At 70.4% G+C, this 57,108-nt stretch carries 55 protein-coding genes, 1 tRNA gene and 1 riboswitch (1 of these 57 only partly in view); of the genes, 37 read left to right on the top strand and 19 right to left on the bottom strand.

Annotated features, from left to right (window positions below):
- The 9 genes from IF12_RS0104580 to IF12_RS0104540 all read left to right on the top strand — a co-directional run.
- Positions 1-689, top strand: partial view of a carbohydrate ABC transporter permease gene (locus tag IF12_RS0104580; protein ID WP_051703968.1) — the 3' portion only. It extends 199 nt beyond the left edge of the window; only the last 689 of its 888 coding nucleotides appear in the window; its start codon lies off the left edge, out of view; the stop codon is at positions 687-689.
- A gap of 181 nt (positions 690-870) precedes the next feature.
- Positions 871-1,512 carry a 30S ribosomal protein S5 gene (gene rpsE / locus IF12_RS0104575; protein ID WP_030155077.1) on the top strand — a complete coding sequence of 214 codons (642 nt, stop codon included), beginning with the start codon at positions 871-873 and terminating at the stop codon, positions 1,510-1,512.
- A 9-nt stretch (positions 1,513-1,521) separates the two neighbouring features.
- Positions 1,522-1,704, top strand: coding sequence for a 50S ribosomal protein L30 (gene rpmD / locus IF12_RS0104570; protein ID WP_030155074.1), 183 nt, complete (start codon positions 1,522-1,524; stop codon positions 1,702-1,704).
- Between the two features lie 2 nt (positions 1,705-1,706).
- Entirely contained in the window at positions 1,707-2,180 is a 474-nt protein-coding gene (gene rplO, locus IF12_RS0104565) for a 50S ribosomal protein L15 (protein ID WP_030155072.1), read from the top strand.
- Positions 2,181-2,465: 285 nt separating this feature from the next.
- Complete coding sequence (gene secY, locus IF12_RS0104560; protein WP_030155070.1) at positions 2,466-3,803, top strand: preprotein translocase subunit SecY; 1,338 nt, start codon at positions 2,466-2,468, stop codon at positions 3,801-3,803.
- Between the two features lie 154 nt (positions 3,804-3,957).
- Entirely contained in the window at positions 3,958-4,593 is a 636-nt protein-coding gene (locus IF12_RS0104555) for an adenylate kinase (protein ID WP_030155067.1), read from the top strand.
- A gap of 7 nt (positions 4,594-4,600) precedes the next feature.
- Entirely contained in the window at positions 4,601-5,437 is an 837-nt protein-coding gene (gene map, locus IF12_RS0104550; protein WP_030155065.1) for a type I methionyl aminopeptidase, read from the top strand.
- Between the two features lie 24 nt (positions 5,438-5,461).
- On the top strand, positions 5,462-5,926 hold the full coding sequence (locus IF12_RS0104545) for a DUF1707 domain-containing protein (RefSeq protein WP_166659621.1): 465 nt from the start codon (positions 5,462-5,464) through the stop codon (positions 5,924-5,926).
- 39 nt (positions 5,927-5,965) lie between these two features.
- Complete coding sequence (locus IF12_RS0104540; protein ID WP_051703966.1) at positions 5,966-6,436, top strand: DUF1707 domain-containing protein; 471 nt, start codon at positions 5,966-5,968, stop codon at positions 6,434-6,436.
- 66 nt (positions 6,437-6,502) lie between these two features.
- On the opposite strand, the gene IF12_RS0104535 is transcribed toward IF12_RS0104540, so the two are convergent.
- Positions 6,503-6,578: transfer RNA gene (locus IF12_RS0104535), tRNA-His, on the bottom strand.
- Between the two features lie 93 nt (positions 6,579-6,671).
- Positions 6,672-7,307 (bottom strand): oligoribonuclease, encoded by a 636-nt coding sequence (orn, locus tag IF12_RS0104530; RefSeq protein ID WP_231492329.1) that lies wholly within the window; start codon positions 7,305-7,307, stop codon positions 6,672-6,674.
- Between the two features lie 604 nt (positions 7,308-7,911).
- Here orn and IF12_RS0104525 point away from each other — a divergent pair.
- On the top strand, positions 7,912-8,868 hold the full coding sequence (locus IF12_RS0104525) for a sigma-70 family RNA polymerase sigma factor (RefSeq protein WP_051703965.1): 957 nt from the start codon (positions 7,912-7,914) through the stop codon (positions 8,866-8,868).
- A gap of 266 nt (positions 8,869-9,134) precedes the next feature.
- On the opposite strand, the gene IF12_RS0104520 is transcribed toward IF12_RS0104525, so the two are convergent.
- The 3 genes from IF12_RS0104520 to IF12_RS0104510 all read right to left on the bottom strand — a co-directional run bounded on the left by IF12_RS0104520 (position 9,135) and on the right by IF12_RS0104510 (position 12,173).
- Entirely contained in the window at positions 9,135-10,061 is a 927-nt protein-coding gene (locus IF12_RS0104520) for a C40 family peptidase (RefSeq protein WP_051703964.1), read from the bottom strand.
- Positions 10,062-10,170: 109 nt separating this feature from the next.
- A riboswitch (cyclic di-AMP (ydaO/yuaA leader) is annotated at positions 10,171-10,344 on the bottom strand.
- 252 nt (positions 10,345-10,596) lie between these two features.
- A complete protein-coding gene (locus tag IF12_RS0104515; protein WP_030155054.1) occupies positions 10,597-11,406 on the bottom strand; it encodes a spermidine synthase in 810 nt (269 codons plus the stop codon).
- Positions 11,407-11,510: 104 nt separating this feature from the next.
- Positions 11,511-12,173 (bottom strand): MerR family transcriptional regulator, encoded by a 663-nt coding sequence (locus tag IF12_RS0104510; RefSeq protein WP_030155053.1) that lies wholly within the window; start codon positions 12,171-12,173, stop codon positions 11,511-11,513.
- Between the two features lie 309 nt (positions 12,174-12,482).
- On the opposite strand from IF12_RS0104510, the gene IF12_RS0104505 reads away from it, so the two are divergent.
- Complete coding sequence (locus IF12_RS0104505; RefSeq protein WP_051703963.1) at positions 12,483-14,024, top strand: heparinase II/III family protein; 1,542 nt, start codon at positions 12,483-12,485, stop codon at positions 14,022-14,024.
- Here the strand turns inward: IF12_RS0104505 and IF12_RS0104500 are convergent.
- Positions 13,971-15,695: a SulP family inorganic anion transporter gene (locus IF12_RS0104500; protein WP_051703962.1), complete on the bottom strand. Its 1,725-nt coding sequence runs from the start codon at positions 15,693-15,695 to the stop codon at positions 13,971-13,973. The two genes, IF12_RS0104505 and IF12_RS0104500, sit on opposite strands and share 54 nt — an antisense overlap.
- A gap of 367 nt (positions 15,696-16,062) precedes the next feature.
- Here IF12_RS0104500 and IF12_RS0104495 point away from each other — a divergent pair, with 367 nt between their 5' ends.
- On the top strand, positions 16,063-16,518 hold the full coding sequence (locus IF12_RS0104495) for a hypothetical protein (RefSeq protein ID WP_030155050.1): 456 nt from the start codon (positions 16,063-16,065) through the stop codon (positions 16,516-16,518).
- The gene (locus IF12_RS0104490; protein ID WP_030155049.1) at positions 16,515-17,003 is read left to right on the top strand and encodes a hypothetical protein; all 489 of its coding nucleotides are present in this window, start codon (positions 16,515-16,517) and stop codon (positions 17,001-17,003) included. Before IF12_RS0104495 ends, IF12_RS0104490 begins: the two co-directional genes overlap by 4 nt.
- Here IF12_RS0104490 and IF12_RS0104485 read toward each other — a convergent pair.
- Positions 16,922-17,890, bottom strand: a complete 969-nt coding sequence (locus IF12_RS0104485; protein WP_051703961.1) for a GNAT family N-acetyltransferase — start codon at positions 17,888-17,890, stop codon at positions 16,922-16,924. The two genes, IF12_RS0104490 and IF12_RS0104485, sit on opposite strands and share 82 nt — an antisense overlap.
- Before the next feature lie 145 nt (positions 17,891-18,035).
- On the opposite strand from IF12_RS0104485, the gene fdxA reads away from it, so the two are divergent.
- Together fdxA and dapC are read left to right on the top strand one after the other, a co-directional pair.
- Positions 18,036-18,356 carry a ferredoxin gene (gene fdxA / locus IF12_RS0104480; RefSeq protein WP_030155047.1) on the top strand — a complete coding sequence of 107 codons (321 nt, stop codon included), beginning with the start codon at positions 18,036-18,038 and terminating at the stop codon, positions 18,354-18,356.
- A 5-nt stretch (positions 18,357-18,361) separates the two neighbouring features.
- Positions 18,362-19,510, top strand: a complete 1,149-nt coding sequence (gene dapC, locus IF12_RS0104475) for a succinyldiaminopimelate transaminase (protein ID WP_030155046.1) — start codon at positions 18,362-18,364, stop codon at positions 19,508-19,510.
- Between the two features lie 220 nt (positions 19,511-19,730).
- Here the strand turns inward: dapC and IF12_RS0104470 are convergent, their stop codons facing one another.
- Positions 19,731-20,204, bottom strand: a complete 474-nt coding sequence (locus IF12_RS0104470) for a hypothetical protein (protein ID WP_030155045.1) — start codon at positions 20,202-20,204, stop codon at positions 19,731-19,733.
- A gap of 294 nt (positions 20,205-20,498) precedes the next feature.
- Here IF12_RS0104470 and IF12_RS0104465 point away from each other — a divergent pair, with 294 nt between their 5' ends.
- Entirely contained in the window at positions 20,499-23,507 is a 3,009-nt protein-coding gene (locus IF12_RS0104465; protein WP_051703960.1) for an AAA family ATPase, read from the top strand.
- A gap of 77 nt (positions 23,508-23,584) precedes the next feature.
- On the opposite strand, the gene IF12_RS0104460 is transcribed toward IF12_RS0104465, so the two are convergent.
- The 3 genes from IF12_RS0104460 to IF12_RS0104450 form a co-directional block, all read right to left on the bottom strand.
- Positions 23,585-24,442, bottom strand: coding sequence for an ABC transporter permease (locus IF12_RS0104460; RefSeq protein WP_030155041.1), 858 nt, complete (start codon positions 24,440-24,442; stop codon positions 23,585-23,587).
- A 31-nt stretch (positions 24,443-24,473) separates the two neighbouring features.
- Positions 24,474-25,433, bottom strand: a complete 960-nt coding sequence (locus tag IF12_RS0104455; RefSeq protein WP_030155039.1) for a daunorubicin resistance protein DrrA family ABC transporter ATP-binding protein — start codon at positions 25,431-25,433, stop codon at positions 24,474-24,476.
- 101 nt (positions 25,434-25,534) lie between these two features.
- A complete protein-coding gene (locus IF12_RS0104450; protein ID WP_197034602.1) occupies positions 25,535-27,967 on the bottom strand; it encodes an HAD-IC family P-type ATPase in 2,433 nt (810 codons plus the stop codon).
- 178 nt (positions 27,968-28,145) lie between these two features.
- Here IF12_RS0104450 and proS point away from each other — a divergent pair, with 178 nt between their 5' ends.
- From proS to IF12_RS0104375, 15 genes are all read left to right on the top strand, one after another.
- Positions 28,146-29,552 (top strand): proline--tRNA ligase, encoded by a 1,407-nt coding sequence (proS, locus tag IF12_RS0104445; protein ID WP_030155034.1) that lies wholly within the window; start codon positions 28,146-28,148, stop codon positions 29,550-29,552.
- A 159-nt stretch (positions 29,553-29,711) separates the two neighbouring features.
- A complete protein-coding gene (gene rpsP, locus IF12_RS0104440; protein ID WP_030155032.1) occupies positions 29,712-30,197 on the top strand; it encodes a 30S ribosomal protein S16 in 486 nt (161 codons plus the stop codon).
- Entirely contained in the window at positions 30,197-30,430 is a 234-nt protein-coding gene (locus IF12_RS0104435; RefSeq protein WP_030155029.1) for an RNA-binding protein, read from the top strand. The genes rpsP and IF12_RS0104435 overlap by 1 nt, the downstream gene beginning before the upstream one ends.
- Positions 30,431-30,493: 63 nt before the next feature.
- Positions 30,494-31,012 carry a ribosome maturation factor RimM gene (gene rimM / locus IF12_RS0104430; RefSeq protein WP_030155027.1) on the top strand — a complete coding sequence of 173 codons (519 nt, stop codon included), beginning with the start codon at positions 30,494-30,496 and terminating at the stop codon, positions 31,010-31,012.
- 10 nt (positions 31,013-31,022) lie between these two features.
- A complete protein-coding gene (gene trmD / locus IF12_RS0104425; protein WP_030155019.1) occupies positions 31,023-31,808 on the top strand; it encodes a tRNA (guanosine(37)-N1)-methyltransferase TrmD in 786 nt (261 codons plus the stop codon).
- An 88-nt stretch (positions 31,809-31,896) separates the two neighbouring features.
- Positions 31,897-32,244, top strand: coding sequence for a 50S ribosomal protein L19 (rplS, locus tag IF12_RS0104420; RefSeq protein ID WP_030155016.1), 348 nt, complete (start codon positions 31,897-31,899; stop codon positions 32,242-32,244).
- Positions 32,245-32,323: 79 nt separating this feature from the next.
- The gene (gene lepB, locus IF12_RS23755; RefSeq protein WP_133884394.1) at positions 32,324-33,592 is read left to right on the top strand and encodes a signal peptidase I; all 1,269 of its coding nucleotides are present in this window, start codon (positions 32,324-32,326) and stop codon (positions 33,590-33,592) included.
- A 59-nt stretch (positions 33,593-33,651) separates the two neighbouring features.
- The gene (lepB, locus tag IF12_RS0104410) at positions 33,652-34,287 is read left to right on the top strand and encodes a signal peptidase I (RefSeq protein ID WP_030155011.1); all 636 of its coding nucleotides are present in this window, start codon (positions 33,652-33,654) and stop codon (positions 34,285-34,287) included.
- A 2-nt stretch (positions 34,288-34,289) separates the two neighbouring features.
- Positions 34,290-34,937, top strand: a complete 648-nt coding sequence (locus IF12_RS0104405; protein ID WP_231492328.1) for a ribonuclease HII — start codon at positions 34,290-34,292, stop codon at positions 34,935-34,937.
- A 145-nt stretch (positions 34,938-35,082) separates the two neighbouring features.
- Positions 35,083-35,388 carry a DUF2469 domain-containing protein gene (locus IF12_RS0104400; RefSeq protein WP_030155006.1) on the top strand — a complete coding sequence of 102 codons (306 nt, stop codon included), beginning with the start codon at positions 35,083-35,085 and terminating at the stop codon, positions 35,386-35,388.
- Between the two features lie 137 nt (positions 35,389-35,525).
- The gene (locus IF12_RS0104395) at positions 35,526-37,004 is read left to right on the top strand and encodes a sensor histidine kinase (protein WP_030155004.1); all 1,479 of its coding nucleotides are present in this window, start codon (positions 35,526-35,528) and stop codon (positions 37,002-37,004) included.
- Positions 37,005-37,262: 258 nt separating this feature from the next.
- Positions 37,263-38,936, top strand: coding sequence for a nitrite/sulfite reductase (locus tag IF12_RS0104390; RefSeq protein ID WP_030155002.1), 1,674 nt, complete (start codon positions 37,263-37,265; stop codon positions 38,934-38,936).
- Entirely contained in the window at positions 38,933-39,136 is a 204-nt protein-coding gene (locus IF12_RS0104385) for a hypothetical protein (protein WP_030154999.1), read from the top strand. The genes IF12_RS0104390 and IF12_RS0104385 overlap by 4 nt, the downstream gene beginning before the upstream one ends.
- A 25-nt stretch (positions 39,137-39,161) precedes the next feature.
- Positions 39,162-39,872 carry a phosphoadenylyl-sulfate reductase gene (locus IF12_RS0104380; protein ID WP_051703958.1) on the top strand — a complete coding sequence of 237 codons (711 nt, stop codon included), beginning with the start codon at positions 39,162-39,164 and terminating at the stop codon, positions 39,870-39,872.
- Entirely contained in the window at positions 39,865-40,692 is an 828-nt protein-coding gene (locus tag IF12_RS0104375; protein WP_051703957.1) for a sirohydrochlorin chelatase, read from the top strand. Before IF12_RS0104380 ends, IF12_RS0104375 begins: the two co-directional genes overlap by 8 nt.
- Positions 40,693-40,724: 32 nt before the next feature.
- Here the strand turns inward: IF12_RS0104375 and IF12_RS23750 are convergent, their stop codons facing one another.
- Entirely contained in the window at positions 40,725-41,177 is a 453-nt protein-coding gene (locus IF12_RS23750; protein WP_133884393.1) for a hypothetical protein, read from the bottom strand.
- A gap of 32 nt (positions 41,178-41,209) precedes the next feature.
- Here IF12_RS23750 and IF12_RS0104365 point away from each other — a divergent pair, with 32 nt between their 5' ends.
- Positions 41,210-42,163 (top strand): diacylglycerol kinase family protein, encoded by a 954-nt coding sequence (locus tag IF12_RS0104365; RefSeq protein ID WP_030154991.1) that lies wholly within the window; start codon positions 41,210-41,212, stop codon positions 42,161-42,163.
- A 791-nt stretch (positions 42,164-42,954) separates the two neighbouring features.
- Positions 42,955-43,218, top strand: coding sequence for a WhiB family transcriptional regulator (locus tag IF12_RS0104360; RefSeq protein WP_030154989.1), 264 nt, complete (start codon positions 42,955-42,957; stop codon positions 43,216-43,218).
- A 140-nt stretch (positions 43,219-43,358) separates the two neighbouring features.
- Here IF12_RS0104360 and IF12_RS0104355 read toward each other — a convergent pair whose 3' ends face one another.
- Positions 43,359-43,814 (bottom strand): anti-sigma regulatory factor, encoded by a 456-nt coding sequence (locus tag IF12_RS0104355; RefSeq protein WP_133884392.1) that lies wholly within the window; start codon positions 43,812-43,814, stop codon positions 43,359-43,361.
- A 205-nt stretch (positions 43,815-44,019) separates the two neighbouring features.
- Positions 44,020-44,430, bottom strand: coding sequence for a superoxide dismutase, Ni (gene sodN, locus IF12_RS0104350; protein ID WP_030154985.1), 411 nt, complete (start codon positions 44,428-44,430; stop codon positions 44,020-44,022).
- Between the two features lie 179 nt (positions 44,431-44,609).
- On the opposite strand from sodN, the gene IF12_RS0104345 reads away from it, so the two are divergent.
- Entirely contained in the window at positions 44,610-45,572 is a 963-nt protein-coding gene (locus IF12_RS0104345; protein ID WP_030154983.1) for a quinone oxidoreductase, read from the top strand.
- A 182-nt stretch (positions 45,573-45,754) separates the two neighbouring features.
- Positions 45,755-46,243, top strand: a complete 489-nt coding sequence (locus IF12_RS0104340) for a hypothetical protein (protein WP_133884391.1) — start codon at positions 45,755-45,757, stop codon at positions 46,241-46,243.
- A 53-nt stretch (positions 46,244-46,296) separates the two neighbouring features.
- On the opposite strand, the gene IF12_RS0104335 is transcribed toward IF12_RS0104340, so the two are convergent.
- The 5 genes from IF12_RS0104335 to IF12_RS0104315 all read right to left on the bottom strand — a co-directional run bounded on the left by IF12_RS0104335 (position 46,297) and on the right by IF12_RS0104315 (position 54,241).
- A complete protein-coding gene (locus IF12_RS0104335) occupies positions 46,297-47,184 on the bottom strand; it encodes a carbohydrate ABC transporter permease (protein ID WP_030154979.1) in 888 nt (295 codons plus the stop codon).
- Between the two features lies 1 nt (position 47,185).
- Entirely contained in the window at positions 47,186-48,130 is a 945-nt protein-coding gene (locus IF12_RS0104330; protein ID WP_030154977.1) for a carbohydrate ABC transporter permease, read from the bottom strand.
- Positions 48,131-48,150: 20 nt separating this feature from the next.
- Complete coding sequence (locus tag IF12_RS0104325) at positions 48,151-49,491, bottom strand: extracellular solute-binding protein (protein WP_030154975.1); 1,341 nt, start codon at positions 49,489-49,491, stop codon at positions 48,151-48,153.
- 240 nt (positions 49,492-49,731) lie between these two features.
- The gene (locus IF12_RS0104320) at positions 49,732-53,487 is read right to left on the bottom strand and encodes a multifunctional oxoglutarate decarboxylase/oxoglutarate dehydrogenase thiamine pyrophosphate-binding subunit/dihydrolipoyllysine-residue succinyltransferase subunit (protein ID WP_030154972.1); all 3,756 of its coding nucleotides are present in this window, start codon (positions 53,485-53,487) and stop codon (positions 49,732-49,734) included.
- Positions 53,488-53,887: 400 nt separating this feature from the next.
- The gene (locus IF12_RS0104315; protein WP_051703954.1) at positions 53,888-54,241 is read right to left on the bottom strand and encodes an STAS domain-containing protein; all 354 of its coding nucleotides are present in this window, start codon (positions 54,239-54,241) and stop codon (positions 53,888-53,890) included.
- A 354-nt stretch (positions 54,242-54,595) separates the two neighbouring features.
- On the opposite strand from IF12_RS0104315, the gene IF12_RS0104310 reads away from it, so the two are divergent.
- Together IF12_RS0104310 and IF12_RS0104305 are read left to right on the top strand one after the other, a co-directional pair.
- Positions 54,596-55,315: a response regulator transcription factor gene (locus tag IF12_RS0104310; RefSeq protein ID WP_030154967.1), complete on the top strand. Its 720-nt coding sequence runs from the start codon at positions 54,596-54,598 to the stop codon at positions 55,313-55,315.
- Positions 55,312-56,844: a cell wall metabolism sensor histidine kinase WalK gene (locus IF12_RS0104305; protein ID WP_133884390.1), complete on the top strand. Its 1,533-nt coding sequence runs from the start codon at positions 55,312-55,314 to the stop codon at positions 56,842-56,844. Before IF12_RS0104310 ends, IF12_RS0104305 begins: the two co-directional genes overlap by 4 nt.
- The last annotated feature ends 264 nt before the right edge of the window (positions 56,845-57,108 follow it).

Genomic DNA, 57,108 nt, shown 5'->3' with positions numbered 1-57,108 from the left:
CGGCCATGCACTTCGAGAACTACGCCAACGCCTGGACCAACGGCCACATCGGCGGCTACTTCCTCAACACCGTCCAGGTCATGGCCTTCAGCGTCACTGGGACGATGCTCCTGGGCGCCATGGCCGCCTACGTGCTGGCCCGCTACGAGTTCCCCGGGAACCGGCTGCTGTACTTCGCCTTCGCCGGCGGGATGATGTTCCCGGTGTTCCTCGCCCTGTTCCCGCTGTTCAAGACCCTCCAGAACGTGGGCCTGCTCAACACCTACCCCGGGCTCGTCCTCGTCTACATCGCCTACTCGCTGCCGTTCACGGTGTTCTTCCTGACCGCGTTCTTCCGCACCCTCCCCACCGGCGTGGCCGAGGCCGCGACCGTGGACGGCGCCGGCCACTACCGGCTGTTCTTCCAGGTCATGCTCCCCATGGCGAAACCCGGCCTCATCGCCATCACCATCTTCAACATCATCGGCCAGTGGAACCAGTTCCTGCTGCCGCTGGTGCTGCTCAGCCGCAACCCCGAGGACGCGGTGATCTCCCAGGGCCTGGCGAACCTCGCGCTGCGCCAGGGCTACGAAGGCGACTCCGGCGCCCTCTTCGCCGGCACCGTCCTGGCGATGATCCCGATCTTCATCGCCTACGTGCTCTTCCAGCGCCAGATCCAGGCGGGCCTGACCGCCGGCGCCATCAAATAGCGCCGCCCCGCCTTGTGTCGCCTGCCTCATCCCGACCCCGCCGTTCGGCGGAATACCCCTGACCAGGCATAATCGAGAGGTTGCGCTTCGGCGCGGCTTTCTCCGGATCGTGAATCCGGACAACCAATGCGAGTCAGTCCAGTTCAGGGCTGGCGTTGAGCGAACGAAAGGAATCAGTCTCGTGGCTGATCAACAGCAAGCGGCCGGCGGCCGGGACGGCGGCGGCGGCGACCGCCGCGGCGGTCGCGGTGGCCGCGGGGGCCGGGACGGCGGTCGCGGACGCGACCGCGCCGAGAAGTCCCCGCACGTCGAGCGCGTCGTCACCATCAACCGCGTCGCCAAGGTCGTCAAGGGCGGCCGGCGCTTCGCCTTCACCGCCCTCGTGGTGGTCGGCGACGGCGACGGCAACGTCGGTGTCGGCTACGGCAAGGCCAAGGAAGTGCCCGCGGCGATCGCCAAGGGCGTCGAAGAGGCCAAGAAGAACTTCTTCAAGGTCCCCCGCATCGGCGGGACCATCCCGCACGAGGTCTTCGGCGAGGACGCGGCCGGCAAGGTGCTCCTGAAGCCCGCCTCCGCGGGTACCGGTGTCATCGCCGGCGGTCCCGTGCGCGCCGTGCTCGAATGCGCCGGCGTCCACGACGTCCTGTCCAAGTCCCTGGGCTCCTCGAACGCGATCAACATCGTCCACGCGACGGTCGCCGCGCTCAAGATGCTCGAAAGCCCGGAGTCCGTCGCGGCCCGCCGCGGCATGGCGCTGGAGGACATCGCTCCCCAGGGTCTGCTGCGCGCCCGCGCCGAGGCCGCCCAGGCCGCGAAGGCGTAGGGGATCGACATGGCGCGTTTGAAGATCACGCAGTTCAAGTCCACCATCGGCGAGAAGCCGAAGGCCCGGGCGACCATCCAGACCCTCGGCCTGCGCAAGATCGGGCAGACGGTCTACAAGGAGGACCTCCCGCAGTACCGCGGCATGGTCCACCGCGTCCGTCACCTGGTCGAAGTCGAGGAGGTCGAATAGTCATGGCGATTCGCATTCATGACCTGCAGCCCGCCCCCGGCGCCAAGAAGGCCAAGACCCGCGTGGGTCGCGGTGAGGGCTCCAAGGGCAAGACCGCCGGGCGCGGTACCAAGGGCACCAAGGCCCGCAAGACGGTCAAGGCCGGGTTCGAGGGCGGGCAGATGCCCCTCCAGATCCGCGTCCCGAAGCTCAAGGGCTTCAAGCCGCACAACAAGCTCGTCTACCAGGTCGTCAACCTCGACCGTCTCGTGGAGCTCTTCCCCGACGGCGGCGCGGTCGGCCCCGAGCAGCTGATCGAGGTGGGCGTCCTCAACAAGAAGGAGCTCATCAAGGTCCTCGGCTCCGGCGAGCTCGAAGGCGTCAAGTTCGACCTGAAGGCGCACGCCTTCTCGGCTTCGGCCACCACCAAGGTCACCGCCGCCGGCGGCACGACCACGGTCGTGGACAAGAAGACCGGCGAGGCCCTGGGCGAGTAGTCGCGCGGGCGCCCTCGGCGCAGCTCTCCCTGGGTGAGCGGCCGAGCGGGCCGAACAGATGATCGGTGAAACGGGTCGGAGGGAACTCCGGCCCGTTTCGTCATGGTGAATGCCGAATATCTGCGCCTGAATGCGCCTGCTAGGCTCCCATGGCGAGGAACACCACCGTCTTCCTCGGGCGCGTGAGCCCCTCGCTACGAACTTCACACGCCCACTGGTAACAGCGGACGGTGCCCGGCATCGTTCATGGGCCCCGCCAGGGGGTCTTGTTCAGGAGGAACCGCATTGCTCTCCGCCTTCATCAGCGCGTTTCGGACCCCCGATCTGCGCAAGAAGATCCTGTTCACCTTGATGATCATCGGCCTGTATCGTCTCGGTGCGCAGATGCCGAGCCCTGGCGTGGACTACCAGGCAGTCCAGAACTGCCTCGACCTCCAGCCGACCGATGAGACGGGCGTGTTCGGACTCCTGAACCTGTTCACCGGTGGAGCGCTCCTACAGCTCTCGGTCTTCGCGCTCGGCGTCATGCCGTACATCACCGCGTCGATCATCATGCAGCTGTTGACGGTCGTGATCCCCAGGCTCGAGCAGCTCCGCAAGGAGGGCCAGCCCGGCCAGGTCAAGATCACCCAGTACACCCGGTACCTGACGCTCGGCCTCGCGCTGCTCCAGGCCTCCGGCTACATCGCGCTGGCCCGCTCGGGCATCCTGTTCAACGCCGAGTGCCCCAGCCCGATCCTGCCGGACCTGTCGAGCACCGAGGCCAACGTCCCCTACTGGATGTCGGTCGTCGTCGTCGTGGCCGTCATGGTCGCCGGCAGCGCCATGATCATGTGGTTCGGCGAGCAGATCACCGAGCGCGGCGTCGGCAACGGCATGAGCCTGCTGATCTTCGCCTCGATCGCGGCGCAGATGCCCAGCCAGTTCTGGTCCCTCCAGAAGTCCGAGGGCTGGTTCATGTTCACCGTGATCCTCGCGCTCTGCATCGCCATCATGGTGGCGGTCGTCTTCATCGAGCAGTCGCAGCGGCGCATCCCGGTGCAGTACGCCAAGAAGATGGTGGGCCGCCGGATGTACGGCGGGACCTCGACCTACATCCCGATCAAGGTCAACCAGGCCGGCGTCGTGCCCGTCATCTTCGGCTCCTCGCTGCTGTACATCCCGACGCTGTTCCGCCAGCTCAACCAGAACAGCGACTCGCAGTGGGTCCAGTACATCGACCGCTACCTGCTCAACCAGGGCTCGTGGGTCTACATCTCCCTGTACGCGCTCCTGATCATCTTCTTCACCTACTTCTACGTGTCGATCACCTTCAAGGTCGACGACGTCGCGGAGAACATGAAGAAGGCCGGCGGGTTCATCCCGGGCGTGCGCCCCGGCAACCCGACCGCGACGTACTTGCAGCGAGTCCTGTCACGCTTGACCTTCCCGGGCTCGCTCTACCTCGCGACGATCGCTATTCTTCCGAACCTGGCCATCATCGCGTTCGGCAACCAGCAGCTGTTCGCGCAGTTCGCGTTCGGCGGCACCTCGGTGCTGATCATGGTGGGCGTCGGCCTGGAGTCGGTCAAGCAGATCGAGTCCCAGCTGATGCAGCGCCACTACGAGGGCTTCCTTCGCTGACGCAGGTCGCCTTCGGATAGAGCGGCGCCACTGCACGGCCCGCGAGCGTCTCCGGACGCCTCGCGGGGCCGTGCATCGGCACGTTCCGTACAAGACAGTGCCACCACACGACGGCGTCGCCGAACGACGGTGTGACGACACGGGAGGAATACTTTTGCGACTGGTACTCGTAGGCCCGCCCGGGGCCGGCAAAGGCACCCAGGCGGAGATCATCGCCGAGCGCCTCGGCGTCCCCAAGATCTCCACCGGTGACATCTTCCGCGCCAACGTTTCGGGCGGCACCCCTCTGGGCCTGAAGGCCAAGCGCTACATGGACGCCGGTGACCTGGTCCCCGACGAGGTCACCAACGACATGGTGGCCGACCGCCTCGCCCAGGCCGACGCCAAGGACGGCTTCCTGCTCGACGGCTACCCCCGCAACACCGAGCAGGCCAAGGTCCTCGACCGGGTGCTCGAAGCCGCCGGGACCTCCCTCGACCTGGCCCTGGAGCTGACCGCCAGCGACGACGAGGTGGTCCGCCGCCTCTCGGGCCGGCGCGTCTCCAAGTCCACCGGCAAGGTCTACCACCTGGAGTTCGACCCGCCCGCCGACCCCGACTCCGAGGACCTGTACCAGCGCTCGGACGACCGCGCCGAGACGATCAAGAACCGCCTCAAGGTCTACGCCGAGCAGACCGCCCCGCTCATCGGCCACTACGAGGCCCAGGGGAAGCTCGTCCGGATCGACGCGATCGGCGAGGTCGCCGAGGTGACCGAGCGCGCCCTGTCCGCCATCGGCGCCTCGGCCTAGGTCCACCGTGTTCCGCCGTCGCCGCCGCATCCAGTACAAGACCCCCGAGCAGATCCTGAAGATGCGCGCCGCGGGCCTGGTCGTGGCCGAGGTCCACCAGGCCATGCGCGAGTCCGCGGGGCCGGGCACGTCGACGGCGGAACTCGACCGCATCGCCGAGGCGGTCATCCGCTCCTCCGGCGCGGTCCCCTCCTTCAAGGGCTACGACATCGGTTTCGGCCCCTACCCCGCCTCGATCTGCGCCTCGGTGAACGAGCAGGTCGTCCACGCCATCCCGTCCCCGGACGCGGTCCTGAAGGAGGGCGACCTCCTGTCGGTCGACGTCGGCGCGATCGTCGACGGCTGGCACGGGGACGCGGCCATCACGATCGAGATCGGCGCGGTCGCCCCCGAGCTGACGGCCCTGCGCGAGGCCTGCGAGGCCTCGATGTGGGCCGGGATCCGGGCCGCGGCGACCGCCAAGCGCCTGGGCGGGATCTCCCACGCGATCGAGCACTCGGTGGAGGACTCGGGCGAGTACGGGATCGTCTCGGGCTTCGGCGGGCACGGCATCGGCACCGAGATGCACCAGGACCCCCACATCCTCAACTACGGGCGCCCGAGCGAGGGCCCCAAGCTGCGCACGGGCATGGCCCTGGCGATCGAGCCGATGATCACCCTCGGCTCCGAGGACACCGCGGAGCTGGCCGACGGCTGGACGATCGTCACCGACGACGGCTCGGTCGCGGCCCACACCGAGCACACCATCGCGCTCTGCGAGGACGGCGTGTGGGTGCTGACGGCGCCCGACGGCGGCGTCGAACAGTTGGGCGAGGCGGCCGCGAGCGTGGCTCGCACCGCATAGGCCCCGAGTGCCATAATGGTGGTCGTGACCGACGAACACGGCAGACTGCGAATCTCGAACGCGGACCGCGACGAGGCGATCGCGCAGCTCCAGGCCGCCCTCGACGAAGGGCGCATCGACCTCGCCGAGTTCGACGACCGGACCAGGGCCGCCTACGAGGCGAAGACCAACGCCGAACTCGACCTCATCTTCGACGACCTGCCCGGTGGGCGTCCGAAGGTCGGCGAGGTCGCCCGACCCCAGCCCGCCGAGCAGGCCGAGACCTGCGGTCCCGTCGCGGACTCCGACGGGCACGCCCGCAGCCTGAGCTGGATCCACGAGACCCCCGCACTGCGGGCGCTGGTCCTCGTCGGCGGCATCTGCACCCTGATCTGGCTCGCCAGTTCGATCTCCTCGGGTCAGTTCGACAACTACTGGCCGATCTGGCCGATCCTCGGGCTCTCCATCGCCAGCTTCGTCCAGCTGATGAACCGCGGCCGCTGGCACTGACCCACCCTCACCGTGTCCCCATTGCAAGGAGCCCTCTGAATGTCCTCCCTCGAACGGTACGGCGACCGCGAGACGCGAATCGGCAACCCCGAGCGCACCGCCCTGACCGAGATCCTGCGCGCGGCGGTCGACCAGGGCTACATCGAGCTCGACGAGTACGAGAAGCGCGTCGACGTCCTGCTGGCCGCCAAGACCGTCGGCGAGGCCGAGGTGGTCCTGTCGGACCTGCCGGCCTACCAGAAGGTCCTGGAGGCGCAGGAGCCCGAGCCGCCGGGCTCGCCCGACTGGATCAAGTGGTTGTGGTTCGGGATCTCGATCCCGATCGGCATCAACCTCGGCGTGTGGCTGGTCCTGCTGTTCACCATCGGCGCGGTCTACTTCTGGCCCGCGTGGGTCATCGTGCCCCTGATCGTGGTCGCGACCTCGCTGACGTTCGCCGAGCGCGGGATCATCCGCCCGGCCGAGGAGCGCCGCCGCCAGGAGCGCCTGCGCCGCAAGCGCCTGAGCTGACCCTCCACAAGCACCGAAGCTTCACGAGCGAAAGGCCCCGCGGCGCTGCCGCAGGGCCTTTCGCATTGGGGTGACCGACGGGGCTTGAACCCGCGACCTCCTGGACCACAACCAGGTGCTCTACCAGCTGAGCTACGACCACCAAGTACGGTCGGCCAGGGGAGAACCCTGGGACCGGGGACAATCATAGCCGTGAACCCCGCGTTCGCGTCAACGGGGTTCGGTGTCGGCCGTCTCAGACCCCGGCCGGCCCGGCTTCCGTCCGGACCTCCGGCGCCGTCAGACTCGCGGCCGCGGCCTTCGCCTCATCGCTGGAGGGCCCCGGCAGCGGCACGAACACGGTGCGCCGGTAGTACTCCAGCTCGTTCACGCTCTCCTTGATGTCGGCGAGAGCGCGGTGGGCGAGGCCCTTGGGCGGCTGGTTGTAGTAGACCCGCGGGTACCAGCGCCGGCTGAGCTCCTTGATGGAGGACACGTCGATCATCCGGTAGTGCAGGTGGTCGTCCAGGCGCGGCATGTACTTGGCGATGAAGGTCCGGTCCGTGGCGATCGAGTTGCCGCACAGCGGGGCCGTGCGCGCCTCGGGCACGTACTGCTTGATGTACTCCAGCACCGTGTCCTCGGCCTCGGCCAAGGAGATCCGCGAGGCCCGGACCTCGTCGGTGAGCCCGGACTTGGCGTGCATGTCGGCGACGAACGCGCCCATGTCGTCCAGCGCCGTGCCCTCGCACGCGATCACGATGTCGATGCCCTCGTCGAGCGGCGTCAGGTCCGGCTCGGTGACGAGCACGGCGATCTCGATGAGGGCTTCGGTGTCCGGGTCGAGTCCGGTCATCTCGCAGTCGACCCACACTAGGCGTTCTTCTGTCACCGGGCCAACTCTACGCGCAAGCGGCACATGAGGTGATCTACGAGTCACCCCGCCGAAGCCGCTGCGCGGGCGGCCGGGGAGGCGCAGACTGAGGAGGAACGACAGGTGTTCGAAATCGGACATCAACGCCTGAGAAAGGTGTTGCTTGTCACCGCTACAGTCCGCTATGGTGCGGGTATCAGAGCGTCGCCGCCTTTGCGGCCCGGATCGCAGTGATCGGAGCCGCATACAGATGATCTCTCAACTTTTTCAAGGTAAGACGCGTGTACCCCTAGAGATTGAAGGTTTGCGATGAAGCAGGCCGGAGACGATACCGTGACCAGGACCCGGATCATCGGACCTCCGCTGAGGTGAAGTGATCTACGTCTCATAGGCATCATGAGCGAACCCCGCCCCCGTCTAAGGGACAGGAGCCGTGAACCGAGCCTATCCGACGAAACGGGGTACCCGAAACGATGCAAGGGCCGAGAAGACGCCCGTTCGCATCGATTTCGTAACCGTGGCGCATCGAACACCGGGACACGGAATTCCACGCAACGAAGCGGTCGTTGTAACGGGTACACCGTTCACTCGGTGTCGGGGGACGAGGAAGCTGGAGGAGACCTTGAGCGTGGAGACTACGACAACACCCACCCTCACCACCGAAGAGGTCGCTGAGGAACGAGACCTTGTGGGCGTTTACCTGCATGAGATCTCGAAGACGCCGCTGCTCGACGCCGCCGCCGAGGTCGACTTGGCGAAGGCGGTCGAAGCGGGTCTGTTCGCGAAGCACCTGCTCGGTGAAGAGGAGACCTTCGGCGACGCCACCGAAAAAGACCTGAAGCGACTGGTCGAAGACGGGGCGAAGGCGAAGGAGCAGTTCATCAAGGCGAACCTGCGGCTGGTCGTCTCGATCGCCCGCCGCTACGTCCGTTCCGGGATGCCGATGCTCGACCTGATCCAGGAGGGCAACACGGGCCTGGTCCGCGCCGTCGAGAAATTCGACTACCAGCGCGGCTTCAAGTTCTCGACCTACGCCACGTGGTGGATCCGCCAGGCCATCAGCCGGGCGATCGCCCAGCAGGAGCGCACCGTGCGCCTGCCGGTGCACCTGGTCGAGGACGTCAACCGGATGCGCAACGTCACCCGCCAGCTCACCCGCGAGCTCGGCGGCGACCCCGAACCCGACCAGGTCGCCCAGGCACTGGGCGTCACGGTCGAGCGGGTCAACGAGCTCATCCGCTGGAGCCAGGACACCGTCTCGCTGGACACGCCGATCGGCGACGACGGCGACACCAACCTCGGCGACCTCGTCGCCGACTCCGACGAACCCAGCCCCGAGGACGTCGTCCTCGCCGGGATGGAGCGTCAGCGCATCGAGATGATGCTCAACCACCTCGACGAGCGCTCGGCCGGGATCGTCAAGGCCCGCTACGGGCTCGAAGACGGCCGCGAGCACTCGCTGACCGAGGTCGCGCACCGGTTCCACCTGTCGCGCGAACGCATCCGCCAGCTGGAGATCCAGGCGCTGGCCCGGCTCAAGGAGCTGGCCAACGACCAGGTCATGGCCGAGGCGGCCTGACCGCGCCGTAGGCGGCGGCCTCGAAGCACGGGTGCCGCCGATTCGATCGGCGCGGACAGGACCGTGAGAACGGTAAAAGACGCATAGAGAGAGGGCCGGGGCTTTCGCCCCGGCCCTCTCGCCTTGCCACGGATCGTGCAGCTCTTGACGGTGCTGTCGTAAGGCCATGTCGCCCTCAGGCCGTGCCGCTACAAACCGTGCCGTCCTCAGGCCGTCCCGCCCTCAAGCCACCCGGCCCTCGAACCGCACCGCCCGGAACCGGCAGGTCAGATCCGGCGGTAGCCGTCGATCGACATGCCCATGTCCAGCGGGGAGATCTTCACGACGTCGCCCGGCTTGGGCGCGTGGACGACCTCGCCGCCGCCGATGTAGATCCCGACGTGGTTCTGCCCGTTGTAGAAGACCAGGTCGCCAGGCTTGAGGTCGCCGCGGCCGATCGAGCTGGTCTGGTCCCAGATCGCCCACGTCGAGTGGGTCAGCGAGACCCCCGAGACGTTGTAGGCGCCGACGACCAGGCCCGAGCAGTCCCAGCTGTCGGGGCCGGCCGCGCCGAACACGTACGGCTCGCCGAGCTGGTTCTTGGCGAACTGGACCGCCGCGGTGGCGGCGTCGGAGCTGTAGGCCGCGGTCGAGCTGGAGCTCGAGTCCGAGCTCGAAGAGGACTCGCCGCTCGAATCGGAGCCCGAATCGGAAGTGGTTGCGGACTCGGTCTCAGCCTCGGCCGCTTCCGCTGCCGCGGCCTCAGCCGCTTCGGCCGCGGCGGCCTCGTCGAAGGCCTCCTCGGCCTCGTCGATCTTCGCGTCGAGGTCCTCGACGCGCTTCTCGGTCGTCTCGATCTGCGCTTCGAGCCGCTCGGAGGCCTCCGTGGCCTCTTGCGCCTCTTCGTACTTCTCCGACTGCTGCTGCGCGTAGTCGACGAGGGTGGAGACCTTGGCGCCGAGTTCGTCGTCGGCGGACCGGACCGCGGCGGTGACGACGGTGAGCTGCGCCCCCGAAGTGCCGTAGTCGGCCGTGGCGGCCTCGATGACCGCCTGCGCGTCGGCGAGCTGCGTCTGGAGTTCCTCCAGGTCGGCGGCCGCGTCGTCGCGTTCGGCTTCGAGCTCGTCGAGGTGCGCGTCGATCTCGGTGGCGGTCGCCGAGTCGTAGTCGATGTCGTCGGCCGCGTCGGCGTGCGTGCCCGCGAAGACGGTCACGAGTCCTACTGTCGCGAGGGTGACGCCCGTGTAGGCGGCGACCCGGCGGAGAATGGCGCCGGCGCGGGAATGATGTTCGGAATTCGTGCAGGCTTGAGCCACGAGGTGGCCTTTCTTCCTCGTCCGCCTACCGGGTTAGCTGTCGGGTTCGGGCAGGGAAGTGCGCCCTACCCGCCGCGGGTGTGCCGCGGCGGGATTCACCCCGTGCGTCGTGTCGCTGCGGGAATGACAGCGAGGGGGGACGACGCGGCTGGGTCCCCGGCCCGCGCGGCGGTGTCTCACCCTGGACCGGAGGGAACGGGCGTCGTGCGCTGCGCGGCTCGGCGGTCCGGACGGGTGGGTCTCTGGGGGAGCCCTGAGGACCCGACCGGAACAGGCGCTGACGTTACCGAACGTGAGCGGCATCGCCAAGCCCCCTGTGAACCGCCGCATAGCCCGGTAACGGACAGTGAGAACACGGCGGGAGACAGGGCCGCTATCTCGCGGATTTATTGGCCGAACGGCCCATGCGCCGCTGGTACGGACGTCGGGAGCCTCAGAAGCTGCGCAGCGACCTCGGCGGCGGGGGCGACTGGATCGCCGTCGCGTCCGTCACCGGCGCCGCGCCGCCGAGGTACTCGCGCAGCTCGGTCCCCTCCAGCACCCGGCACGGGAAGGACGCCCCGGCGCATCGGCGCCGCAGCTGCGTCACCGGTAGCTCCACGTCCGCCGCGACCGCGACGACGTTCCCGAACCGCCGCCCCCGCAGCACCGCCGGTTCGGCCATGACCGCCGTGTGCCGCCACACCGCGTCCATCGCCGCCAGCGCCGGCTTGAGAAACCGCATCTGGCCCCCGTCGCACAGGTTCACCGCGTAGTGCCCGCCCGGGCGCAGCACCCGGTGCGCCTCCCGCAGGAACTCGGTGCTCGTGACGTGCGCCGGCACGCGGGCCTCGGCGTACACGTCGGTGATGATCAGCTCGTAGCTCGCCTCGGGCGCGCTCTCGATCGCCTCGCGCGCGTCGCTGTGGCGGATCTTCACCTTGACCCCGCGCGGCAGCGGCGCCTCGGCCCGGACGAGGTCCACCAGCTCGCGGTTCGTCTCGACCGCCTGCTGGTAGGAGCCCGGGCGCGTCGCGGCCACGTACCGGGCCATCGCCAGGCCGCCCGCGCCCAGGTGCAGCACCCGCAGCGGCGCCTTCGGCGCGGCCGCGGCGTCCACGAGGTAACTGATCCGCTGCATGTACTCGGCGTCGAGGTACGACGGGTCGTCCAGGTCGACCGTGGCCTGCACGACCTCGTCCGCCACCAGGTGCAGCAGGTTCGGGCGGTCGGGGTCGCGGTCGATGCGGAGCGGATCGGGCATGGCGGGGCCGTTCGGGTTCGGGGCGTCCGCGGGGACGGGACGCTCGGGTGTCGCGGGAGCCGGCCGCCGGTGAAGCGGCCGGGTCGAGCGCGGGCGGGCCCGGCTCACGGACCCATTGTGCCCGAGGGTCCCTGCTCGGTCTGGGCCCTGGCCGACGCGGCGATGTGCGCGATGCGCCGCAGCGCCGCGAACACCGTCTCGCCGAGGATCGTCGCGACCACCGCCTGCTCGACGTCCACGCCCTCGACGCGCGTGGCCTCCGCGATGGCCTCCATGTCCGCCGAGGCGATCGCCGCCGCCGCGTCCGCGTAGTGGCCCAGCACCTCCTGCGGGTCGGGGTTCCCGAGGCGGTAGAACGCGGTCAAGGCCGTGACCAGCGCGTCCCGGTAGTTCGGCGGCGCCACCTCGGCCCAGCCGTACTCGCCGAGCAGCTGGTCCACCGTGCGCTCGGCGGCCTCGGCCGTGCCCGCGCTCGCGAGCGAGAACTTCGGGTCGCGGTGGGTCGCGGCCAGGGCCGCGCCGAGCGCCTGGAACGCCGACTCCGGGTGGCGCGCGAGCACCGTCAGGACCTCGCCGATCTGCGCGACCGACAGCCCCGCGGTCTCCGACAGCGCCCTGATCAAAGTCAGCCGGTGGACATGGGCCGGTCCGTACTCGACCGTGTTGCCCTCGAGGTGCTCGCCCGGCTGGAGCAGATGCTCCCGCAGGTAGTACTTGATGGTGGCGGCCGGAACGCCGGTCCGCTCCGACAGCTCACCGATACGCATACACGGGAGTCTATGACGGAAAGCGCGCCCGCGTTACCGTTGAGCCACGGCAGGAACCCCCGCCCCTTCTCACCGCCCCATCCCGAAAGGCGACGGTCGATGACCCGCAACAACCAGGCGCGCCGCCGAGCCGCCCGCCTGCCCGGACCCGAACGGCCGCGCCATGTCTGACCCGCACCCGTCGCCCCGCCCAACCGCTCGCTGCGCTCGCCTCCTTGAACCCGAATGGCCGCGCCATGCCTGACCCGCACCCGTCGCCCCGCCCAACCGCTCGCTGCGCTCGCCTCCCCGAACCGGAATGGCTTCGCCATGCCTGATGTCCGCAGCGACCTTCTCCAGGAGCTTCGCGAGATCGCCGCGCTCCCGGTCCCCGGGTTCGACCCCGACCTCGCCGACGACTACGCCGCCACCGGCCGCCGCCTGCCCTACGAGGCCCAGTACTTCGCGCGCCGCCGCCACCTCGCCGCACTCGCCGTCGTCGGCGACGGACCGGCCCTCTCCTCTCTCGTCAAGGACGTCTGCCAGGAGCGGTCCTGGGCCCTGCCGGCCCACTGGGAGACCGGTGCCGACCCCCGCACCTGCGTCGACCTCTTCGCGTGCGAGACCGCCCAGACCCTCGCCGAGATCCTGCGCCTGCGCGAGGACCTCGAAGGCGCCGAGGCGGTCGAGGCCGAGATCCGCCAGCGCGTGCTCGACCCCTTCTTCGAGTCCGACTACCCCTTCTTCTGGGAAGAGCGCATCTCCAACTGGACGGCCGTGTGCGCCGGGGCCGCCGGCATGGCCGCCCTCGCCCTCGGCTACGACACCGACGTGGTGCGCGCCCGCGTCCTGCCGGTCCTCCAGGCCTACCTCTTCTCCTTCGGGCCCGACGGCGGCTGCGTCGAAGGCGTCGACTACTGGGTCTACGGCTTCGGCTACTTCACCTACTTCGCCGAGGCCTGGCGCTCGGCCACCGGCGAAGACCTCCTCGCCGGCAACGAGGCCATCGCAGCCTTCCCCGCCCGCGCCCAGCTCTACCCCGGCTCGTTCGCGACCTTCGGCGACACCGGCGCCGACGCGCTCCTGCCGCTCGGACTCATGGCCCGCCTCCACGACCGGCTCGACGTGCCGCTGCCGACCGCCGCACGCGCGCAGACCTTCTCCGACGACGCGTGCGCCCGCTGGGCCCACCTCACCCGCACCCTCGACTGGGGCCGCCTGCTCCCGGCATCGATCGAGCCGGGCCGCTCGCTCCTGGCCGACGTCGGCTGGTTCGTCGAGCGCCGCCGGATCGGCCGGCGCATGTGGGCGCTGGCGGTCAAGGGCGGCTACAACGACGAGCCGCACAACCACCTCGACCTCGGCTCGTTCCTCATCGCCGTGGACGGCGAGCAGTTGCTGTGCGACCCGGGCGCGGGCGAGTACACGGCCGCCTACTTCGGGCCCGAGCGCCACGAGCAGGTCCATCCCTCCTCGGCCTGGCACTCGGTGCCGACCGTCGAGGGCGCCGGCCAGCAGGCCGGGGACGACTCGCGGGCCGAACTGGTCGGCACCGCCGAAGGCGTGGACGTCTACATCGACGCCTACGGCGACGGCGCGCTCATCCGCAAGTTCGCGTGGACCGACGAGGGCGTCGCTCTGGAGGACATCGGTCCGGAGATCACCGAGTCGTTCGTCAGCCGCATCCGGCCCGAGCTCGACGGGACCCGCGCGGTGTGGGCCGGCGAGCGCGGCACGCTCGTGCTCCACGGCGTCAACCCCGAGGACGCGGTGATCGACTCGGTCGACACGACCGACCACCGCGGCGCGCCCGACCGGCTATGGGCGCTGCGCTTCGGCCTTTCCGGCGGCCTCCGCTTCGAGCTGCTCTAGGAGGCCGTCGGCCTTGAGGCGCCGGCGGGCGGCGGTGATCGCCTCGCCGGTGTGCTCGAACAGCCGGCCCTGCTGCCACAGCGGCTCCAGGAGGCCGAGGGCCGCGAGCGGCTTGGCGTGCACCGGTTCGAGCCCCGAGAGGTAGACGGCGATGCCGCGGTGTTCGAGGCGTTTGATCGCGTCGGCGAGGACCCTCGCCCCCGAGGCGTCCATGGTGGACACCCGGCTCATGCGCAGGACCACCACGCGCACGTCGGCCACGTCGAGCAGTTGCAGCAGGAACCGGTGCGCGGCGGCGAAGAACAGCGGGCCTTCGAGCCGGTAGGCCACGATGTGCTCGTGGAGGAGGGCCGCCTCCTCGTCGTGGTGGTCCTCGGGTTCGATCGGCTCCTCCTCGACCGACACCGACCGCGAGATCCGGCCCAGCGCGAGGAGCCCGGCGAGGGCGATGCCCACGGCCACGGCCCACACGAGGTTGAACAGGACGGTCGCGGCGAGCGTCAGCCACATGACGGCCGCGTCGGCGCGGGTCGAGCGCGCGAGCGCCAGCAGCGAGCCGACCTCGATCATGCGGATCGAGGTCGCGATGAGCACGCCGGCGAGGGCCGCGAGCGGCACGTGCGCTACCAGCGGCGCGAGGGCGAGCATCATGAGCGCCAAGGTGATCGCGTGGGTGAGGGAGGCGAGGCGCCCGGCCGCGCCGGCCCGCACGTTGACCGCGGTGCGCGCCAGGGCTCCCGAGGACGGCATCCCGCCGAAGAACGGCGTCACGAGGTTCGCCACGCCCTGCCCGAGCAGTTCCCTGTCCGGGTTGTGGTGCTGGTCGACGGTCATGTTGTCGGCGACGGTGGCCGACAGGAGCGATTCGAGCGCGCACAGGGCGCAGATCGCGACCGCCGCCGCCACGAGGCCGGGCACCTCGGCGAGGTCGAGGAAGCCCGCCTCGGGGGCGGGGATGGTCCGCGGCAGGGCCCCGATGACCGCCACGTCGGCGCTCGCGTACCAGGTCGCGCCGGTCGCGGCGATGACGGCGAGGAGCGGGGTGGGGATGTGCGAGTGCAGGCGCGAGCCGAGCAGGATCGCCGCGGCCACGCCGAAGGCGACCGCGGGGGAGACCCAGCCGGGGTCGGCGGCGAAGGCGCTGATCGAGTCCCAGGCGCCGGTGAGGAGGTTCGCGCTCTGCGGTTCGAGGCCGAGCGCGGGCGGCAGTTGCTGGACGGCGATGACGATCGCAACGCCGGCGGTGAACCCTTCGACGACCGGGACGGGCACGTGCCTGGCGTAGCGGCCCGCGCCGGTGAGCGCGAGGGCCACGAGCATGAGTCCGGCCATGACGCCGACGAGGAGGACCCCGGCGTGGCTGTGCGTGGCGGCGAGGGGGACCAGGACCACGGCCATGGTGCCGGTGGGGCCGGTGATCTGGAGGTTCGAGCCGCCGAGGATCGCGGCGAGGGCGCCGGCGATGATCGAGGTGATGAGGCCGGCGAAGGCGCCGAGGCCCGAGGCGATCCCGAAGCCGAGGGCCAGCGGCAGCGCGACGACCGCGACGGTGAGCCCGGCGAGGAGGTCGGTGTGCCAGTGGCGGCGGACGTGCGCGAAATCGGACCATTCGGGAAACAGCTTCCGGAAGCGCCGGGGTTTCGTGGCGGTTGTCTCTCGTATGGTGGTCATGAGCGTATTGTCCCGTCTCGGGTTATTCGAGCCGGACCACAACGCGCCGAGGCCCGGCGGTCGATCAGTCTGCGCCGCTGAGGGAACCGACCACGCGCCCCGAGCGCCGAAGGCGCTCGGGGCGCGGGAGCGGGCAAGGTGCGGAAGTCGGAGGTCACGATCCGCCCGCCGCCGCCCGCCCTGCAATCTCCCTTCGACCTCCTCGCCTTTTCTGCCGCTTTCGGGTGACACCACGGCTCCGCGGCCCGGTTCTTGTCGTACCCGCGCGGGAGAGTGGGACCTACCTTTCCCCAGGGAGGGTGGGGGTTAGGGATGGTAGACACCGTGGTCGGCATACGCCTTCGCCCGCTGCCGTAGGATCGCCTGCGTGCGTGCGAACGGTCTGGAAGCGGCGATCCGCCTCGGAGGCGCCGTCGTCGTCCTCGCCGCGGCCCTGCTCGCCGCCGTCCTCGAGACCTTCCTCGTCCCCACCTACATCGACGGCATCGCCGTGCCCCTTTCCGGCGCGCTGGCCTTCGCCGGCAACTGGGGCCTCGCGGCCCTCGGCGTCTGGTGGACCCGCACCCGCTGGGCCGCGGCCCTCACCGCCCTCGCCTGGTTCGCCGTGATCCTGACCGCCTCGATGCCCACCTCGGCCGGTTCCCTCCTGATCACCAGCGGTTTCAACGGCTACGCCCTGCTGTTGGCCGGTACCGCCGGGATCGCCGTCTCGCTGTGGCAGTATTTTCGACCCAGGACGGGCGGCAGCACCGCTCGCCCCGCCGCCGGCCCGCCGGCCCAGCCGAACGCAAGCCCCACCCTTCCGAAGGAGTCCCGACCGTGACCCTCCTCAGCCGCCTCCTGATCGCGCACTGGCCCTCCATCTACGGCTTCACGCTGGGCCTGATCCTCGCCAACCTCGCGGGCCGCATCGCCACCAACGTCTGGGGCGAGAACACCATCGTGGGCGACCTCGTGGGCGTCTACACCTTCGGCGCGATGGCCGCCGTCGCCATCGCGGCCGGCATCTGGTGGGGCGTGCGCCGCCGCCGCCAGGAGATCACCGGCGAGCTCCTGCCCATGTTCGTCGTCGCGACCCTCTTCGTGGTCCTGCTGAACCCGCTCATCGCGCGCATCGACTACCCGAGCCTCGACGGGTTCTTCTCGCAGACCCTCATCTACTTCGCGCTCCTGGCCCTCTCCGCCTGGGTCGGCTTCCTCATCGTCATGGCCCTCGGCGTCGACCACTACGGCCGCGAGCTCAAGGCCACGAAGATCGCCTTCGAGCACAAGGCGAACCCCGCGCGCAGCGCCGCCGCTAAGGCCTGAGCCGCCGGCCCCCGGTAGTGGTACCGGTAGCGCTCGGCGTAGCCGAGCCGCCGGTACATCGCGATCGCGGCCTCGTTGTCGGCCTCGACCTGGAGCGCGGCCCGCCGCGCTCCAGCGCCCGCCCCCCACGCCTCCAGCGCCCGCAGGATCTCGGTGCCCAGCCCCCGCCTGCGGAACGCCGGCAACGTGCCGATCCCGGTGATCGCGACCAGCTCCCCGCTGACCGCCCCGCGCCCCCGCGCGGCCAGCGCCAACGCGCCGTCCTCGCCTTCGCGCTGGATCTGCGCGTACCCGCGGCCCGGCCCCGACCCGAGTACCGCCGCGGCGACCGACGGCGCCCCGCGCCCGAGCTGCTCCAGTAGCTCCGGCCCCAGTACGTCGTCCACGACCGCCTCGCCCTCGTACGCCGCCTCCTCGATCGGCCGGGTCATCACCGCCGTCTCCGCCTCGGCCACCCAGCCGCGCGCGGCGAGTTCCGCGTCGAGCCGCTTCGTCACCGGCCCGGACAGCGCGAACAGCGGCCGCGCCCCGCGAGCGCCGTACCAGGCCTCCACGGCCGCGACCGCCGCGTCGAGCCCGCCCTCGGGCGCGGTCGGCGCGAGCACTGAGTTCGCCCGCCGCGAGAAGCCCTCGGCGTAGCGCAGGACCCAGCCGCCGAGCCGCTCGGTCTCGAGCGCGGGCCAGGTCGCCGCCAGGGCGCGCTCCAGTTCGAGGATCTCGGAGAACGGGGTCGGCTTCGGCGGGATGGGGCGCGCGGCGACCACGGCGGCGACGTCGATGGTGACGACTGCCCCCGCGGCGGGCAGCACGCGCCAGTGCTCGGCGCCGACCTCGATAAGCTCACCGGTGACGTCCGTGAACCGGCGACCCGGCCGCGGGTCGTCCAACCTGATCCGAACCGCCACGCGGCGGCCGACATATTCTGGTCCCAGCATCTGGCGCACCCCAAGCCGTCGGGTCTACAAATGGAAATAAGCTTTAGGCTCATCTCAGCGCAGTCCGCCCGATTGCGCGCTGTAGGAAGGACGACTCGTGACTTACGTAATCGCCGAGCCGTGCGTGGACCTGCTCGACAAGGCTTGCATTGAAGAATGCCCGGTCGACTGCATCTACGAAGGCAACCGGAAGCTCTACATCCACCCCGACGAGTGCGTCGACTGCGGTGCATGTGAACCGGTGTGCCCGGTCGAGGCGATCTTCTACGAGGACGACGTGCCCGAGGAGTGGGCCCCCTACACCAAGGCCGAGGTCGACTTCTTCGACGAGATCGGCAGCCCCGGCGGCGCCTCGAAGGTCGGCAAGATCGACAGCGACGTGCCGTTCGTGGCCGAGCTGCCCGTGAAAGAGGAGTAGTCGCGATGGCGCCGCGCCGCCTGCACAGCGCCTCCCCGGCCCGGCGGCTGCCGCGCTTCCCCTGGGACCGCATGGCCCCTTACAAGGAGCGCGCGGCGGCCCACCCCGGCGGCCTGGTCGACCTGACCGTGGGCGCCCCCGTCGACGAGGTCCCCGAGACGATCCGCGAGGCCCTGATCGAGGCCTCCTCCGCGCCCGGCTACCCGACCGTGGCCGGGCCCGTGGTCCTGCGCGAGGCGATGCGCTCGTGGCTGCACCGGCACACCGGCGTGGCCGAGGACGTCGCGGTCCTGCCGACCGTCGGCTCCAAGGAACTGGTCGCGAACCTGCCGTTCCAGCTCGGCATAGGGCCCGGCGACGCCGTCGCCTACCCCGAGATCGCCTATCCCACCTACGAGATCGGCGCGATCCTCGCGAAGGCCGAGCCGCTGCCGGTGGCCGACCCCCGCGACGCCGCGGGCCCCGCAGAACTCGCGGGCGGGGAGGCGAGCACGGGGCGGTTGCGCCTGGCGTGGATCAACTACCCGGCCAACCCGACCGGCGAGGTCGCCTCGGTCGAGCAGTTGCGCGCCCTGGTCGACTGGGCCCGCGAGAGCGACGTGGTGCTCGCCAGCGACGAGTGCTACCTCACCCTCGGCTGGGACGAGGAGCAGCCGCCGGTTTCGATCCTGGACCCGCGCGTCAACGACGGAGACCTGACGGGCCTGCTCGCGGCGCATTCGCTCTCGAAGCGCTCGAACCTGGCCGGGTACCGTTCGGCGTTCCTTGCCGGGGACCCCGAGCTCATCGCCGACCTGCTGGAGATCCGGCGCCACGCGGGCTTCATGGTCCCGTGGGCGGTCCAGAAGGCCACGGTCGCGGCGCTGCACGATGAGGCGCACGCGATCGAGCAGCGGGCCCGCTACGAGGCCCGCCGCGGCATGCTGCGCGGCGCGGTCGAGGCCGCCGGGTTCCGCATCGACCACTCCGCCGCCGGCCTGTACCTGTGGGCCACCCGCGGCGAGGACTGCTGGACCACCGTGGAGTGGCTCGCCGACCGCGGCATCCTGGCCGCGGCGGGGGAGTTCTACGGCGCCAAGGGAAACCGCCACGTGCGCTTCTCCCTGACCGCCACCGACGACGCCATCGCCGACGCCGCCCAGCGGTTGAAGTGAGCACCGTCGCGCAGTGGCTGAAGCGAGCACTGCCGCCCGGTGACTGAAGTGAGTGCTGGCGCGCAGCCATTGAAATGAGTGCGGCGTTCGAAGTGAGCACCCGGCGGTTGCGGTGAGCACCGCCGCCCGGCGCTTGCAGCAGCACTCAGCACCACCGTCTCGCTCCACCGACGCGAAGAGGGGCCCGCAGCCTTCCGGCTGCGGGCCCCTCTGTCGTGCGTCACTCGGCCGGGACCGGTCCCGGCAGGTCGACGGGCGGTTCGACCGGCGGCTCGACGGGCGGGTCCACCGGGGGATCGACCGGCGGGTCGACCGGCGGCTCCGGCGTGTTCCCCAGCACGATCGTGAGGACCGCCTGGCATTGGTCGTTCAGATCCGCGACGGTGGGCACCTCGCCCGGCACGCCCGGGACGTCGCCCGGGTCCGGCACGGGCACCGGCACCTGCTCGGCGGGCACCTCGCCCGGCACGTCGACCGACAGTGCGGCGTGGAGATCGGCCAGGCACGTCTGGAGGTCGACGAGCGCCTGCACGTCGGGCGTGTCGGCCGGCAGCTGCTCGGCGCTCGCAGCCGGCGCTGTGGCGAGCATGGTGATCGGGACCGCGGCACCGATCAGGATCGTCCGCCAGGTGCGTCGTGCGTTCCTGGACGGTGCGGCGTTGGTCGTCGCTGACTTGGACGTGGACTGTGCCATGAGGATTACTCCTGGTTCGTCGGCTGTCCCCGGTCCGGGCGCGGCCTTACGGCGCCGCCTGCGGCGGCGGGCCGACCGCGCTTCGACCCGAGATGTTCACTCTCCGAAGGACCATATGCACCGAGGGTCACTCTCGTGCCGGAAACGTGAAACGGGATCGACCTGATTCGTCCCGGTAAGCCCGTCCCTTCGCCTGCGACCTGCGGCTGCGCCGCGATCCGGAAAGTCCCGGAAATCCGGGGACCCGCCGCGAACGGGATGGCGCATGTCGGACCCTTCGGCCACACTTGTCGGGTGAACGACTCGCTGCTCATCGGACGCGACCATCCCACCTCGGCACTGCGCTCGGCCGTCGAGCGCACCGTGACGAGCCACGGCGGACTCGTCCTGGTCACCGGCGAGGCCGGCATCGGCAAGACCACCCTGGTCACCGACGCCGCCGCTCGCTGGCGCGGCGAACTCCAGGTCGCCTTCGCGACCTCCTGGGAATCCGAGGCCGTCCCCGACTACTGGCTGTGGACCCAGGTGCTCAGGTCCCTGCGCGGGCGGCTCGGCGAGGACGCCTGGCAGGCCCTCCACCCGGCGCTGGCGGCCGCCGCGCTCCTCGGCGGCGGCGACGGCTCCAAACCCGACGAGTTCGAGATCTACGACGCCGTCACCCAGCTCGTCATCGCCGCGGCCCAGCACGGCCCGCTCCTGATCGTCCTCGACGACCTCCACTTCGCCGACGTCGGCAGCCTCGAACTGCTCAAGTTCGCGTGCCAGCACACCTGGTTCGAGCGGGTCCTGTTCGTCGGCACCTACCGCGACTCCGAGATCGACCCCGGCCACCGCCTGCGCGCCCGGATGCTCGCCCTCGTCAGCAAAGCGGTCATGATCAGCCTCGACGGACTCGACGAGGACGGGGTCGCCGCCCTCGTCAAGGCCACCGTCGGCACCGTCCCCGGCCCCGGCACGGTCGCCGAGATCACCCGCCGCACCGGCGGTAACCCCTTCTTCGTGGAGCAGACCGCGCAACTGTGGGCCTCGGGCCAGCCGGTCGACGCCACCAGCGCCGGGATGCGCGACGCCCTCCACCGCCGCATCGAGCAGCTCCCCGAGCCGCTCGTGCGGATGCTCACCCTCGCCTCCGTCGGCGGCCGCGAGTTCCACGCCGGCGTCATGTCCCAGGCCTCCGGCCTCGACCTCCACCAGATCGAGGCCGCCCTGGACGCCGCCTGCCAGACCCGGCTCATCCGGCGCGAGAAGGACCGCTACGTCTTCGTCCACGACCTCGTGCGCGAGACCCTCTACGACTCCATGAGCGCATCCGAGGCCGCCCACCACCACGGCTGCGTCGTCCGCGCCCTCGTCGCCGACGAGGCCCTCCAGAAGCTCATGCTCCCCACCGAGATCGCCCACCACGCCTGGATCGCCGGCGACGACCTCGACCCCGAGACCGCCGTCGGCTTCCTCGCCCGCGCCGCCGTCGACTCCCACTCGCGCCTCAGCGTCGCCGGCGCCGAGCGGTACTACCGCCGCGCCCTCGAACGGTGCACCCCCGAGATGGTGCGCAGGCGCGTCCTGCTGCGCCTCGACCTCGCCGGGGCCGTCAACTGGCGCGGCCGCCCCGACGAGGCCCGCACCCACTACGACCAGGCCCTGCTCGAAGCCGAGGACTCCGGCGACCCCATGCTGCTCGCCCGGGCCGCCCTCGAGGTCCCGCAGGAGCACCGCGCCGACGAGCTCGCGCGCCGCAAACGCCTCGCCTACATCGGCCTGACCGAGGAGGAGCCCGAACCCGGCCTCACCCACGACGAGCTGACCCGCCGCCTGGCGTACGCGTTCATGCTCAGCGCCCGCGCCGCCGACTCCGACGAGGACCTCTCCTTCGGGCTGTGGGCCCTCCACGCCGTCAACTGGGGTCCCGGCACCGCCGCCGAACGCCAGTCCATCGTCGAGGAGCTCGCCGAGGTCACCCGCCGCACCGGCGACGACGAGATGCGCCTGTACGCCGCCTCCCTCGGCTGGGTCGTCCTCCTCGAACGCGGCGACCCCGCCTACCGGGCCCAGCTCGCCCACTTCTGCTCCCTCGCCGAGACCAGCGACTCCGAGCGCTGGCGCGGCGCCGTCCTCATCGACCGCGCCGTCGTCGACATGGTCCAAGGCCGCTTCGACGACGCCGAGACGCGCCTCACCGCCTCCGCCGCCGCGGTCGAAGCCGATCCCATGCACGCCCACATGCTCGACCACCTGCGATGGGAACTGAGCATGGCCCGCGGCGACGTCCCCGGCGCGGTCGCCGACAACTGGGGCCAGGAGCACGGCGTCTGGCACGCCGACCTGCTCACCGGCCTCTCCGCCCTCCGCGGCGGCGACCTCGAACTCGCCCGCGCCGTCCACACCCGGCTCGGTGACGGTCCCGCCCCGCGCAGCGCCTGGGAGTCGCTGTGGATCCGCTTCGAGACCGAACTCGCCGTCGCCGACGGCGACGCCGAGACCGCCGAGCGCGTGCGCGAACGCCTCGCCCCGCACGCCGACGAATGGCTCGTCGCCTTGTGGGGCACCAGCGTCCACGGCCCCGTCGCCCACTGGCTCGGCCTCCTCGACGCCGCCCTCGGCGACACCGAATCGGCCCGCGCCCGCCTGCGCACCGCCGCCGCCCAATCCGACCTCCTCGGCGCCCGCCCCTGGGCCGAGGCCGCCCGCCGCGCCGCCGCCGAACTCGACCGGCGCGACGACTCCCGGCACGGCGGCGCCGAACCGGCCCTCACCGGAGAGGTCTTCCGCCGCGACGGCGCCACCTGGACCCTCCGCTTCGCCGGCAGCACCCTTCACCTCCCGCACACCAAGGGCCTCGCCGACCTCCACCGGCTCCTGGAGCGGCCCGGCCATGAGATCGCCGCGACCGAACTGCTCGATCCCGAAGCCGGCGAAGCGGTCGCCGCCGACGCCCGCCTCGGCGGCGACGACCTCCTCGACGCCGCCGCCCGCGCCCGCTACCGCGAGCACCTCGAAACCCTCGACGAGCAGATCGACACCGCCGCCGCCATCGGCGACGACGCCCGCGCCGCCGCGCTCGACGCCGAGCGCCGCGCCCTCATCGAGCACCTCAAGGCCGCCACCGGACTCGGCGGGCGGTCCAGGCGCCTGGGCGACAACGCCGAACGCGCCCGCAAGAGCGTCACCAACCGCATCCGCAACACCCTCAAGAAGATCGAGACCGGCCACCCCGCCCTCGCCGCGCACCTCCAAGCCCACGTCGCCACCGGCTCGGTCTGCGTCTACCAGCCCGGACCCGACGCCCCCGACTGGCGGCTCTGACCGCCGAGACCGCGAACACGGCAGCGGCCGGACGGGAACTCCCGTCCGGCCGCTGCCGGGGTGTTGCGAAACAGGTCTCACTTGCGGTTGTAGGCCCTGATGGTCAAGAACCCGAACACCGCGACGAAGCCGCCCGACCAGATCAGCGTCGTCAGCACCGAGACGGAGTCCACAGTGCCGTCGAACAGGCCCCGCACGCCGTCGACCAGCTGGCTGATCGGCGTGTTCTTCACGACCGGCTGCAACCAGCCGGGCATCGTCGAGGGGTCCACCATCACGTTGGACAGGAACGTCATCGGGAACAGGATCGACATCGAGATCGACATGACGGTCTTCTCCGACCGCGTGATCAGGCCCAGCCACGTCCACACCCACGAGAACGCGAAGCAGAACACCAGCAGCAGGCCCACGCCCAGCAGCACGCCGACCGCGCCGCCCTCGGGCCGGTAGCCCATGACCAGACCGGTGCCGAACATGATCGCCCCGGCCGCCGCGTACCGGAACATGTCCGCCAGCAGATAGCCCACCATCGGCGCCGCCCGCCAGATCGGCAGCGTCCGGAACCGGTCCGACACGCCCTTGTTGATGTCGATGTTCACCGACATGCCCGTGTAGATCGTCGTCATCACGATGCTCATGACCATGATCCCCGGCAGCAGGAATTGCAGGTACTCGCCGGTGCCGCCGGCGATCGCGCCGCCGAACAGGTACGTGAACATCAGCAGCATGATGATCGGGAACACCAGGATGTCGCCCAACTGCTCGGGCACGTGCTTGATCTTCAGCATCGAACGCCAGGCGAACGCCCGCGCCGAGGCGAACGCGCTCGGCGCCGCCGGCCGCTCGCCGGTGGCCAGCAGCCGGCGCAGGTGCTCCTTCGCGACCGGCGCCGGAGCGTCGACATCGGACTTCGTATCGGTCTGCGTGACAGTCATTGCGGTTTCCTTACCTTTCAGTCCGTGGGGCTCAGACGTCGATGCGGTCGGTGAGGGACAGGAAGACCTCGTCGAGGCTCGGCTGGCCCAGCGAGAAGTCGTCCACGAGGATCCCGGCGCGGGCCAGCTCGCCGAGGACGTGCGAGCCCTGCTCGGCGGTGTCCTGCCCCGGAGCCAGACGTGCGGTCAGCGCCACCGGGTCGTCGTCGAGCGCGACCTCCACGGCCAGCGCCTCGGCCAGGACCCCCTGCGCGTGCGCGCGCTGGTCGGCGTGGTGCAGGCGCACTCGGATCGAGCCGGCGCCCACCGAGGACTTCAGCTGGCCCGGCGTGCCCTCGGCGATGACCTTCCCGGTGTCGATGACCGCGATGCGGCTCGCCAACTGGTCGGCCTCCTCCAGGTACTGCGTGGTCAGCAGCACGGTGGTGCCCTCGGCCACGATCGTGCGGATCACGTCCCACACCTGGTTGCGGCTGCGCGGGTCCAGGCCCGTGGTCGGCTCGTCCAGGAACAGCAGCTTCGGCGTCACGATGATCGACGCGGCGATGTCCAGGCGCCGGCGCATCCCGCCCGAGTACGCCTTCACCTGCTTGCCCGCCGCCGCGGACAGGCCGAACGCCTCCAGCAGGTCCCCGGCGCGCTCGCGCGCCGCGGGCTTGGCGTACCCGTACAGGCGCGAGAGCAGGACCAGGTTCTCGGCGCCGGTGAGGTCCTCGTCCAGCGAGGCGTACTGCCCGGTGAGGCTCACCTGGGACCGCACCGAGGCGGCGTCGGTGAGCAGGTCGTGCCCGAACACGGTCGCGTTGCCGGCGTCCGGGCGCAGCAGCGTCGCCAGCATCCGCACGGTGGTGGTCTTCCCGGCCCCGTTCGGGCCGAGCACGCCGTACACCGTGCCGGTCGGGACCTCCAGGTCCACGCCGTCGACGGCCTTGACGTCCTTGAAGTGCTTGACGAGCCCTTCGGCTCGGATCGCGAGGTCGCGCTGCGACATGTCCGCCTCCTGGGTGTGATGCTCAGTTGCTCTCACCCGGAAGGCGCTACGCGAACGCCACGACCCCCGCTACATCCGATGTAGCGGGGGCCGAAGCGCGCTCAATCCTTGAGGTGCTTGGGGCGGACCACCAGCCAGAACAGCAGGGCCGCCACGCCCGAGGCCACGCCGATCGCCGCCGCGGTGGTGTTCCACACACCCGGCAGCTCCAGCTCGTAGAACCGCGCGAACGGCGGCACCGACAACACGACCACGAACGCCGCCGCGCAGCCGCCGACCAGCAGCGCCTTCCACCACGTGTACGGCTTCGCCACGATCGCCAGCGCCGCCAGCGCCAGGCAGAACAGCGTGATCGCCGCGGTCGTCTGCGGCAGGTCCGAGTCGTACCCGTCGTGCGCCAGCGCCGCCAGGTACACCACGAACGTCGGCACCGCGCAGCAGATCCCCGCCGGGATCGCGAACTTCAGGACCCGCTTGACGAACCCGGGCCGGGCCCGGTCGAAGGTCGGCGCGAGCGCCAGGAAGAACGCCGGCAGCCCGATCGTGAACAGGTTGATGAGCGACTGGTGGATCGGCAGGAACGGGTACGGCAGCGGGTCGTTCCCGGCGATCCACGACCAGATCGCGCCCACCGCGATGAACAGCGCCAGGCCGATCGCGTACACCGTCTTGGTCAAGAACACGTTCGAGACGCGCCCGATGTTGCCCAGCACCCGCCGGCCCTCGGCCACCACGTGCGGCAGCGTCGCGAACTCGTCGTCGAGCAGCACCACCTGCGCCACCGACCGGGCCGCGGCCGAACCCGAGCCCATGGCGATGCCCAGGTCCGCGTCCTTGAGCGCGAGCACGTCGTTCACGCCGTCGCCGGTCATCGCCACGGTGTGCCCCCGCGACTGGAGGGCCTTGACGAACGCCTGCTTCTGGTGCGGCTTGACCCGCCCGAAGATCGTCGCCCGCTCCAAGAGGTCCGCGAGCTCCTCGGGGTCCTCGGGCAGGCGCCGGGCGTCCACGGTGTCGGCGGCGCCCTCGACGCCGAGCTGCGCGGCGACCGCGCCCACGGCGGCGGGGGAGTCCCCGGAGATGATCTTGACCGCCACGCCCTGCTCCTTGAAGTACGCGAGCGTGTCGGCGGCGGTCGACCGCAGGCGCTGGCGCAGGACCACCAGGGCCTTCGCCTTCACGCCCGTCACGCCGCCGGTGGTCGAGGCGGACTCGGCGGTGACCAGCGCCAGCACCCGCAGCCCCTGCGCGGCGAGCATGTCCGCCTCCAGGGCCATCGGGTCGCCGGTGCCGTCGGCAGCGGTGTCGTTGGAGGCATGGTCCAGGAGCACGTCCGGGGCGCCCAGGAGCCATGTGCCGTGGTCGGTGAACCGCGTGCCGCTCCATTTGCGCGCCGAAGAGAACGGCATGACGTCGATGACCCGCCATCCGGGGTCGGCCGCTTGCTGTTCCTTCAGGTGCGCGGCGACGGCCTGCATGGTCGGGTTCGGGCTGTCGTCGGCCGCCGCGAGCGCGGCGAGCGCCTCGCCGACCTCGCCCGCGTCGACGCCGTCGACCGGGCGGATCTCGTCCACGTCCATGCCGCCCTCGGTGAGCGTCCCGGTCTTGTCCAGGCACAGCACGTCGGTGCGGGCCAGGCCCTCGATCGCCGGCAGCTCCTGCACGAGGCATTTGCGCGCCCCGAGCCGGATGACCCCGACCGCGAACGCCACCGACGTCAGCAGCACCAGTCCCTCGGGGATCATCGGGACGATCCCGGCGACGGTCTTGACGATCGTCTCGCGCCAGGCGGCGGCGTCGGCGAGCTGGCTGATGATGAGCAGCAGCGCGATCGGCACGATGAGCCAGTTGATGAGCTTGATGAAGCGGTTGATGCCCTCGCGCAGCTCCGAGCGGGCGAGGGTGAACTTGCTGGCCTCCTCGACGAGCTTGGCGGCGTAGGAGTCCGCGCCGATGTGCTCGGCCCGGAACAGGCCCGTGCCCGCCACCGCGAACGACCCGGAGCGGACCTCGTCGCCAGGCGCCTTGGCGACCGGGTCGGCCTCGCCGGTCAGCAGCGACTCGTCGATCTCCAGGTTCCGGGACTCGACCACGGGACCGTCGACCACGACGCGGTCGCCCGGTTCGACGAACACGAGGTCGTCGCGGACGATCGCGGACGGCGCGACCTCGACGACCTCGCCGTCGCGCAGGACCTTCGCGTTCGACTGGTTCAGCAGCGAGAGCTTGTCGAGGGTGCGCTTGGCGCGCAGCTCCTGGATCGTCCCGATGAGGATGTTCGCGATGATGACCCCGGCGAACAGGCCCTGCTTCAGGCCCTCCAGGAGGCCCTTGTCCAGGGCCGTGAAACCGATCGCGATCGCCGCGAGGATGCCAATGACGGCGTTGAGCGGGGTGAAGAGGTTCGCGCGCAGGATCGCCGAGAGCGGGCGGCTGGTGTGTCGTTTCGCCTCGTTGACCGCTCCGGCCTCGACGCGCTCGGCCACCTCGCCGGCCGTCAGGCCGCGGTCACCTGCCAGCATGGGTGTTGTCACGTCGACAGCTTATGCGACACCCGCCCTGGCGCATCACCGCTAAAGGACCGATGCCCCGGTTTCGCGCCTCCGCCTTTCTGCGGAGGCCCGCGCCGCGTCCCCGGGCTCGGGCGACCGGGCCCGCACCGGCCCAATCCGCTTGCGTCCGCGCCCGGCCGGGTCCGTAGAATCCCTGATTATGGCCAATGTACTCACACCGCAGGGCGAGGACTTCCCTCGCTGGTACCAGGACGTCGTCGCCAAAGCCGAGCTGGCCGAGAACGGCCCGGCGAAGGGCTCGCAGGTGATCCGACCGACCGGGTTCGCGCTGTGGGAGCGGATGGTCGACGAGATGGACGACCGCATCAAGGAGACCGGCACGGAGAACGCCTCGTTCCCCCTCCTGATCCCCGAGTCGTACTTCCAGCGGGAGGCCGCCCACGTCGAGGGCTTCGCCCCCGAGCTGTGGATGGTCACCCACGGCGGCGGCAAGGAACTCGAGGAGAAGCTCGCGGTCCGCCCCACCTCCGAGACCATCATGGGCGAGTACATGGCGAAGTGGGTCAACTCGTACCGCGACCTGCCCCTGCTGCTCAACCAGTGGTGCAACGTCATGCGCTACGAGCTGCGCACGCGGCTGTTCCTGCGCTCCTCGGAGTTCCTCTGGCAGGAGGGGCACACCGTCCACGAGACCTATGAGGACGCCCACGCGTTCACGCTGCGCATCCTCCACGACGTCTACGCCGACTTCATGGAGAACGTGCTCGCGCTGCCGGTGCTGCGCGGGATCAAGACCGAGGCCGAGCGCTTCGCCGGGGCCCTGAACACCTTCGGGGTCGAGGTCCTCATGCTCGACGGCAAGGCCCTCCAGATGGGCACCTCGCACGAGCTGGGCCAGAACTTCGCGAAGGTCTTCGACATCCGCTTCCAAGGCTCGGACGGCAAGCAGCAGCTCGGCTGGACCACCTCCTGGGGCACCTCCACCCGCATGGTCGGCGGCCTCATCATGGGCCACGGCGACGACTCGGGGCTGCGCGTCCCGCCGAACCTCGCCCCCGTGCAGGTCCTCGTCATGGTGGTCAAGGACTCCGACGAGGTGCAGTCCACCGCGAGGAAGGTCTACGACGAGCTCAAGGGCGACGGCCTGCGCGTCAAGCTCGACCACCGCGGCGACGTCGCCTTCGGCCGCCGTGCGGTCGACGCCGAGCTCAAGGGCTACCCGGTCCGCATCGAGATCGGCCCCCGCGACCTCAAGAACGGCGAGGCCACCGTGGTCAGCCGCGTCGAGGGCACGAAGCAGACCGTCCCGCTCGGGATGCTCGCCGAGGCCGTCGCCGCCGCGCTCGAAGGCGCCCAGCAGCGGCTGTGGGACGAGGCCCTGGAGTTCCGCGAGTCGCACACCGCCGACGCCGCCACCGTCGAGGAGGCGGTCGAGGCCGCCCAGACCGGCTACGCCCGCCTGCCGTGGGACGCCTGCGGCGTCGAGGGCGAGCGGAAGGCCGCCGAATCGTCGGTCACCGTCCGGGTCCTGCAACGCGAGGACGGCACCGTGCCGGACTCGCTGGATGAGTCCGGTCTCATCGCCTACCTGGCCCGCTCGTACTGAACGCCCGGTGCGCTAGACTCTGACGCTGTAATGAGCTTTGGGACGGATGCCCTCTCAACAACCGTGACGCAAGGCCAAGTTTTCAGCGCGAACGCGATCCGGAGTCTCCACCTGGAATGCGCGCGCGCTGCGTGATCCTTACTTCAGGAGTAACAAAACGTGGCAGTGAAGATTCGCCTCACGCGAATGGGGAAGATCCGTACTCCCCAGTACCGCATCGTCATCGCCGACTCGCGCGTCAAGCGCGACGGCAAGGTCATTGAGAACGTCGGGATCTACCACCCGAAGGAGAGCCCGTCCCGGATCGAGGTCAAGTCCGACCGCGTCCAGCACTGGCTCTCCGTGGGCGCCCAGCCGTCCGAGTCGGTCAAGGCCATCCTGCGCAAGACCGGCGACTGGCAGCGCTTCAAGGGCCTGCCCGAGCCGGCCCCGCTGAAGGTCGCCGAGCCGAAGGCCGAGAAGGACTCGCTCTACCTGGCCGCCCTCAAGGAGTCGGGCATCGACCCCTCGAAGGCCTACGTCCCGGAAGAGGCCCCCAAGGCCGCGCCGAAGGCGAAGAAGTCCGCCGCCAAGGCCGAGGAGTCCGCTAAGACTGAAGAGGTCGAGGCCGCAGCCGACGAGGCCTCCGAGACCAAAGGGGAGTAATCGTGCTGCGACCGGCGCTTGAACACCTTGTCAAAGGCATCGTCGACAACCCCGACGACGTCCGTGTCCGACTGGTCGACTCCCGCCGCGGCAAGCGGCTGGAGGTCCGGGTGAACCCGGACGACCTGGGTACGGTGATCGGGCGGGGCGGTCGCACCGTCAACGCCCTGCGCCAGGTCATCGGCTCGATCGGCGGTCGCGGCATCCGCGTCGAGGTCGTCGATTCCTACTGAAGTCCGCAGACGGCCCCGGGGTTCGCCCCGGGGCCGTTGCGCTGCCCCGAGAAGAAGGTTCCATTGGCACAGGTAGTCGTAGGCCGGATCGTCCGCCCGCACGGGCTCCGCGGCGAACTCGTCGTCGAGGTCCGCACCGATGACCCCGAGGCCCGGTTCCAGCCGGGCGTCGAGTACGCGACCCGCGGCGGGCCGCTCAAGGGCGCCCCGCTCAAGGCGGTCACCGTCCGCTGGCACCAGGGCCGCCCCATGATCGGCTTCGAGGGCGTGCCCGGCCGCACCGAGGCCGAGACGCTCCGCGGGGTCCTCCTCAGCCTCGACATCGACGAGGACGAGCTGGTGGCCGACGAGGACGAGTTCCACGACGCGCTCCTCATCGACCTCGCCGTGGTCGACCTCGAAGGGGCGCACATCGGCACCGTCTCGCGCATCGACCACGGCGCGGCCCACGAGACCCTCGTGGTCAAGCGCAAGGGGCAGAGCCCGGCGCTCATCCCGTTCGTCGCCGACATGATCCGCGAGGTCGACGCCGAGGCCGGGACCATCACCGTCGACCTGCCGCCCGGCCTGCTGGACCTGTGACGGAGCCGGCATGAGAATCGACGTCGTCACCGTCTTCCCCGAATACCTCGCGCCGCTCGACCTCTCCCTCATCGGCCGCGCCCGCGAGAAGGGCCTTCTGGACCTCGAGATCCACGACCTGCGCCGCTGGACCCACGACGTGCACCACTCGGTGGACGGCCCGCCCGCCGGCGGCGGGGCCGGGATGGTCATGAAGCCGCAGCCGTGGGGCGAGTGCCTCGACGAGCTGGTCTTCGACGAGCACGGTCCCTCGGGCCCGCGGCCGCGCCTGCTGGTCACCAGCCCCGCCGGCCGCCCCTTCACGCAGGCGATGGCCCGCGAGCTCGCCGCCGAACCGTGGCTCATGTTCGCGTGCGGGCGCTACGAGGGCATCGACCAGCGCGTGGTCGACCACGCCGCCGAGTCGATGGAGGTCACCGAGGTCTCCATCGGCGACTACGTGCTCTTCGGCGGGGAGGTCGCCGTCCTCGCGATCGTCGAGGCGGTTGCCCGGCTCGTGCCCGGCGTCCTCGGCAACGCCGCCTCCTTGGACGACGAGTCGCACAACGACGGGCTCCTGGAGGCCCCCGCCTACACCCGCCCGGCCGAGTGGCGCGGCCACGAGGTCCCGCCGGTCCTCCTTTCGGGCGACCACGGCAAGGTCGACCGCTGGCGCCGCGACCAGGCGCTGCTGCGCACCGCGGCGGCCCGCCCGGACTTGCTGGAGCGCCTGGAGGCGGGTAGCCTCGACGAACGTGACCGGCGCCTACTTCAAGGGGCCGGGTTCGCGCCGCCCGAGCAGGATGTGGCAGAGTAGGCGAGTTCCCGTGACGTGCCGTTCGTTCAAGCGGTACCTCTCCCGGAGAGAACTTCTGAGCATGATCAATCGATGAGGTCGTAAAACCATGAACATTCTGGATGAGCTGAACGCCGCCTCCATGCGAGCCGACGTACCGGACTTCCGCCCCGGCGACACCGTCAAGGTGAACGTCCGTGTCCAGGAAGGCGCCCGGTCCCGTGTCCAGGTGTTCCAGGGCGTCGTCATCCGCCGCCACGGCGCCGGCATCGGTGAGACCTTCACCGTCCGGAAGCTGAGCTACGGCATCGGCGTCGAGCGCACCTTCCCGGTGCACGGCCCCATGGTCGACTCGATCGAGATCGCCATGCGCGGCAAGGTCCGCCGCGCCAAGCTCTACTACCTGCGCGACCGCAAGGGCAAGGCCGCCAAGATCAAGGAGAAGCGCGAACTCTAGTCCGCGCCATCGGCTTCGAAAGACCCCGGGCATCGCCCGGGGTTTTTCCTCGCCCCCTTTCTTCCGCTACGCTCAGCACATGAGTCCTGGCCCCCCCGGCGGGTCGAAGGGGCCGCGTCGCATCCACTGGAACCGACTCCCCGGCCCCGAAGGCCCCGTGCCCCCGCCGCCTCCCGACCCCCGCCGCTCCGGCCCGCCCGGCACCGGCCGGCCCCGCGGCCCGGTCCAAGGAGGCCCGGTCCAGGGCGGTCCCGTCCCCGGCGGCCGCGGCGCGGGCCCGGTCCCCGGCGGTTTCGCCGGTCCGGTCGCCGGCGGCCCGACGCGCCCGGTGCGCCGCGTCAACCGCCCGGACGCCCCCGTCGACCGCGTCGCCGCCGAGCGCGAGCGGGCCGAGGCCACGTTCGACCGCGTCAACGCCCCCGACCACGCCTCGGGCGACCGCGACACCGAGCCCAGGCGCGAGCGGACCGAGTCCGAGAGCCGGCTCTCCCACCCGCACAAGCGCCAGTACCTGTCGCTGTGGGTCGAGCTGCCGCTGCTGCTGGTCGTAGCCTTCTCCGCGGCGGTCCTGCTGCGCACCTTCGCGGTGCAGCCGTTCTACATCCCGTCGGGCTCGATGGAGCAGACCCTCCAGGAGGGCGACAAGGTCCTGGTCCTCAAGCTCACCACGACGCTGCGCAGCCCGCAGCGCGGCGAGGTCATCGTCTTCCGCGGCACCGACAGCTGGGACCCCGAGTACCGGCCCGCCGGCGGCGACGGCTCGTTCGTCTCCGACTTCACCACCGGGGTCCTCGACCTCATCGGCCTGGCCGAGCCGGACGAGAAGGACTTCATCAAGCGGATCATCGCCGTCGGCGGCGACACCGTCCTGTGCTGCGACGACGACGGGAACGTCGTGGTCAACGGCGTCTCGCTCCACGAGGACTACGTCTACGACGACGCGCCGCTCGACGTCGAGCCCGGCACCTGCCACGCGCGCCGGTTCCACGAGGTCGAGGTCCCCATGGGCCAGGTGTGGGCCATGGGCGACCACCGCGGGAACTCCAAGGACTCCCGATGCCAGGGGCCGGTGCCGGTCGAGAACATCATCGGCCGGGCGATCGCCCTGGTCTGGCCGACCGACCGCGCGACCGAGCTGGAGATCCCCGCGGTCTTCGCGACCCTGGAGGGCACCGGCGCCGACGAGTCCTCGGCCGCGGCCGAGGACGGCCTCCCCGCCGCGTGGGGCACCTACTGGCACGCACCGCCTTCGTTGCCCGCCACCGCGATACCGGCGAACGGTTCCCAGGCGACGGCGCGGCCGGTCAACTCGGGGGCGGGAGCGCGACCGCGTAGACTCGCACCGTGATCGAAGAAGGGCAAGCGCCCGGCGCCGACGGCGAAGGCGCCGAGGAATCCTCGGAAAAACTGCGGCCCAAGAAGAAGGGATCGTTCTGGAAGGAACTGCCCATCCTCCTCGTGGTGGCCATCGCGGTCGCATTCGTGGTGCGGACCTGGGTCGTCCAGACCTATTACATCCCCTCGGGCTCGATGGAGAACACCCTCCAGATCAACGACCGGGTGCTCGTCAACAAGCTCGTCCACGACTTCTCCGACCCCGAGCGCGGCGAGATCATCGTCTTCACCGCCCCCGAGGACTGGCGGTCGAGCCTGGAGGAGGACGAGTTCATCAAGCGGATCATCGCCGTCGGCGGCGACCACGTGGTGTGCTGCGACGACCAGGGCCGCATCACCGTCAACGGCCAGCCGCTCGAGGAGGGCTCCTACCTCTACGCCAACCCGGTCACGGGGGAGCAGGACGCGCCCTCCCAGGACCCGTTCGACGTGTACGTCCCCGACGGGCGCCTGTGGGTGATGGGCGACCACCGCTCGGCCTCGGGCGACTCGCGCGAGCGCTACATCCGCACCGGCGGCGACGTCGACGCGGCCACGATCCCGGTCGACGCGGTCATCGGCAAGGCCTTCGTGCTGTTCTGGCCCTTCTCGGACTTCAACTGGTTCGCCGTCCCCGAGACCTACGACGACATCCCCGAGCCGTCCTGACCGTGCTCCGCCCGGTCTCCTCCCGGATGCGGCGCGACGGCGACCTGTACGCGCTGGAGTCGGCGCTGCTGCGCCGCGGCCTCGGCCCGGTGGCCGGCGCCGACGAGGCCGGACGCGGCGCCTGCGCCGGGCCCCTGGTCGTCGCCGCGGTGAGCCTGCCGCCCAGCGCCCGCCTCGAGGAGCTGAACGACTCGAAGCTTCTGACCGAGGCCGCGCGCGAGCGCGTCTTCGAACGGCTGCGGCGCTCGCGCGCCCACGTCGCCACGGTCCTGTACGGGCCCGAGGAGATCGACCGGCGCGGCATCGCCGTGTGCAACCTGGAGGGGATGCGCGTGGCCGTGGCGCGGCTGCCCGAGCGGCCCGGGTTCGTGCTCACCGACGGGTTCGCGGTGCCGGGCCTGCCCGGGAGCCTCGGGGTCGTCAAGGGCGACCGGACGGCCGCGTGCGTCGCGGCCGCCGGCGTGGTCGCCAAGGTCACCCGGGACCGCCTGATGGCCCGGCTCGACCGGGACCACCCCGAGTACGGCTTCGCCGTCCACAAGGGATACGGCACGGCGGCGCACGAGGCCGCCCTGCGCCGCTGGGGCCCCTGCGAGCAGCACCGCCTGTCCTACGCGAACGTCGCCGCCGCGCGGCCCGCGCGCGTCTGAGCCCGCCCGAGGCCCGCGCCGGAGCGGTCCCGAAACCGCGGCGCAGCGTGAAATCACGGCTCCGCAAGCGTTCGCCGCGAGAGCCGCGAGCGGGGCGGGGCACCCGCGCACTATCGTTGAGACCGCCGCCAGAGAAGGAGGAGCGTTGAGCGCCGAGGACCTCGAGAAGTACGAGACCGACATGGAGCTGCAGCTGTACCGGGAGTACCGGGACATCGTGCGGCAGTTCACCTACGTCGTCGAGACCGAACGGCGGTTCTACCTGGCCAACGCGGTCGAAGTCCACGTGCGCGGCGCCGAGGCCGAGACCTACTTCGAGGTCGAGATGACCGACGCGTGGGTCTGGGACATGTACCGCCCCGCCCGCTTCGTCAAGCACGTCCGCGTCCTGACCTTCAAGGACGTCAACGTCGAAGAGCTCGACAAGCCCGACATCACCATGCCCTCATAGCGGCACGGCGCCCGGGCGGGCCGCCTCAGCACGGGCTCGCTCCTCGCAAGCATCCGCACCGGCTCCTGACGATCCTTCCCGGATCGCCTTGAACCGGCCCCGTGGGAAGCGGCCGAACCGCCGCTACCATTGATCGGGTGTCCACACTCCGTGACGTCATCAGCGCGCACACCGACCTGACCTCGAACTCCGCGGCCCACCTCCAGCGGCTCGTGGCCGAATGGCAGCTCCTCGCCGACCTCTCCTTCGCCGACTTCCTCCTCTGGGGCGCGGTCAAGGACCATCCCGGCGGCTACGTCTGCCTCGCCCAGGTCCGGCCGACCACCGGCCCGACCGCCTACGAGGAGGACCAGGTCGGGCGGATCCTCGAAGGCGAGGACGCCCAGCACCTCCACGTCGCCTTCACCGAAGGGCGCATCTTCCGCGAGGGCGACCCGGTGTGGCGCGGGGACGTCGCCGCCCGCCACGAGGCCATCCCGGTCCGGCGCCGCGACCGGCGCGAAGTCATCGCCGTCGCCGCCCGCGACACCAACCTCTCGGACACCCGCAGCCCCTCCCACCTGGAGATCAACTACCTCAAGACCGCCGACTACCTGGTCCAGATGCTCACCGACGGCGGCTTCCCGCCCCCGCTGCTGCCCGGCGAGCCGACCACCGCGCCGCGCATCGGCGACGGCCTGGTCCGCATCGGCGCCGACGGCCTGGTCCGCTACGCCTCCCCGAACGCCCTCTCCGCCTACCGGCGCATGGGCGTCACCGGGCACCTGAGGGACCGCGACCTCGCCGAGCTCACCCGCAGCCTCCCCTCCAACCCCGAGGTCGGCACCGACGCGGCCCGCCGCATCGCCGACGCCCTCGAAGGCGGCACCCCGCGCCGCAAGGAGATCGAGGCCAAGGGCGCGACCGTCCTGATGCGGGCGCTGCCGCTGCGACCCGGCGGCAAGGCCGCCGGCGCGCTCGTCCTCGTCCGCGACATCACCGAGGTCCGCCGCCTCGACCGCGAACTGGTCACCAAGGACGCGACCATCCGCGAGATCCACCACCGCGTCAAGAACAACCTCCAGACCGTCGCCGCCCTGCTGCGCCTCCAGGCCCGACGCGTCGGCTCCCCGCAGGCCCGCGCCTCCCTCGAGGAGTCGGTGCGCCGCGTCGCCTCGATCGCGCTCGTCCACGAGACCCTCGCCCAGTCCTCCGACGAGTCGGTCGGCTTCGACCAGATCGTCGACCGCGTCGCCTCCATGGCCGTCGAGGTCTCCGTCGCCGAGTCCAAGGTCACCCTCCGCCGCGAAGGCACCTTCGGCGTCCTCCCCAGCGAGTACGCCACCCCCCTGGTCATGGTCGTCAACGAACTGCTCCAGAACGCCGTCGAGCACGCCTACCCGCCCGGCCAGGAAGGCGAGGTCGTCCTCAGCGTCGCCCGCGACGGCGACCGCTTCCGCGTGACCGTCTCCGACCACGGCAAGGGCCTGCCCGAGGGCTTCCGCATCGCCGACTCCACCCGCCTGGGACTCCAGATCGTCCACACCCTCGTCACCGGCGAACTGCGCGGCACCATCGACATGCGCCCCCGAGCCGAAGGCGGCACCGAAGCGGTCGTCGAGTTCGCACTCCAGTGACACGACCGCCGAGGCCCACTTACGAACACTCGGCCCGCCGCGGTGTCCACTACCTGTGACCTGCTGTCCAGTGAGCGGGACGCCTGGTGCGCCATGCGGGAAAATGTGTCATGCTTGCTCGCATGTCTCGCACACACGGGCTCCGACTTGTGGCACGCCGCCACGTCGACTTCTGCCGTGTGTTCAGCGCCGCGTGTCTGATGTGCGCTTAATCCTTCCGGCAATTCGCCGTCGAACCGTGCCATACCCGTGTCCGCGATGAGGAGTACCGTGCCAACGCCAACGCGCAAACCGTCCCGCCCGAAGGGCCAAGGCCAGTGGGCCATGGGCCACCGGGAGCCGCTCAACAAGAACGAGCAGGGCAAGAAGGACGACAACCCGCTCAACGTGCGGCAGCGCATCGAGGGCATCTACGCCCACGGCGGCTTCGACTCCATCGACCCCGCCGACCTGCGCGGACGCTTCCGCTGGTGGGGCCTGTACACCCAACGCAGGCCCGGCATCGCCGGCGGCAAGACCGGCATCCTCGAAGAGGAGGAGCTCGACGACCGCTACTTCATGATGCGCGTGCGCATCGACGGCGGCCAGCTCGACCTCGAACAGCTCCGCACCATCGCGGGCATCTCCAAGGAGTTCGGCCGCGACACCGCCGACGTCACCGACCGCCAGAACTTCCAGTACCACTGGATCGACGTGCGCGACGTCCCCGAGATCTGGCGCCGCCTCGAATCGGTCGGCCTCGACACCCAGGAGGCCTGCGGCGACTGCCCCCGCGTCATCCTCGGCTCGCCCGTCGCGGGCGTCTCGGTCGACGAGGTCATCGACCCCACCCCGCAGATCAAGGCCATCCACGACCGCTTCGTCGGCGACCGCAGCCTCTCGAACCTGCCGCGCAAGTTCAAGTCCTTCATCGGCTGGCTCCCCGACGGCCCCTATGAATGCAACGACATCTCCCTCCTCGGCGCCCACCACCCCGAGCACGGCCCCGGCTTCGACCTCTGGGTCGGCGGCGGCCTCTCCACCAACCCGATGTTCGCCCAGCGCCTCGGCGTCTGGGTCGCCCAAGACGACATCGAAGAGGTCTGGGTCAACGTCGTGCGCATCTTCCGCGACTGGGGCTACCGGCGCCTGCGCACCCGCGCCCGCCTGAAGTTCCTCGTCAAGGACTGGGGCGTCGAGAAGTTCCGCGAGGTCCTCGAATCCGAGGCCTACCTCGGCCGCAAACTCCCCGACCTCGAAGCGCCGCAGCCGCCCGAGCGCCTCCTCGACCACATCGGCGTCCACAAGCAGAACGACGGCAAGTACTACATCGGCGCCGCACCCCTCGTCGGCCGCGTCTCCGGCACGCTCCTGGAGCAGTTCGCCGACGTCGCCGAGAAGCACGGCTCCAACCGCGTCCGCACCACCCCGATGCAGAAGCTCCTGCTCCTCGACGTCCCCGAAGACCGCGTCGAGCAGGCCGTGGCCGACCTCGAAGCGATCGGACTCTCCGCCAACCCCTCCCCGTGGCGCCGCAACACCATGGCCTGCACCGGCATCCAGTTCTGCAAACTCGCCATCGTCGACACCAAGGACCGCGCCCGCGACCTCGTCGGCGAACTCGAGAAGCGCGTCCCCGAACTCGACACGCCGATCTCGGTCAACGTCAACGGCTGCCCCAACGCCTGCGCCCGCACCCAGACCGCCGACATCGGCCTCAAAGGCCAACTGGTCCTCGTCGACGGCGAGCAGGTCGAAGGCTTCCAGGTCCACCTCGGCGGCGGCCACGCCGCCGAAGCCAGCCTCGGCCGCAAGGCCCGCGGCCTCAAGGTCGCCTCGGCCGACCTCGGCGACTACATCGAACGCCTCACCCGCCGCTACCTCGCGGCCCGCACCGAAGGCGAGACCTTCGCCCACTGGGTCCACCGCGCCGACGAGTCGGAATTCCAGTGAGCGCCCGCGTCGTCCCCTACCACTGCCCCTACTGCGGTGAAGAGGACCTCAGACCCTATGCGCCCGAGAACGACAACGAAGTCGAGATCAAGGGCGGATGGCACTGCGCGGACTGCACCCGCGTGTTCGCCGTCAAATACCACGGGATGGCCGCGGCACCCAGCTACGCGGCCCCCGAAACGGGCCCCCAGCCCGAGTGAAGTACCCCGATCGGAGTGAAGCAGCATGAGCAGCACAGGGAACCAGAGAGACCCCTTCGAACTCCGTGACCTCGCTATGGAAGCGGGGAAGCGCCTGGAAGACGCCACGGCCCACCAGATCCTCGAGTGGGCGGTCGGCGAGTTCGGCGAGCGCTTCTGCGTGACCTCCTCCATGGCCGACGCCGCCGTCGTCCACCTGGCGAGCCAGGTGGCCCCCGGCATCGACGTCGTCTTCCTCGACACCGGCCTGCACTTCCCCGAGACCCTCCAGGTCCGCGACTTCGTCGCCTCCACCATGGACGTCAACGTCCGCTCGATCCAGCCCGACCAGTCGGTGCTGTCCCAGGACGCCGAATTCGGCCCGCGCCTGTTCTCGCGCGCCCCCGACGAGTGCTGCTCGCTGCGCAAGGTCCTCCCGCTCAACCGGGCGCTGGCCGACTACGACGGCTGGGCCACGGGCCTGCGCCGCGACGAGGGCCCGACCCGCGCCAACACGAGCGTGGTCGACTTCGACCTCTCCCGGCGCAAGGTCAAGGTCTCCCCGATCGCCAAGTGGACCGGGGCCGACCAGGAGGCGTACATCGAGCGTTACAACATCCCGGTGAACCCGCTGCTCAAGGACGGCTTCCGCTCGATCGGCTGCTGGCCGTGCACCCGGCGCACCGCGCCGGGGGAGGACCCGCGCGCCGGCCGCTGGGCCGCGTTCGACAAGACCGAATGCGGGCTGCATGTCTGACCTCTCGGCGCACGGACCCGGCGGCCTCGCCGGGTCCGACGCGCCGACCGCTTCGCCGACCGAAGCTTCGGGACCGCCGCGACCGGTCGTACTGGTCGCCCACGGCAGTCCCGACCCGCGCTCCCCGGAGGCCGTGCGCGCCATCGCGCGCACGGCCGGAGCGCGCGCGGGCTTCCTGGAGTTCAACGAACCCGACCCAGTCGAAGTCCTCACCGACTTGGCCGACAACGGCTTCGGCGAAGCGGTGGCGCTGCCGCTGCTGCTCACCGACGCCTACCACTCGCGCACCGACCTCCCCGAGGTCGCCCGCCGCGCCCGAGAAGCCCGCCCGGGTCTCCAAGTGGCCCTAGGGCGACCGGTCGGCGACCCGGCGCTCGCCGACGCCCTGATCCGCGGCCTCCCCGAGGACATCGACGGCCTCGTGGTCCTCGCCGCCGGCACCAGGGTCGACTCGGGCCGCGACCACGTCCGACAGATCGCCGCCGAGGCGGCCCGGCGACTCGCCCTGCGCCGCAGCGGCCGCGCACCGCTCACCGTCCACGGCGAGGCCGGATTCGCCTCCGGCCCGGGGCTCACACCCGCCGCCGCGGTCGCGGACCTGCGCTCGCGCGGCGCCCGCACGATCGCCGCGGTCTGCTACTTCATCGCCCCGGGCCTCTTGTGCGACAAGGCGATCGCCTCGGCCCGCGAAGCCGGCGTCGTCCACGTCGGCGAGCCGATCGGCACCGCCCCCGAACTCATCGACCTCATCGCGCGCCGCGCCGCAGCCGCCGCATACGAAGGCCCGGCGGGGAAACGAGCGGCCGAGCCGACCGGCTGACCGCCGTCGCGCCCCCGCCTTCCCTTGCGCCGCTACGCTTCGGTGCCGCCGAAGGGCCTGCGCTCGCCGAATCCCACCGCGCGCCGCGTCGGTCCGCAGAGCACCAGCGCCACCAGTGCGACCGCGAGCGCCCACGCCCCGATCCCCATGTACGGGTGCGCGGCCTCCCTGAGGTAGTACCCGACCGGGAGCCACAGCAGCGCCTGGAACACCGCCTGCGCGACCACGTCGCGGGAGCGGATGAGACTGCGCCCCAAGTGCCAGTAGTACAGCGCCGCGAGCCAGGCGATCAGCGCGACGCCGGCCGCGCCGGCCGCGGTGTCGACCTCCCCGATCACGATCTGCACCAGGCCCCATACGCCGGCGGCGGCGAGTCCCGTTGCGAGGAGCCAGAACAGGCCCGCGGCCGCGGTGAGGGTCCACGGACGGTCGCCGTCGCCGGGCGTTTCGGTGACGGCGCCCATGTCGGCATCGGTTTCGTTCACACGCCGAGCGTATCCCGGGCTACGCTGCGCCTATGCGCGACCTGAAAGCGGCGCCACAGCGTGGTCTGCTCATCGTGAACCCGAAGGCCTCCACCGGCTCGCGCCGTCGCACGCGTTGGGTGGTCAAGAAACTCGACGACGTGCTCGATCTCACGGTGGAGCAGACGCGTTCGCGCGGCCACGGCGAGACGCTCGCCAAGCGCGGCGCCGAGGAGGCCTACGACGTCGTCCTGAGCCTCGGCGGGGACGGCACCGTGAACGAGGTCGTCAACGGCCTCATGGCCGCGGGCCGCTCAGCGGCCGAGACGCCGGTGTTCGCGCCGATCCCCGCCGGTTCCACGAACGTCTTCGCGCGGGCCCTGGGCCTGCCCTGGGACCGCCGCAGGGCCTCGGTGGCGATCGTGTCGGCCCTGGAGGAGTCCCGCGTGCGGACGGTGAGCCTGGGCCGCGCCACCGGCGAGGGCCTCGACCGCCACTTCACCTTCTGCGCCGGGCTCGGCTGGGACGCGTCGATCATCAAGAAGGTCGAGTCGTACCGCAAGAAGCGCAACCTCGGCGCCCACTACGCCCGCGCCGTCATGGCCGAACTCAACGAGCATGGCGTGGAAGGGGATTCGATCGACGTCGAGCTGTCCTCGGGAGAGAGCGACCTGTCGACGGGGATGGTCGTGGTCCAGAATTGCGCGCCGTGGACCTATCTGGGCACCCTTCCGGTGAATCTCAACGCGCGGGCGTCCTTTAATGCTGGACTTGATGTCCTGATTCTGCGTAAACTTGGTCTGTCGGACGCCGCGCGAACCGCCGCTTCACTGCTGGTGGGACGAGACGGACCCGACGGCAAACACGCCGTGACGCATCACGATCTCTCCAGGATTCGGCTGCGCGCGTCGCTGCCGCAGGCCTTCCAACTCGACGGGGACTACCTCGGTGAGCGGACGGAAGTCGAACTCGGCTCGGTTCCGGAGGCACTGCGGGTGGCCTGCTAACAACTTGGGAAAACCTCAGAGCGGGTGTTGACAACTCGCTCGTGAGCAGGCAAGGTTGATTTCGCCATCCCTACAGGGACGGCGTGAGACTTACAACCGAATATCGTTTTTTCGGTGCGTATTGACCGGCACTATGTGGGTATTCACAACTCGCCAGCACTTACGAGCCTGGTAAGTAGGCCAACCTTGAGTACCAGTGTGTCAAACCGGTTCGACTCGCTGTCACCGACCCCGGTCTTTCGGGTTCGGGAGGGTGTGGCGGAGACCGCTCCGAGGATCCGCGGTAGGGATCCCGGCGGTCCGGCGGAGCGAGTTCCACAAGTCTTCTTCGAGGTGGAGCGGTGAGTTCACTCACTTCGAGATGATTTCCGGAGTCGAACCCTTGACAAATCCCAGCCTTGTGAAAGTATTCACAAGGTAGCCGGGTCGAGGTGCGGACCTGTCGCAGCGGTCGCTTGCGGAGCTGTAGATTTGCTCGGCCGCCACTTGGGCGTTCGATGCTGTAGGCGGGTGTGCCCCCGATGCCCTGGCGTTCAGCAGTGTCGCTGATGCGAGAGCGCTCCGCAGTCGCGGTGACAACGATTCCCTTTGCCGGGAAACGGGTCCCGCCCCGAGCACCCAGCTGTGCCGCCCGCGAGGGTGCGACCGCCGCGATGCGGCGGACGCGGAGCGGCACGAGCGATGCGCGGCCCGAACGCCGGACACGGACACCGGTCCGTCACGCCCGAATCGCACGACCTTCATAACACCGTGAAAGCAAGATGCTTGATGCCTAGCAAGGAGAAGTTTTGATGGATTGGCGCCACGAGGCCATCTGCCGCGACGAGGACCCCGAGCTGTTCTTCCCCATCGGGGACACCGGTCCGGCACTGGTACAGATCGAGCAGGCCAAGAACGTCTGCCGGCGCTGCCCCGTGACCGAGGAGTGCCTGCGGTGGGCGCTGGAGAGCGGTCAGGACGCGGGCGTGTGGGGTGGCATGAGCGAGATCGAGCGACGCGAACTGAAGCGCCGCTCCGGTGCGCTGCGCACCCTCGCCACCCAGGTCGTCGGCTGACGCCGCGCAATCCCTTGATTTAGTCCATCCCTCGAATTTGCGACAACAGAAGCTTGGTAGGCCCGGCCCCGTGCCGGGCCTTCAAGCTTTCCCGGCCCGGTGTCGGCCACCGCTTCGATCATGCCGCAGGGGTACGACACTCAGTGGATCTGGTGGCGCTCGGTGTCGGTGTCGGCCTCGGTGGCCGGGCGCTGCTGGCGGATGCGGATCGTGGTCGTGGCGTTCTCGACCTCCGATTCGACCTCGTCGGTGAGGGCCCTGAGCACCTGCCACTGGTAGGCGCCCGCGTCGGGGAGCGGGGCGCCCTTCGGGCGGCTCAGCACGATCTGGAGGGTCTCGCTGCCCACCTCCAGGCGGCAGCGCAGCGGCTCGCCGCCGGTCTTGCGCCGCAGCGGCCGCGAGCGGCCCGTCTCCTGCTTCGCGGCGGGGATCAGGAGCGCCACGGCGGCGTTCACCGCCGCCCGCAGGTCCTCGATCTCGTCGAGCGAGAACCCGAGCCGGGTCGCCACCGCCGCGGTCGCGGTCGGCAGGACCGACAGGTAGTCGCCCGTCGAGGGCACGTCGAGCAGCAGCACGTCCTCGCGCTCATCGCTCACCGGCATCGCCACTTCCCGTACCCAGCTGGGTCCGTAACGTCGTGAGGTGCCCGAGAACCCGAGCGCCTCCCCGCTGCAAAGGATAATCCGATCGGCCCCGCCGCGCGGACCACCCCGCCGCAAACCCCGAGCCGAGGCCCCTGAACGGCGAAGCACCCCGCCCCGCCGGATGCGGGACCGGGCGCTTCGCGACCGTCGAGCGGCCCTAGGCCTTCTTGGTCTCCCAGAAGATCTCGGCGATCTGGTCGATCTTGGCGAGCAGTTCCTCGGCGACCTTCGGGTCGGCGGAGCCCTTGGAGCCGGAGGCCCCGGCGAGCTTCGTCGCCTCGTTGACCAGCGTGTGCAGCTGCGGGTACTTCTCGAAGTGCGGCGGCTTGAAGTAGTCGGTCCACAGCACCCACAGGTGCTCCTTGACCAGGTTGGAGCGCTGCTCCTTGATGATCAGGGCGCGGGTCCGGAACTCCGGGTCCTCGTTGGCCTGGTACTTCTCGCTGATGGCCTTGACCGACTCCGCTTCGATGCGGGCCTGGGCGGGGTCGTAGACCCCGCACGGCAGGTCGCAGTGAGCCGAAGCCGAGATCTGCGGCAGCAACCGCTTGAACAGAGGCTTGAACATTGCCCCTCCAGCTTCTTTCCAGTGGGTGTGATTCCATCGCCGACCCTACCTCTCCGGAGCCCCGATCCGGGCCTGCCCCTAGAGTTAATGACACGACGACATTCCAGGTCGAACACCATGATGGACAGTGCAATCGATGCGAGGCCGCGCCGCGGCCCGATATCCGGAGGTCAGTCCCGATGCTCGCCGCCTACGCCCGCAACGTCAATCCCGACGACCCGTTCGCGGCCCTGGAGGTCGGCGAGATCGAACCCCCGGCCGTTCCCGAGGAGTGGACGCGAGCGCCCCTCGTGGCCGCCTCGATCAACCACCACGACCTCTGGTCCCTCGCCGGGGTCGGGCTGCGCGCCGACCAGTGCCCGATGATCCTCGGCACCGACGCGGTGGTGCGCACCGCCGACGGCGGCCACGCCGTCGTCTACCCCGTGATCGCCGACGCCTCCCTCGCGGACGAGACCCTCGATCCCAAGCGGACACTCCTGTCCGAACTGCACCCCGGCACGCTCGCCGAGCACGTCGCGGTCCCGGTCCGGAACCTCCTGCTGGTCCCCGCGGGCTGGAGCGCGGCCGAGGCCGCCTGCCTGCCCACGGCCTACCTCACCGCCTGGCGGATGCTCACCGTCCGCGGCAGGGCCCGCGAGGGCGACGCGGTCCTGGTCCAAGGCACCGGCGGCGGCGTCGCCACCGCCGCGATCGTCCTCGCGAAGGCCCTCGGCCTGCGCGTCTACGCCACCGGCCGCAGCGCCGAGCGCCGCGAGCGGGCCGCCGAGCTCGGCGCGGTCGCCGTGGAGCCCGACGCGCGGCTGCCCGAGCGCGTCGACGTCGTCGTCGACTCGGTCGGCGCGCCCGTCATGGCCCACTCGATCAAGTCCCTCAAACCCGGCGGGCGCCTGGTCACCTGCGGCGTCACCGGCGGCCACGCGGCCGAGGTCGACCTGCGGCACGTCTTCTTCAAGCAGTTGGAGATCCTCGGCTCGACCATGGGCACCCGTGACGAATTCGTCGAACTCCTGCGCTTCTGCGCCGAGCGCGAGGTCCGCCCGATCGTCGACTCGGTCCACGCCCTCGCCGACGCCGAGGCGGCCCTACGCCGCCTGGCCTCCGGCGAGGCCTTCGGCAAGGTCGTCGTCCAGCACTCCTGAGGCCGGGCGAACCCCAACGTCGTAAGTACGACAGTGGGGCCGGTTTCTGCTCGGTTCGCCCCCGCCCGGCCCCTGCCTGCCCGCACCCTGAAGTGGACGCCGGCACCGGCCCGCACCGGGCACCGCCGGCGTCCACCGGGCGGCCCGAACGCGGCCGCCGGAAGGCACGGGGGAGTACGGCCATGTCAGCGATGACTCGGGTCAAGGGCGGGCTCAAGTCCGCCGCCGGAAGCACGTGGGCGATCACCAAGAAGATCCTGGTGCGCCTCGCGATCGCGGCGGCCATCATGGTCGTGGCCGTCGCCCTCGCCAGGCACGGCGAGAGCTCGGCCGCGCCGGGCGAGGGCGCCGCGGGCACCGACGCCCACCCGGTCGCCGCGCAGCGCGCGATCCTCTCCCACGGTTGGACCGAGCAGCAGTCGCTCTCGTGCGAGTACACCGTGAACGCCACCTTCGGCGTCTCGATCTTCACCGACACCGACATGGGCGCGCGCCGCCTCGTGCGCCTGCACGACGACACCGTCGTCAACGGGGCCTGCTCGACCACCGAGGGCGGGCGCACGATCGGCTGCGCGGGCCTGCAATGGGAGACCACCTGGATCCGGGTCCAGCACGGCGACACCGTCGGCTACAGCCCGGCCTCCTGCCTGGTCAGGGAACGGTCCCTGTAGCCGCGCACGACAGCGGGGCCCGGCTTCGGCCGGGCCCCGCTGCCGAGCGAACGCTACTTCAGGCCCACGCCCGCGATGCCCTTGACGATCTGCTTCTGGAAGATCAGGAAGACGATCAAGAGCGGCAGCGCGCCGAGGACCGCGGCGGCCATGTTCTGGGCGTAGAACAGGCCGTAACCGCCCGAGACGACGCCCAGGCCCACCGGGAGGGTCATCATCGACGGGTCGGTCGCCACCAGCAGCGGCCACAGGAAGTTGTTCCAGGAGCCGATGAAGGTGAAGATCCCGACCGCGGCCATGATCGGGCCCGACAGCGGCAGGATCACGTTCCACAGCACCCGCAGGTGCCCGGCCCCGTCGAGCTTCGCGGCCTCCTCGTAGTCGCGCGGGATCGCGTCGAAGAACCGCTTGAGGATGAACACCATGACCGGCGCGACCACCTGCGGCAGCGCCAGGCCCCAGTACGTCCCGGCCAGCTTCAGGCTGTTGACCAGGTCGAACAGCGGGATGATGAGCGCCTGACCGGGGACCATGAGCCCGGCGATGATCGCCCCGAACACGATGTTCTTGCCCGGGAAGTCGAACCGGGAGAACCCGTACGCGGCGAGCACGCACAGCACCAGCGTCAGGACGGTCACGATCGTGGAGACGATCGTCGAGTTGATCATCCAGGTGAGGTGGTCGCCGCGTTCGAACAGCGTCCGGTACCCCTCCAGCGACCACGTCTCGGGGATCCAGTGGATGTCCTGGCCGAGGCTCGCCTCGGTCTCGGACTTCAGGGAGGTCGAGACCGCCCACAGCAGCGGCAGCAGCCACATCACCGCCAGGGCGCCGGCGGCGATGTAGACGATGACGGCGCCCACCGTCGGGCGCTTGCGGCGCCGGCGGACCTCGGGCCGCGCCGACGGGGCGGCGGCGGACTTCTCTTGCACTGCGGTCATGTCAGTCCTCCTTCCGGGAGAACAGCCGGAACTGGACGATGGAGACGATGAGGATGAGCACGAACAGCACGTAGGACAGCGCCGACGCGTAGCCGATGCGGTAGCCCTCGAACCCGGCGATGTAGATGTAGTGGATGGCGACCTCGGTGGCGCGGTTGGGGCCGCCGCCGGTCATGAGGTACATCTGGTCGAAGATCCGCAGCGAGGCGATGAGCTGGAGGACGATGACCAGCGCGGTGGTGCGCTTGAGCAGCGGCAGCGTGATGTGCCACAGCTGGCGCCACCAACTGGCGCCGTCGATGCTGGAGGCCTCGTAGACGTTCGGGTCGATCGTCTGGAGCGCGGCGAGGTACAGCAGGAAGTTGAAGCCCATCGTCCACCACACGGTGGTCAGGACGACCGACCACATGGCGGTGGACTCGCCCTGGAGCCAGATCGTGGGCGCGGCCGCGTCCTGGATCCCCAGCAGTTGCAGGTAGTGGTTGAGCAGGCCGCCGTCGGGCTGGTAGATCCAGATCCAGATCATGGTGACCACGGAGACGGGCACGACGAACGGCGCGAAGAACGCCATCCGCAGGAACCATCCGAGCTTGCGGGCGCGGTTGACCAGCAGGGCCAGGACGATCGCGAGGACGACCAGCGGCGGCGTCGAGTACAGGGTGAACTCGGCGGTGTTCCACAGGGCCGACCAGGCGCGTTCGTCGCCGAAGGCCTCGGACCAGTTCTCGAGTCCGACCCAGGAGGCGGGCCTGCCGGTGAGGCTCTTGTCGGTGAAGGAGTAGTACAGGCCGAGGAAGGTGGGCCAGACCAGGAAGAGCGCGTAGAAGGCGGTGAAGGGCAGGACGAACCAGAGTCCTACCCATGACCGCTTCTTGCGCGCCGTGGGGGCGGGGGGCCGCTTCGTCGCGGCCGACGCCGCTGCGGGCGTCTCGGTTTTCACAGTCATCGGAAGTCCTATGGAACGATTCAGTCGACCGGGTTGGGGAGGGCCAGCAGCGAGCGGATCCGCTCCTTGATGAGCGCCAGCGCCTCTTCGGGGGTCATGGCGAGGCCGTAGACCTGGTTGAAGATGGAGCCGGTCTCGTCGAAGAGGCGGGCGGCCGACCCGGAGAACCACGCGTCCGGGTCGAACTGGACGTTGTCGACGACGCCGGAGTACTCCGCGTTCGGTTGCAGCGCCTGGTATTCGGCGCTCTCGGTGACGGGCAGGTAGGCCGGGGTGTGGCCGCCGCCCTCGCCCCACCGGAAGCTGTGCTGGAGCATCCAGGCGGCGTAGGTGAGCGTGGCGTCGCGGACGTCGGGGTCCCAGCTGTTGTGGTGGGGCAGGACGTAGGAGTGGCAGTCGCCCTGGGTGCGGCGGTTGCCGAAGAAGTCGGGCATCTCGGTCATGGAGAAGTCGAAGCCCTGGGCCTCGTCGAAGGCCTTGAAGCGGTTGATCTCCCAGTTGCCGACCTGGACGAGTCCGGCCGCGCCGGTCTCGAAGTTGGCCGAGCACTGGCCGCCGTCGGCGAACCTGGGGCACAGGCCCTCTTCGGACATCCTGTACATGATCTCGATGGCCTGGAGCGCCTTGTCGTCGTCCATCTCGAAGTCGTCGTCGCCGAAGGTCATCTCGCCGTCCGCCTGGCGGTACCAGGCCCAGAACTGGCGCCAGCCGCCGAGGGTGTCCAGGGAGGTGCCGTACTCGCCGGTGACGTCCTGTACGGCGCGCAGGAGGTCGTAGTACTCCTCGACGCCGGTGGTCTCCAGGAGCGTCCCGTCGGGGTTGAGGACCCCGGCCTGCTCGCAGACGGTGCGGTTGTAGTAGTTGACGAGGGCGTGGGTGTCGATCGGGATCGCGTACAGCCGGTCGTCGACGAAGCACTTGTCCCACACCTGGGCGGGGAAGTCGGACGGGTCGAGCCCGTGGTCGACCAGTTCGTCGATCTCGATGGGGTCGAGGAGCGTCGCGGGCGAGACGCTCTTGAGCCGAGAGAGGTGGATGGTCGCGATGTCGGAGGCGTTGCCGCCGGAGGCGCCCATGACCAGGCGCGTGTAGAACGGGGTGCCCCAGCCGAAGGTCGTGGCCTGGAGTTCGACGTCGGGGTGCTCGGCCGAGAACTGGTCGTGCATCTCGGTCATGACCGCGCCGTCGCCGCCGGCCAGGAGGTTCCACTGCTTCACCCGGGTGCGGCCGTCGAGCCCGCCGGTGACCGATCCGCACCCGGCGAGGCTCAGCCCTGCGAGACCCAGCCCGGCGGTCGCGGCCGTTCCGGTGAGGAGTGCCCGCCTGGAGAGCGACCCAGGGGGCGAGGGATGGTTCCGCATCAATGCATCACTCCAATGTGAAACTTTGTCGGGTCGGCCAAACGAAGGGTGGGCCGTCCAGACATTGTTACCGCTCTCATCATGAGAGTCAAGGGTGTGCATACGTGGAACCGCTACCGGTGTGAAAAAAGTTTCGACCGCCGCCGCACCGTCCCCCGCCGGTGCCGACCCGCCCGTTCCCTTCCCAGAACGCGAGCGGGGGAGGCCTTTCGGCCTCCCCCAATGGAACTCGTCCGCGGCCTACTGCGGCTGCGGGATCGCGACGTCGACGAGCGCCTGCTGCTCGACCTCGTGGACCTTCGGCGAGCCGGTGGACGGCGCGGCGGCGGCCGGGCGCGAGATGCGGCGCAGGTGGACCCCGCCGAGCTGCTCGAGCAGGTTGAGCGCGATGTGCGACCAGGCGCCCTGGTTCGCCGGCTCCTCCTGGACCCACGCGGTGTCCTCGGCGTTCGGGAACGCCGCCAGAGCGGCCTTGAGCTCCTCGGCCGGGAGCGGGTAGAGCTGCTCGACGCGCAGGATCGCGGTGTCGGTGACGCCGCGGCTCTTGCGGGCGGCGGCCAGGTCGTAGTAGACCTTGCCGGCGCACAGCAGGACCCGCTTGACGTCCTCGGGCCGGACCTCGCCGCTCGCGACGGCCGGGTCGGTCAGGACCGGGCGGAAGCGGCCGTTGGTGAACTCCTCCAGCGAGCTGACGGCGGCCTTGTGCCGCAGCAGCGACTTGGGCGTGAACACGATCAAGGGCTTCTTGACCGGGTCGAGCGCCTGGCGTCGCAGCAGGTGGAAGTAGTTCGCCGGGCTGGTGGAGTTGACCACGCGCATGTTCTCGTCGGCGCACATCTGGAGGAACCGCTCGATGCGCCCGGAGGTGTGGTCGGGGCCGGCGCCCTCGTGGCCGTGGGGCAGCAGCAGCGTGACGCCGGAGTGCTGGCTCCACTTGGCCTCGCCCGAGGAGATGAACTCGTCGATGATGGTCTGGGCGCCGTCGACGAAGTCGCCGAACTGGGCCTCCCAGGCCACGAGCATGTCGGGGTTCTCCACCGAGTAGCCGTACTCGAAGCCGAGCGCGGCGAACTCCGACAGCAGCGAGTCGTAGATGAAGAACTTCGCGGTGTTCTCGCCCAGGTGCGCCAGCGGCGTGTACTCCTCGCCGGTGGCCTGGTCGATGACCACGGCGTGGCGCTGCACGAAGGTGCCGCGCCGCGAGTCCTGGCCCGCGAGGCGGACGGCCTTGCCCTGCATGAGGAGCGAGCCGAACGCGAGGGTCTCGGCGAAGGCCCAGTCGACGGTGCCCGAGGTGGACATCTCGCTGCGCTTCTCCAGGACCCGGCGGACGGCCTTGTGCGGTCCGAAGCCCTCGGGGAGCGTGGTGTGGGCCTTGCCGATCATCGCGATGGTCTCGGCGTCGACGGCGGTGTCGATGTCGGCGACCGGTTCGGGCTGGTGGCGCCACGGGAGCGGCCCTGTCTGCCCGGCGAGGGCCTCCTTGGTCTCGCGGAAGACCCGTTCGAGCTGGGCCTGGTAGTCCGCGAGGGCCTCCTCGGCGTCCTCCATGGTGATGTCGCCGCGGCCGATGAGCGCCCTGGTGTAGAGCTTGCGCACGGACTGCTTGCCGTCGATGACCTGGTACATCTGCGGGTTGGTCATCTTCGGGTCGTCGCCCTCGTTGTGGCCGCGGCGCCGGTAGCAGACCATGTCGATGACGACGTCCTTGCGGAACTGCTGGCGGAAGGCGAACGCGAGCTTGGCGACCTCGGCCACGGCCTCGGGGTCGTCCCCGTTGACGTGGAAGATCGGCGCCTGGATCATGCGGGCGACGTCGGTGCAGTACAGGCTCGAGCGCGAGTGCGTCGGCGCGGTGGTGAACCCGACCTGGTTGTTGACGACCACGTGCACGGTGCCGCCGGTGCGGTAGCCGCGCAGCTGCGAGAGGTTGAGCGTCTCGGCCACCACGCCCTGGCCGGCGAAGGCCGCGTCGCCGTGGATGGCGACGGGCATGACGGTGAAGCCGTCCTCGCCGAGGTTGAGCCGGTCCTGCTTGGCGCGCACGACCCCTTCGAGCACCGGGTTGACCGCCTCCAGGTGGGAGGGGTTGGCGCACAGCGACACCGTGGTCTCGCCCTTGCCGTCGGGGGAGGAGAAGGTGCCGGTCATGCCCAGGTGGTACTTGACGTCGCCGGAGCCGCCGATGCTCTTGGGGTCGATGTGCCCCTCGAACTCGGTGAAGATCTTGGAGAGCTTCTTGCCGACGATGTTGGCGAGGACGTTGAGGCGCCCGCGGTGGGGCATCCCGATGACGACCTCGTCGAGGTCGGCGCCGGCCGCCTCGTTGAGGATGCGGTCGAGCAGCGGGATGAGCGACTCGCCGCCTTCGAGGCTGAAGCGCTTCTGGCCGACGAACTTGGTCTGGAGGAACGTCTCGAAGGCCTCGGCGGCGTTCAGGCGCCCGAGTATGTGCTTCTGCTCCTGGACCTTCGGCTTCTCGAACGGGACCTCTATGCGCCGCTGGATCCACGCGCGCTCGTCGGGGTCCTGTATGTGCATGTACTCCACGCCGATGCGGCGGCAGTAGGAGTCGCGCAGGACGCCGAGGATCTCGCGCAGCTTCATGCGCTGCTGGCCGGCGAAGCCGCCGATCGGGAAGGTCCGGTCGAGGTCCCACAGGGTCAGCCCGTGCGAGAGGATGTCGAGGTCGGGGTGGCGGCGGATCTCGTAGTGCAGCGGGTTGGTGTCGGCCATGAGGTGGCCGCGGACCCGGTAGGCGTGGATGAGCTCGATGACCCGGGCGTTCTTGTCGATCTGCCCCTCGTGGGTCTTGGAGACGTCGCGGACCCAGCGCACCGGCTCGTAGGGGATGAGCAGGGAGCGGAAGACCTCGTCGAAGAACGCGTCGCCGAGCAGCAGCTGGTGCAGCGTGGCGAGGAACTGGCCGGACTCGGCGCCCTGGATGATCCGGTGGTCGTACGTCGAGGTGACGGTCATGATCCGCGAGACGCCCAGGTCCGAGAGGGTCTCGTCGGAGGCCCCGGCGAACTCGGCGGGCACCTCCATGGCGCCGACGCCGACGATGAGCCCCTGGCCCTTCATCAGGCGCGGCACCGAGTGCACGGTGCCGATGCCGCCGGGATTGGTGAGCGTGAGCGTCGCCCCGGCGTGGTCCTCCATCGTGAGCTTGTTGTTCCGGGCCCGGCGCACGAGGTCCTCGTAGGCCTGCCAGAACTCGCGGAAGTCCATCGACTCGGTGTTCTTGATCGAGGGCACCACCAAGGTGCGGGTGCCGTCGGGCTTGGCGAGGTCGATCGCGAGGCCGAGGTTGACGTGCTCGGGCGTGACCAGCTGCGGCTTGCCGTCGACGACCTTGTAAGAGGCGTTCATGCCCGGGTGGGCCTTGACGGCCTGCACCAGCGCGTAGCCGATGAGGTGCGTGAAGGAGACCTTCCCGCCCTGGCCGCGCTTGAGGTGGTTGTTGATGACGATCCGGTTGTCGAACAGGAGCTTCGCGGGGACGGCCCGGACCGAGGTGGCCGTGGGGATCTCCAGTGAGGCGTCCATGTTCTGGGCCACCTTGGCGGCCACGCCTTTGAGCGGTTTCGTCCCTGCGGCGCTTGTGGAGCCGGGCCAGGAGGCGGGTTCGTTCACGGTCGGGGTCGCCTTCTTCGTCGCGGGTTCGGACACGGTGGCTGGGGGCGCGGCGGGTTCCGGCGCGGCCTTCTCGGCGGGCTCCGCCGCCGCCTTCGACACGGCGGGCTTCGGCTCCGCGGGCTCGGCCGCGGGCTCTGCGGGGGCCCGCACCGGCTCGGCGGACGCGGTCGGCGCCGCCTCGCCCGCGGCGGTCTCCTCGCCTGCGAACGGCGTGTGCTGCGGTTCGCCGCCGAAGAACTCGCGCCACCCTGCGCTCACACTGTCGGGGTTTTCGCGGTAACGCTCATACATCTCGTTGACCAGCCATTCATTGGCACCGAAATCGGTCAACGGATTGCCCGGAGTCGCACTCGACACGACTGAATCGCCTCTTCTTTGACGCTGCGTGGAAGGGGACGGAAGTCCCCGGACTCAAGGGTAACCGGGAGGGCGCGAAAGTGTAGTACCGGTAACGCCGTTGGGGGGCCGGTCACTCGCCTCGGCGCGAAGGTGCTGCGCAGCAGGTGGAAACGCGTGAACGTCTCGTTCGCCACAGCGGCGCGCCGCACCCGTCCGAAGCCCGTTTCAAGGGGTCTCGGCGCAGGGTTTCGATGCACGATTCCGGCGAGCCGCTTCGATGTGCAGCCTCGCCATGCGGACCCGCCGCGCCGTATCGGCACGCGCTGGCACGCGTTCGCAGCACCGCTTCGAGGCGCGATTCCAGGGCCGGTTCGATGCCGGTTTCGAGGGCCCGGGAACCGCGCCGAAGCGGTCGGCCTTATCCGGCCGCGCTGCGTTCCTTGCTCGAGAAGGTCTCCGTGGGCTCTTCCAGGAGCTCCTCGGCGCCGACGACGGTGAACAAGCGGGTGATGAAGCGGTTGGGGTTGACGACGGCCAGTGCGACGCCCATCTCGCGGGCGATGCGGTAGGCCACCACGATGGTGCCGATGCCGGTGGAGTCGAGGACCGTCACCTTGGCGACGTCGACTCTGATGGCGGTGGCCCCGCCCGCCTCGAGTGCGTTGGTGATCGTCTCGCGGATCTGCGGCGCGGTCGCGTAGTCGACTTCGCCTGCCAGTTCGACGGTGACGACCCCGGTGTCGGTCGTGGCGGTCGCGATAGACAGCGTCATGAACTCACCTGATTCGGTATGGTGCCCCGGCCCGGGCTCCGCGCCCGGTATCGGTACGCGTTCCCGGCTGCGACACAAAGTCTATCCGACGGGTAGGACGGCGAACAGTTCGCGCGCGAGCGTTTCACGCAAACGCGTGCAGGTCTCTGCAAAGCTCACCCGATCGCGCGACCCCCGCGTCCGCCCCGCCCAGGCCGCCCCGGCCGCACGCCGCGCGCATCGCCCCCGGTCACGACCGCTTGGCGCGCCCCTGGCGCGGGCGTATGCTTCAGAACCATCCGTGACCTGCGCCTGCCGGCCGACCTCGCGCGCCGGCGGCCACCGAGCGACGCCGAGACCGTGAAGATGAGGCCCATGCCGCTTTCGACCAGCCAGCCGAGCGCCGAGACCGAAGCCACCCTCCTGGTCGTCGAGGACGAGGAGAACATCTGCGAGCTGCTGGCGACCTCGCTGCGCTACGCGGGCTTCGCCGTCCACGCCGTCGGCACCGGCGACGAGGCGCTCCGGTCGATCGCCCGGCACCGCCCCGACCTGGTCGTCCTCGACGTCAACCTGCCCGATTTCGACGGGTTCGAGGTCGTGCGGCGGATGCGCTCGGGCTCCGACCACACCCCGGTGCTCTTCCTCACCGCCCGCGACGACACCGCCGACACCGTCACCGGCCTGTCGGTCGGCGGCGACGACTACATCACCAAGCCCTTCGCGCTCGAAGAGGTCGTCGCCCGCATCCGCGCGGTCCTGCGCCGCTCCTCCGGCGAGCTGCCCCGGCCCTCGCGCCTCCAGTACGCCGACCTCGAACTCGACGAGGAGACCCACGAGGTCTGGCGCTCGGGCAAGGCCGTGCAGCTCTCGCCCACCGAGTTCAAGCTCCTGCGCTACTTCATGATCAACGCCGGCCGGGTCCTGTCCAAGGCCCAGATCCTCGACCACGTGTGGCGCTACGACTTCCGCGGCGACGACGGCATCGTCGAGTCCTATGTCTCCTACCTGCGCCGCAAGGTCGACACCGGCGAGCCCAAACTCATCCAGACCCTCCGCGGCATCGGCTACGTCCTGCGGGAGCAGCAGCGTTGAGCGCGCCGCGCATGTTCGAGCTCGCCCGCGACCGGTGGGACCGCACGCCGCTGCGCGTCCGCTTGACCGCGGCGGTGCTCGTGCTGGTCGCGGGCTCGCTCATCCTCATCAGCGTCTCCACGATCCTGGCGCTGCACTCCTACTTCCTCGGCACCGTCGACGACGAACTCGAGACCCAGCTGCGCAGCTGGAACCCCGACTTCTTCGAGCCCGACAACTTCGACGACGCCGACGACGGCCCCGGGCTGCGCCCCGAGCAGTACGTCTTCAGCGTCCTGTACGGCCCCGACAACCGCCTCGACCGTCCCCACAACCGCCCCGACACCCCCACGTTCGACTACGAGGACCTCGTCGCCGCCGACGGCGAGGGCTTCATCGCCCTCAGCGCCGACGGCACCACCCGCTGGCGGGTCCTCGGCCTCGCCGGCTCCCAGATCGGCACCGAGAACCCCGACTACGACCCCGGCACCCACGTCCTCCCGCGCGACGCCTATTTCGTGCTCTCCTACAAGCTCGCCCACTTCGACAAGACCGTCGCCGGACTCGTGTGGGTCGACCTGCTCATCGGCGCGGGCGTCCTCGCCGGCCTGGCCGCGATCGGCGTCGGCCTGGTGCGCGCGAGCCTCTCGCCGCTGCGCCAGATCGAGAACACCGCCGCGATGATCGCCGCCGGGAACTACTCGCGGCGCGTGCCCGAGCACGACCGCAACACCGAGGTCGGGCGCGTCGGGCGCGCCATCAACTCGATGCTCACCAAGATCGAGGGCTCCATCCGGGCCCGCAAGTACTCCGAGAAACGCGCGCACGACTCCGAGGAGCGGATGCGCGAGTTCATCACCGACGCCTCCCACGAGCTGCGCACCCCCCTGACGAGCGTGCGCGGCTACGCCGAACTGGTGCGCACCAACCCGCAGATGCCCGAGGCCGAGCGCCAGCACTACATCGGGCAGATCGAGGAGGCCGCCAAGCGCATGGGCCTGCTCGTCGGCGACCTGCTGCACCTCGCCCGCCTCGGCCAGGAGCGCCCGGTCGAGACCGAACCGGTCGACCTGGCCCTCCTCGGACGCGAGGCCGTCGCCGCCCACGTCGTCACCGCCGAGGACCACGAGTTCAGCTTCGCCCACGTGCCCGGCGCGCCCACCGTGGTCGCCGCCGACCGCGCCCGCATCCGGCAGGTCCTCGACAACCTCCTGTCCAACGCCGTGCGCCACACCCCCGCCGGCACCCACATCAGCGTCGAGGTCGCCGCCGAAGAAGCCCCCGCACCCGAAGACCCCGCCGAGGAGCCCCCCGCCGCGACCGTGCGCGTCACCGTCGCCGACGACGGGCCCGGCATGGACCGCGCGACCGCCGGACGGGTCTTCGAACGCTTCTTCCGCTCCGACAAGGGCGTCCACGCCGGATCGGGACTCGGCCTCGCGATCGTCGCCGCCATCGTCAACGCCCACGGCGGCACCGTCGAGGTCGCCTCCGAACCCGGCGAAGGCACCGCCTTCACCGTCCGCCTCAACGCCGAACCCACCGAATGAACCTCGGAATCCTCTGAAGTCCGACCCGGACGGAACCGGCCCGCCCGAGCGCTCTGACCAGTGCGCCCGCCCCCGATCATTAAAGGGTTTTAAGGCGTTTTCGCAGCGAGCCGCGAGCTGCGCCCGGCATGCTGCCTTACATGAGCAACACTGAGAGCCCGAACGGCCCCGAAGGGACCGCACCGCAGGGCCCCGACGGGCCTCCCGCCGCCGACGCCGTGCCCGCCCCCGCCGCGCCCCTCGCCCCCGAACCCAGCCTGCCCC

Origin of the sequence: Glycomyces sp. NRRL B-16210 (assembly GCF_000719515.1) — a bacterium.
GTDB lineage: Bacteria > Actinomycetota > Actinomycetes > Mycobacteriales > Micromonosporaceae > Glycomyces.
Note: the sequence above shows the minus strand (reverse complement) of the source record. Positions and strands in the feature narration are given on the sequence as shown.

Excerpts from the sequence above, each read along its gene's own strand:
- IF12_RS0104455 (WP_030155039.1), bottom strand. The coding sequence starts at position 25,433 with ATGTCGCAGCGCGACCTCGCGATCCGAGCCGAAGGGCTCGTCAAGCAC.
- IF12_RS0104310 (WP_030154967.1), top strand. The coding sequence starts at position 54,596 with ATGCCGCTTTCGACCAGCCAGCCGAGCGCCGAGACCGAAGCCACCCTC.
- IF12_RS0104515 (WP_030155054.1), bottom strand. The coding sequence starts at position 11,406 with ATGCCCGATCCGCTCCGCATCGACCGCGACCCCGACCGCCCGAACCTG.
- sodN (WP_030154985.1), bottom strand. The coding sequence starts at position 44,430 with ATGTTCAAGCCTCTGTTCAAGCGGTTGCTGCCGCAGATCTCGGCTTCG.
- dapC (WP_030155046.1), top strand. The coding sequence starts at position 18,362 with ATGGCGCCGCGCCGCCTGCACAGCGCCTCCCCGGCCCGGCGGCTGCCG.
- IF12_RS0104365 (WP_030154991.1), top strand. The coding sequence starts at position 41,210 with ATGCGCGACCTGAAAGCGGCGCCACAGCGTGGTCTGCTCATCGTGAAC.
- trmD (WP_030155019.1), top strand. The coding sequence starts at position 31,023 with ATGAGAATCGACGTCGTCACCGTCTTCCCCGAATACCTCGCGCCGCTC.
- rplO (WP_030155072.1), top strand. The coding sequence starts at position 1,707 with ATGGCGATTCGCATTCATGACCTGCAGCCCGCCCCCGGCGCCAAGAAG.
- IF12_RS0104325 (WP_030154975.1), bottom strand. The coding sequence starts at position 49,491 with ATGCGGAACCATCCCTCGCCCCCTGGGTCGCTCTCCAGGCGGGCACTC.
- IF12_RS0104460 (WP_030155041.1), bottom strand. The coding sequence starts at position 24,442 with ATGACTGTCACGCAGACCGATACGAAGTCCGATGTCGACGCTCCGGCG.
- lepB (WP_133884394.1), top strand. The coding sequence starts at position 32,324 with ATGAGTCCTGGCCCCCCCGGCGGGTCGAAGGGGCCGCGTCGCATCCAC.
- IF12_RS0104470 (WP_030155045.1), bottom strand. The coding sequence starts at position 20,204 with ATGGCACAGTCCACGTCCAAGTCAGCGACGACCAACGCCGCACCGTCC.
- IF12_RS0104335 (WP_030154979.1), bottom strand. The coding sequence starts at position 47,184 with ATGACCGCAGTGCAAGAGAAGTCCGCCGCCGCCCCGTCGGCGCGGCCC.
- IF12_RS0104375 (WP_051703957.1), top strand. The coding sequence starts at position 39,865 with ATGTCTGACCTCTCGGCGCACGGACCCGGCGGCCTCGCCGGGTCCGAC.
- IF12_RS0104360 (WP_030154989.1), top strand. The coding sequence starts at position 42,955 with ATGGATTGGCGCCACGAGGCCATCTGCCGCGACGAGGACCCCGAGCTG.
- proS (WP_030155034.1), top strand. The coding sequence starts at position 28,146 with ATGGCCAATGTACTCACACCGCAGGGCGAGGACTTCCCTCGCTGGTAC.
- IF12_RS0104315 (WP_051703954.1), bottom strand. The coding sequence starts at position 54,241 with ATGACGCTGTCTATCGCGACCGCCACGACCGACACCGGGGTCGTCACC.
- IF12_RS0104510 (WP_030155053.1), bottom strand. The coding sequence starts at position 12,173 with ATGCGTATCGGTGAGCTGTCGGAGCGGACCGGCGTTCCGGCCGCCACC.
- IF12_RS0104500 (WP_051703962.1), bottom strand. The coding sequence starts at position 15,695 with ATGACCACCATACGAGAGACAACCGCCACGAAACCCCGGCGCTTCCGG.
- IF12_RS0104390 (WP_030155002.1), top strand. The coding sequence starts at position 37,263 with ATGAGGAGTACCGTGCCAACGCCAACGCGCAAACCGTCCCGCCCGAAG.
- IF12_RS0104380 (WP_051703958.1), top strand. The coding sequence starts at position 39,162 with ATGAGCAGCACAGGGAACCAGAGAGACCCCTTCGAACTCCGTGACCTC.
- IF12_RS0104505 (WP_051703963.1), top strand. The coding sequence starts at position 12,483 with ATGCCTGATGTCCGCAGCGACCTTCTCCAGGAGCTTCGCGAGATCGCC.
- rpmD (WP_030155074.1), top strand. The coding sequence starts at position 1,522 with ATGGCGCGTTTGAAGATCACGCAGTTCAAGTCCACCATCGGCGAGAAG.
- rplS (WP_030155016.1), top strand. The coding sequence starts at position 31,897 with ATGAACATTCTGGATGAGCTGAACGCCGCCTCCATGCGAGCCGACGTA.
- IF12_RS0104330 (WP_030154977.1), bottom strand. The coding sequence starts at position 48,130 with ATGACTGTGAAAACCGAGACGCCCGCAGCGGCGTCGGCCGCGACGAAG.
- IF12_RS0104345 (WP_030154983.1), top strand. The coding sequence starts at position 44,610 with ATGCTCGCCGCCTACGCCCGCAACGTCAATCCCGACGACCCGTTCGCG.
- IF12_RS0104340 (WP_133884391.1), top strand. The coding sequence starts at position 45,755 with ATGTCAGCGATGACTCGGGTCAAGGGCGGGCTCAAGTCCGCCGCCGGA.
- IF12_RS0104540 (WP_051703966.1), top strand. The coding sequence starts at position 5,966 with ATGTCCTCCCTCGAACGGTACGGCGACCGCGAGACGCGAATCGGCAAC.